This window comes from Streptomyces sp. NPDC107538 (genome assembly GCF_055657445.1).
Genome location: NZ_JBVKAY010000011.1, coordinates 27,514 through 84,471 on the forward strand (window position 1 = coordinate 27,514; position 56,958 = coordinate 84,471).

Here is a 56,958-nt window from a genome sequence, read left to right on the forward strand (position 1 = left end):
CCTATCCGGGTCCCGCACCCGAGCAGCGTCGGCCCTGTCCGGGGCCCATACCCGAGCAGTGTCGGCCCTGCCCGAATCCGGAATCCGGTGAGCCCCGCTCCTCTCCGGGGCAGGCACTCGATGAGCCCCGCATCTCTCCCGGTTCCGCACTCGATGAGCCCCACCCCTATCCGGGTCCCGCACCCGACCGGCATCGGCCCTATCCGGGTCCCGCACCCGAGCAGCGTCGGCCCTGTCCGGGGCCCATACCCGAGCAGTGTCGGCCCTGCCCGAATCCGGAATCCGGTGAGCCCCACACTTCTCCGGGGCAGGCACTCGATGAGCCCCGCATCTTTCCCGGTTCCGCACTCGATGAGCCCCGCCGCTACCCACACCCCGCACCCGAGGAGCCCCGGCCGCAGCCGGGCCGCGCTCCCGGACAGGGCGGCGTCGGGCGCGAGTTCGTCGACGAGGCGGCGGCGCTCGCTTGGGGTGATGTGGAGGCGGCGAATCTGCTCTTCCTGGCGGGTTCCGCCCCGCACGGGCCGCTGGGGACGACCCGCACCCTGGACCTGATCCACTCGCTGTTCCCCTATCTGCACGACCGCGGCCGGGTGCGGGACCTCGAACGGCTGACCCGGCACGCCGTCGCCCTCGCCCGGTCCAGCGGCAACACCGCGTCCGAAGCGCGGGCGTTGGGCCACCTCGCGTCCGCGCACTACTCGGCCGGACACGTGCGCCAGGCGCTGCTCCTCGTGGACGAGGCCGCCGAACTCAGCGAACACCTCGGGGACGACGTGGCCCGCATGCGGCACCTCGGCAACCGGGCCGCGCTGCTCAGGGAGCTCGGCCGGGACGCCGACGCACGCGCCACCCTGGCCCGCTGCCTCGCCCTGCGCCCCGGCCCCCTGACCACCGCCGAGGAAGCGATCCTCGCCGGGCACCAGGGATACGTCGCCGAACTCACCGACCCGCGCGCGGCCCTGGCGTACCACCGGCGCAGCCAGGGGCTCGCCCGGGAGGCCGGGAGCGCCGTGATCGAGCAGGTCGCCCTCTGCAACACGGGCCGCACCCAGCTGGCCCTCGGCGAACCCGCCCGCGCGCTGCGCAGCTTCGACGAGGCGCTGCGCGTCATGGCGTCCGGCGCGGCCCACTGGAACGCGGAGCGGGAGACCCGCCTCGGCCGCGCCCAGGCCCTGCGGGCGCTGGGCCGCCTCGCACCGGCCCGCGAGGCGTGCGGGACGCTGCTGCGGGAGACCACCGAACGCGGTGACTCCTACGGGCGGGGTCTCGCCGAGTACGAGTACGGACACGTCCTGCGGGCGCTCGGCGACGAACGGGAGGCCATGACCCGGTGGCAGGGCGCGCTGACCGCCCTGGACGGCACGGACGCGCCGATCCTCACCGAACTGCGTGCCCTGACGGAGGCATCGGACCGCCGGGGAACACCGGGAAGCGGGCCGCCGCCGACGGCCTGAGAGCCGCCCGCGACGGCAACGGGGAAGGCGACGGGGAAGGCGACGGGGAAGGTGACGGCCAGGGTCTCGGAACCGTCTCCCGAGAACCTCCCGAGAACCTCTCGAACCGCCTCAAGAACCCTCCCGTAACCCCCTCAAGAACCTTCCCGAGTGCCCCTCCTCCGGCCGGTTATTCCACCTCGGGCGGTATCTTTTCGGGGCGGCCGCGATCTCCGCAGCGGGCTTTGGTTGTCGGACGACAACTGCGTTAACCTTCACCGGATTTTCTCATCCGGTCGTTCCGTGAACTGCGGAAACGCGGGCGGTGAGCGGGCCGTTCGCGGCCCGGCGCGGGTTCCGAGTCCTCGGCGCGGGGGCTCTTGGGGAGCGGAACGAGGGTGCGCATGAGCAGCAGGACGATCGAGGCCGCCGACCGGGCCCCGGGTGAGCAGGAGCTACGGCAGCTGCTGGCCGGACTGACCGCCGTACGGGACGGGGATTTCGGCACCCGGCTGCCCTCCGACGGGGAGGGCCTGCTCGGCGACATCGCCACCGTCTTCAACGGCATGGTCGACCAACTGTCCGTGTTCACCTCGGAAGTGACCCGGGTGGCGCGCGAGGTGGGCACCGAGGGCACCCTCGGCGGTCAGGCCGAGGTGCCGGGCGTCTCGGGCACCTGGGCCGACCTGACCGACTCGGTCAACGCCATGGCGGGCAATCTGACCACCCAGGTGCGGGACATCGCGCAGGTGGCGACCGCCGTCGCCCGGGGCGATCTGTCGCAGAAGATCGATGTGCCCGCGCGGGGCGAGATCCTTCAGCTGAAGGAGACCGTCAACACGATGGTCGACCAGCTCTCCGCGTTCGCCGACGAGGTGACCCGCGTCGCCCGCGAGGTCGGCAGCGAGGGCCGGCTCGGCGGCCAGGCCCAGGTGCCGGGCGTCGGCGGCGTCTGGCGGGACCTGACCGATTCGGTCAACTTCATGGCGGGGAACCTCACTTCCCAGGTCCGCAATGTCGCCCAGGTGACCACGGCGGTGGCGCAGGGTGATCTGTCGCAGAAGATCACCGTGGACGCGCGGGGTGAGATTCTGGAGTTGAAGAACACCATCAACACGATGGTGGATCAGTTGTCGGGGTTCGCCGACGAGGTCACGCGCGTCGCGCGCGAGGTCGGCACCGAGGGGCGGCTCGGCGGTCAGGCGGATGTGCAGGGGGTGAAGGGCACCTGGCGCGATCTCACCGACTCCGTGAACTTCATGGCGGGCAATCTCACCGCGCAGGTCCGCAATGTCGCGCAGGTGGCCACGGCGGTGGCGCAGGGTGATCTGTCGCAGAAGATCACCGTGGATGCGCGGGGTGAGATCCTGGAGTTGAAGAACACCATCAACACGATGGTGGATCAGTTGTCGGGGTTCGCCGACGAGGTCACCCGCGTCGCGCGCGAGGTCGGCACGGAAGGGAATCTCGGCGGACAGGCCATCGTCCGGGGCGCGTCCGGCACCTGGAAGGATCTGACCGACAACGTCAACGTGATGGCGTCGAACCTGACCGGCCAGGTCCGCTCGATCGCCCAGGTCGCCACCGCCGTCGCACGCGGCGACCTCTCCCAGAAGATCACCGTCGAGGCCAAGGGCGAGGTCGCGGCCCTCGCGGACGTCATCAACACCATGGTCGACACGCTCTCCGCGTTCGCCGACGAGGTGACCCGGGTCGCCCGAGAGGTCGGCACCGAAGGACGCCTCGGGGGCCAGGCCCATGTGCCCAACGTCGCGGGCACCTGGAAGGACCTCACCGACAACGTCAACTCGATGGCCAACAACCTCACCGGCCAGGTCCGCAACATCGCCCTGGTGACCACGGCCGTCGCGGGCGGTGACCTGTCGAAGAAGATCGACGTCGACGCCCGCGGCGAGATCCTGGAGCTGAAGACCACCATCAACACGATGGTCGACCAACTGTCGTCGTTCGCCGCCGAGGTCACCCGCGTAGCCCGCGAGGTCGGCAGCGAGGGCCGGCTCGGCGGACAGGCCGAGGTGGAGGGCGTCGAGGGCACCTGGAAACGGCTCACGGAGAACGTCAACGAACTCGCCGGGAACCTCACCCGCCAGGTCCGCGCGATCGCCGAGGTCACGAGCGCCGTCGCCGAAGGCGACCTGACCCGCTCCATCACCGTCGTCGCCTCCGGCGAGGTCGCCGAACTCAAGGACAACATCAACTCCATGGTGGAGTCCCTGCGGGAGACCACCCGGGCCAACCAGGAACAGGACTGGCTGAAGACCAACCTCGCCCGGATCTCCGGCCTGATGCAGGGCCACCGCGAACTGCCCGTCGTCGCCGAACTCATCATGGACGAGCTGACACCGCTGGCCTCCGCACAGTACGGCGCCTTCTACCTCGCCGAGGACACCGAGCGCGGCCCCGAACTGCGGCTCGTGGGCTCGTACGGCTATCCCGACGACACCGACCGGCCGCACCGCATCCCCGTCGGCCGCTCCCTGGTCGGGCAGGCCGCGCGCAACCGCCGTCCCATCACCGTGGAGGAGCTGCCTTCGGGCTATGTGACCATCTCCTCCGGCCTCGGCCAGGCCGTGCCCAGCGCCCTGATCGTGCTGCCCATCGTGGTCGAGGACCAGGTCCTCGGCGTCATCGAACTGGGCTCCGTCACCCCCTTCACCCAGATCCACCAGGACTTCCTCGCCCAGCTGATGCCGTCCATCGGCGTCAACCTCAACACCATCGTGGCCAACGCCCGCACCGACGAGCTGCTCGGTGAGTCCCAGCGGCTCACCGCCGAACTCCAGGCCCGTTCCGAGGAGTTGCAGGTCCAGCAGGACGAACTCCAGCGCTCCAACGCCGAACTGGAGGAGAAGGCCTCCCTGCTGGCCTCGCAGAACAGCGACATCGAGGCCAAGAACCTGGAGATCGAACAGGCCCGGCAGGAACTGGAGACCCGCGCCCAGCAGCTGGCGCTGGCGTCCAAGTACAAGTCGGAGTTCCTGGCCAACATGAGCCACGAGCTGCGCACCCCGCTCAACAGCCTTCTGATCCTCGCCCAGTTGCTCGCCCAGAACCCCTCGCGCAACCTCACGCCCAAACAGGTCGAGTACGCGGGCATCATCCACTCGGCGGGCTCCGACCTGCTCCAGCTGATCAACGACATCCTCGACCTGTCCAAGGTCGAGGCGGGCAAGATGGAGGTAGCCCCCGAACGGGTCCCGCTGCGCAAGCTCCTCGAATACGTCGAGGCCACGTTCCGGCCGATGACGACCCAGAAGAGCCTGGACTTCACGGTGGCCACCGCGCCGGGCACCCCCGCCGACCTGCTCACCGACGACTCCCGGCTGCGGCAGATCCTGCGCAACCTGCTGTCGAACGCGGTGAAGTTCACCGAGCAGGGCGGCGTCGCCCTGCGCATCGAACCCGCCGTGGACCGGGAGATCCCCGTGGGCGTCCTCCGCGGCGGGCCCGTCGTGGCCTTCCGGGTGAAGGACACCGGTATCGGCATCCCCCAGCAGCAGCTGGAGACGATCTTCGGCGCGTTCCAGCAGGCGGACGGCACCACCAGCCGCAAGTACGGCGGCACCGGCCTCGGCCTGTCCATCACCCGGGAGATCGCCCATCTCCTCGGCGGCGCCGTCACCGTCGACAGCACCCCCGGCCAGGGCAGCACCTTCACCCTCTACCTCCCCGTGGCCCGCGCCGACTTCGAGGACCTGCTCGACGGCGACGGCCGGGCGGGGGAGCACCCCCACTCCGGCGGCCGTGAACTCCCGGCGGCCGCACGGCCGGACACCGGCCCCCCCACGGTGCCCGAGCAGCGCCGGCGGCGGCTGCTCGTCGTCGAGGACCGTCCGCGCGGACTGCTGACCCTCGTCGCCGAACGCGCCGTCGCCGACCTCGCCTCCGACGGCGACCCGCTCGGGGCCATCGACATCATCACGGCCATCGGGGCGCAGGAGGCGGCGAGCACCCTGGCCGCCGAACCCTGCCACTGCGTCGTCCTCGAACTGGGCATGCCCGACGACGAGGGCGCACGCCTGCTGGAGGCCATGGAGGGCGACTCCGCGCTGGCCAGCGTGCCCGTCCTCGTGCACACCGGCCACCGCGTGGACCTGGCGCACGAACGGACGCTGCGCTCCCGGGCCGACGGCCGCCCCCTGGACTTCCTGTCCAGCCTGGACGAACTGCGCGAACGGATCACCCTGCACCTGTCCGCCGAGGAGCCGGGCGACGTACTGTCCCTGGTCCGCGCCGAGGAGTCCCAGCGCCCGGCCGCACAGATCGTCGACGGCGCCTTCGCCGGCCGCAAGGTGCTCGTGGTCGACGACGACGCGCGCAACCTCTTCGCCCTCAGCGGGATGCTGGAACTCCACGGCTTCCACGTCCTGCACGCCGAGAACGGCCGCAAGGGCATCGAGATGCTGCTCGCCCACCCGGACATCTGCCTGGTCCTGATGGACGTGATGATGCCGGAGATGGACGGCTACACCGCCACCGCCGAGATCCGCGCGATGCCCCAGTACACCGAGCTGCCCATCATCGCCGTCACCGCGAAAGCCATGCCCGGCGACCAGGAGAAGAGCCTCGCGTCAGGCGCCAACGACTACGTCACCAAGCCCGTCGACACCAACGACCTCATCGGCCGCGTCCGCCGCTGGCTCTCCGCATGACGGGCCGTCACCCCGCGGAGAGTGAGGGCCCCACCCCCGTCGGCCGACTCGCGGCGACCGTCGAGCGGCTGCGCCGCGAGGTGCAGGCTGCCCAGGCGGAAGCGGACGGGCGCGCCCTGATCGAACTGGCCAAGGGCATCCTCGTCGAACGGCTCGGCTGCGGGCCCGCCCAGGCGGCCCGCCAACTCGCCGAACTGACCGAGCAGGCGGGCGCGACCCCCCTCGAATTCGCCGTCGAGGTCATCAACCAGGCCGCCCGCGACCGGCTCTCCGAGGTCACCACCGCCTTCCTCGCCCTCACGGCCGCCCGCGCCGACGCCGGCGACCCGCCACCGGGGAGCGACTCCCCGGCCGTACGGCTGCGGACCGCCGAGAGCGCGGCGCTGGCCGCGCACGACGCCCAGGCCGTCGCCGACTCCCTGCTGGAACACGCCCTGACGCCGCTCGGCGCGGAAGCCGTGGCCATCTGGGCGCTCGGCGCCGACGGCTCCCTCACCCTGGCGGGCAGCGCCGGATTCTCCACCGCGGAAGCCGACCGCTGGCGGTATGTGCCGCCCGGCGTGGTGACCGTGGCCCGCCACGGACTCGGCGAGCGGACGGGCCACTGGATCGGCTGCCTGTCGGAGACCGGCCTGCCCTCCATCGGGCGGCACCACCACCCCGACGGCGGCCGGGTCGCCGTCCCCGCCGGCACCGGCGGCCGGATCCACGGCGTACTGGAGATCGTCTGGCCCGTACCGCTGGAGACCCAGCCCCCGCAGATCGTCCGCCAGATCGAGGCGCTGGCCGAACTGTGCGCGCACACGCTGGAGACCTACGTCCCGCACCACCCCGACGGGGACGGGCGGCCCGGGATCCTGCCGGACGTCGCCGAGCTGATCGACCTGGCCGACGGCCTGCACGACCCCGCGCTGGTGCTCGTCCCGCACCTGGACAGCGCCGGGGAACTCGCCGACTTCCGTATCCACCACGTCAACAGCCGCTTCCTCGACCCGGCCGGCCGGCCGCGCGGCGTCGTCAACGGGGCGCTGCTCCTGGAGACGTACCCGATGGCCGCGGGCGAGAGCGAACTGTTCGAGCAGGTCGAACGCGTCTACGCCACGGGTGAGGCGTTCCGGGCCCGCCGGATGCGGCTCACCTCCCTCGTGGAGGACGTCCCGCTGGCGGCCGTCGCCGACATCAACATCAGCCGCCACGGCGGCAGCGTGCTGCTGATCTGGCGGATAGAGGACGAGACCGCCCGGCTCGCGAGCCTGCTCCAGCACGCGCAGCGCCTCGGCCGTATCGGCGGCTTCGAGGAGAACCTCGTCACCGGCGAGATCACCTGGAACGGCCAGCTCTACAGCCTGTACGGCAAGCCCGCCGTCAGCGGCCCGGTCCCGCTGGAGGACCTGCCCGCCCACGCCCACCCCGACGACGCCGTCGCCATCGGCAGGTTCCTGCGCACCCTGCTGCACCACCGCCGCCCCGCGTCCGCGGCCTTCCGGCTCCAGCGGCCCGACGGAGTGACCCGGCACATCCGCGTGGTCGCCGAGCCGGTCCTCGACTCCGACGGCAGGCTGTCCGCCGTCCGGGGCGCCTACCAGGACATCTCCGCCCACCACTGGACCGAGGTCGCCCTCGCCGCCACCCGCGACCAACTCGCCCACACCGAGCAGCAGGCGAGCGAACGCGACCGGCTCACCCTCCAGCTCCAGCACGCGATCATGCCCCCGGCGCAGGCCCCGCTGGAGGCCCCCGGGCTGCGGGTGGCCGTGCGCTACCGGCCCGCGGAGACCCAGCACCTGGTGGGCGGCGACTGGTACGACGCGGTCGTGCTGCCGTCCGGGCTGGTGCTGCTGTGCGTGGGGGACGTCGCCGGACACGGTATCGAGGCGGCCACCAGCATGGTCGTCCTGCGCAACGCGTTGCGCGGGCTCGCCGTGACCGGCGCCGGCCCGGGGCAACTGCTGTCCTGGCTCAACATGGTGGCCCACCACCTCACCGGCTCCGTCACCGCGACAGCCGTCTGCGGCCTGTACGACCCCACCCGGCACACCCTGCGCTGGGCCAGGGCCGGCCACCTCCCACCCGTCCTGGTACGCGTCGGCGAGGCCACGTCCCTGCCCTTGATCAAGGGGCTCCTGCTGGGCGCCCTGCCCGAGGCGGCGTACGAGGAACACGAACTCCAACTGGCCGTCGACGACACCCTCCTGATGTACACCGACGGCCTCATCGAACGCCGCGACCGCTCCATGGAGGAGTCCCTCGCCCAGCTCCTCACCGCCGCCCGCACCGTCCCTCCCACCCTCGACCAACAGCTCGACCGCCTCCTCACCCACAGCAGATCCGACACGGACGACGACACGTGCCTGGTGGGGGTGCGGGTGGCTTAATGACTCCGGGAGTGAGCCTTGGGTCGAGCAGAGGAGCATTGCGCATGAGCTTTCGCCTGAAGGCGATCACCCGGGAGGAGCATCTGGGCTTCGTCTCGGCCCAGGCCTCGGTGAGTCATATGCAGGTTCCCGCATGGGGCGACGTGAAGCCGGACTGGCGGGCGGAGAGCCTGGGGTGGTTCGACGAGGGCGACCGCCTCGTCGGTGCGGGGTTGGTACTGCTGCGGCCGTTGCCGAAGCTGCGGCGGTACCTCGCCTATCTGCCCGAGGGCCCTGTCATCGACTGGGCCGACCCCGACATCGAGCGGTGGCTTCGGCCGATGCTCGCGTACCTGAAGGCGCAGGGGGCCTTCTCGGTGAAGATGGGGCCTCCCGTGGTCACCCGCCGCTGGAGCGCCGAGGCGGTGAAGGCCGCGATCGCCGATCCGCATGCCAGGAAGCTGGGCGAGGTGGAGGCCACCGCGAGCGAGCCGGGGGCCCTCGACCTCGCCGACCGGCTGCGCCGGACGGGCTGGCAGCGGACCGAGCCCGGTGGTGAGGACGGCTTCGCCGCGGGGCAGCCGCGCTATGTGTTCCAGGTGTCCTTCGCCGGGCGGACGCTGGAGGAGATCCACGGCGACCTCAACCAGCAGTGGCGGCGCAACGTGAAGAAGGCGGAGAAGGCCGGCGTCAAGGTGGTGCAGGGCGGCTACGACGACCTGCCCGCCTTCCACGAGATCTACGTCGAGACCGCTGAACGGGACAGGTTCATCCCCCGCCCCCTGGCCTACTTCCAGCGCATGTGGACCGCCCTGCGGGCCGAGGACGACGACCGGATGCGCCTCTACCTCGCCCATCACGAGGGCGAGGTGCTCGCCGCCGCCACGATGCTCACCGTCGGCGAGCACGTCTGGTACTCCTACGGCGCCTCGACCGGCCGCAGGCGCGAGGTCCAGCCGAACAACGCCATCCAGTGGCGGATGATGTCCGACGCCCACGAACTCGGGGCGAGCGTCTACGACTTCCGCGGCATCACCGACACCCTGGAGGAGGACAACCACCTGCTGGGACTGCTCCGGTTCAAGGTCGGCACCGGCGGCCGGGCGGTGGAATATCTCGGCGAGTGGGACTACCCGCTCAACAAGGTGCTGCACAGGGCCCTCGCCCTCTACATGTCCCGGCGCTGAGACCGCGCGGCCTCCCGCACGTCTGCCGGTCCGCGTCGCGGGCACACGGTGGGTACGAGGAAATCGAGGGGGAACGGACGACAGGACGGGGAAGTCGGTGGCGATCAAGGCGATGGGATGGGCGCACTCGTTTCCCGTGACGGGTGGGGTGCGGGCCGGACGGCGGTGGACACGACGGCAGTTGGAGTCGCTGCCCTGGACGGCCGCCGAGCCCCAGACGGTGGACGCCGTCGTGCTGGCGGTGTCCGAACTGCTCACAAACGCGCATGTGCACGCGCACAGCGACGCGCGTCTGATCCTCACCTGGGACGGCGTCTGCCTCCATGTGAGCGTGCACGACGAGGATCCGACCCTGCCGCGCCAGCGTCACCCGCAGGCGGGCGAGGTCTCCGGGCGTGGGGTGGGGATCGTGCGGATGCTCGCCGACGAGCTGGAGATGAAGGGGCAACGGCACGGCAAGACGGTGTCGGCGTGCTTCCGTCCGGCCGCTACCGGACGTGCGGCCGATGCCAAACGTGAGGCCGATGCCAAACGTGAGGCCGGTCCCGAACGACCCGACGGTGACTGACCCGACGGTGACTGAGGGTCTCGTGCGGGCAGGCGATACGATGACGTCCGATGGCGGGTGAGGCGGGGAGGGGACCGTGGATGTCTCGCACGGCGTGGGGCGGACGGCCCCTGCGGCGTCGGCGCTCGGTGGGGCGGTGCTGGAGATCCGTCCCTTGTCCGGCCGCCCCGGCTTCCGTGCCGCCGGCGAGATCGACGTGAGCACCCGCTCCCGCTGGCAACGGGGACTGGAGGAACTGGCGAGCGCCCACAGAGACGTCTCCTTCGTGGAGTTGTCCGATCTGAGGTCCATCGACGTGGGCGGCGCGGCGGCGCTGGCGGTCACCGCGCAGCACCTCGGCACCGGCCGTATCGTCGTGGACCGTCCGCCGCCGGAACTGCCGCGCATCCTGGGCATGTTCTGGCCCGGCCTGACGACGATCGAGGTGGCGGGGCGATGAGTACGGCCACCGGGTGTGAACCCTTTGTGCATCCCGCGCTGTTCTACCGGGGCGACGAGCAGTACCGGGCGGGCACGGTTCCCTTCCTCGCGGAGGGACTGGCCGCCGGTGAGGCCGTCGCGGTCGCCGTCCCCGGCCCCCGCCTCGAACTGATCAGGGCCGCGCTGGGAGCGGACGCCGCCGGGGTCGAGTTCCTCGACATGACCCGGGTCGGCCGCAACCCGGGGCGGATCATCCCCGGTGTGCTGCGGGCCTTCGCCGACGCCCACCCGGCCGGGCGGGTGAGGATCATCGGGGAACCGATCTGGGCCGGCCGGTCCGCCGTGGAGTACCCGGCGTGCGTCCAGCACGAGGCCCTCATCAACGCGGCCTTCCAGGGCCGGGAGGTGACGATCCTCTGCCCGTACGACGCGGACGGCCTGGCGCCGGAGGTGCTCGCCGACGCCCTTGCCACCCACCCCGTCGTCATCGACACCGGCGTCGAACGGGTCAGCGACGCCTACGATCCCGACCACGTCGTCGCCCGCTACAACCAGCCCCTCGCCCACCCGCCCGGGGCCGCCTCCCTGCCGTTCGACGCGCAGGCGCTGCCGTCGGCCCGCGCGTTCGCGGTGCGGGAGGCCGGGCGGCTCGGGCTCGCCGAGGACCGGATGCAGGATCTGACGCTGGCGGTGGCGGAGCTGACCACCAACAGCGTGGTGCACGGCGGTGGTTCGGGCACGCTGCGGATCTGGGCGGAGGGCGAGCAGGTCGTCTGCGAGGTCCACGACCGCGGCCGGCTGACCGACCCGCTGGCCGGCCGCCGCCCACCGGCCCGCGACCAGCTGGGCGGCCGCGGCCTGCTGCTCGTCCACTACGTCACCGACCTCGTACGCCTCCACACCACCGACGACGACACCACCGTCCGCTTCTACCTCCCCCTCTGAACACTCGCTCGGCTCGCCGGCACGGGGCAGGCGGACGGGGCTTTCGCAAGGGGAGCCGCACGCCCGCGACCGGTGCCCGCTTCGCTACCGCGCAGGACAGTCACCAGGGGTGGCCACCCAGGGGCCGGGACCGGTGCCGTCCGTCCACGCCCGGAGGGCTTCGCCGTCCACGCACACGATCCCGCACCGGTCGGCGTACTCCGCGGCCGGCGCGGTGAACTCGCTCGTGGTGACCAGCACGGCGACATCGGCCTCGTGCACGGTGAAGCACGTGCCGCCGAAGCGCTGCAGATCCTGGGAGCCGACCCGGTGCGAGTCGTCGTACCGCTTGCACTGGATGACGACCCGGCCCCCGTCAGGGGCCAGGGCCACGACGTCGGCGCCCAGGTCCCCGGCCCCTCCCACGACATCGACGGCGGAGCAGCCGTCGCGTTCGCACAGGGCGGCGATCGCCTCCTCGAACTCCCCGGGTGTCAGGGTGCCGTAGTCGACGGTGGCTTCGGCGGCCGGGCGCGGACGGGGGAGCGTGGCGGCTTCCAGCTCGTCGGCCGCTTCCCTGGCCGCCTCGTCGAGCGCCGCCGTGGCCCGGCGGACCGCTCTCGCCACATGTAAACGCCGCCCCAGGCCCGCACAGGCCGCGACACCCACCACGACCAGGACGAACACCCAGGCGGGGCGCCGCTCGACAGCACCGGCCACGGTGTGGGCCGCGAAGCCCAGGACACCCACGACCACGGCGAGGCAGACGAAGAACAGGGCGGTCGCGCGGAGGTCGAAACCGGGCCTGCGGTGCGCTGGCGGTGTGCGACGTACGGGTGCGGTCACGCGGTGTCTCCTCAGGGGATCGACGGAAAGATCGTTTCCACCGTGTGCCCCAAGATCGTGACCTTTCACCAGACACACGTCCCCCTTGACCTGTCGGGCAAGCTCCCATACCTTACCGCTGAGGTTGATATATCAGTAGTTCATTAGCGTTTGTCAGTCGGATCCCAGAAGGGTGTGCAGATGGCAACCACCCCGCCCACCACCACGGTCGCCCCCTCCCTCTCCCTCCCGCTCGGCACGCTCGACCCGGAGATCGCCACCGCGGTCGACGCCGAGCTGCGCCGCCAGCGGTCCACGCTCGAAATGATCGCCTCGGAGAACTTCGCCCCGGCCGCGGTCATGGAGGCCCAGGGCTCGGTCCTGACCAACAAGTACGCCGAGGGCTACCCGGGCCGCCGCTACTACGGCGGCTGCGAGCACGTCGACGCCGTCGAGCGGCTGGCCATCGACCGGGTGAAGGACCTCTTCGGCGCCGAGGCCGCGAACGTACAGCCGCACTCGGGCGCCCAGGCCAACGCCGCCGCGATGTTCGCGCTGCTGGACCCCGGCGACACGATTCTCGGCCTCGACCTCGCGCACGGCGGCCATCTGACCCACGGCATGCGCGTCAACTACTCCGGCAGGCTCTACGACGTCGTGCCGTACCACGTGCGCGAGTCCGACCTGCGCGTCGACATGGACGAGGTCGAGCGACTCGCGCTCGCCCACCGGCCGAAGATGATCGTCGCGGGCTGGTCCGCCTACCCCCGGCGACTGGACTTCGCCGAGTTCCGGCGGATCGCCGACGCGGTCGGCGCGTATCTGCTGGTGGACATGGCCCACTTCGCCGGGCTGGTGGCCGCGGGCCTCCACCCGAACCCCGTGCCCTACGCCGACGTCGTCACGACCACCACCCACAAGACCCTCGGCGGCCCGCGCGGCGGGGTGATTCTCAGCCGCGCCGCACTCGCCAAGAAGATCAACTCGGCGGTCTTCCCCGGCCAGCAGGGCGGACCGCTGGAGCATGTCATCGCGGCCAAGGCGGTCGCCTTCAAGATGGCGGCGAGCCCCGACTTCAAGGAGCGCCAGCAGCGCACCCTGAACGGCGCCCGCATCCTCGCCGGACGGCTGCTGGCCGACGACGTCGCCGAGGCCGGGATCACCGTGCTGACCGGCGGCACCGAGGTCCATCTGGTCCTCGTCGACCTGCGCGGGTCCGCGCTCGACGGGAAACAGGCCGAGGACCGGCTGCACCGCGTCGGCATCACCGTCAACCGCAACGCGGTGCCCTTCGACCCGCGCCCGCCGATGGTCTCCTCCGGCCTGCGGATCGGTACGCCCGCCCTGGCCACCCGGGGCTTCGGCGACGCGGAGTTCCGCGAGGTCGCCGACATCATCGCCCAGGCCCTGAAGGAGGAGGAACTCGGCGACGAGCGCGCGGGCCTGCTGCGCGACCGGGTCGGGAAACTCGCCTCCGCCTTCCCTCTCTACTCCCACCTCTCGCACCTGTCCCGCCCGCCCCATCTGAACGGAGACGCGGCATGACCAGCACCGCGCTGCCGGAGCACCCGGACTGGCTGTGGCGCAACCCCGAGCCGCGCTCCTCGTACGACGTCGTCATCGTCGGCGCGGGCGGCCACGGCCTGGCCACCGCCTACTACCTCGCCAAGAACCACGGCATCACCAATATCGCCGTCCTGGAGAAGGGGTGGCTGGCGGGCGGCAACATGGCCCGCAACACCACGATCATCCGCTCCAACTACCTGTGGGACGAGAGCGCGGCGATCTACGAGTACGCGCTCAAGCTGTGGGAGCGGCTGCCCGAGGAGCTGGACTACGACTTCCTGTTCAGCCAGCGCGGTGTCCTCAACCTCGCGCACACCCTCCAGGACGTCCGCGAGGGTGTACGCCGGGTCAACGCCAACCGCCTCAACGGCGTCGACGCCGAATGGCTCGAACCGGACGAGGTCGCCAAGGTCTGCCCCATCCTCAACCTCTCCTCCCGCACCCGGTACCCGGTCCTCGGCGGCACCTACCAGCCGCGGGCCGGCATCGCCAAGCACGACCACGTCGCCTGGGCGCTGGCCCGCCGCGCCGACGAGATGGGCGTGGACCTGATCCAGGGCTGCGAGGTCACCGGCTTCCTCAAGGACGGCGACCGGGTCGTGGGCGTCGACACCAACCGGGGCCGTATCCACGCGGGCGCGGTCGGTCTCGCCGCCGCCGGGCACAGCAGCGTGCTGGCCGAGCGGGCGGGCGTACGGCTGCCGGTGCAGTCGCATCCGCTGCAGGCGCTGGTCTCCGAACTGCACGAGCCGGTGCACCCCACGGTCGTCATGTCGAACCACGTGCACGTCTACGTCTCCCAGGCCCACAAGGGCGAACTGGTGATGGGCGCGGGCGTCGACGCCTACAACGGCTACGGGCAGCGCGGCTCGTTCCATGTGATCGAGCAGCAGATGGCCGCCGCCGTCGAACTGTTCCCCGTGTTCGCCCGCGCGCATGTGCTGCGGACCTGGGGCGGCATCGTCGACGTCAGCCCCGACGCCTCCCCGATCATCGGCACCACCCCGGTCGAGAACCTGTACGTCAACTGCGGCTGGGGGACCGGCGGTTTCAAGGCCACCCCGGCCGCCGGCTGGGCCTTCGCGCACACCATCGCCACCGGTGAACCGCATCCGCTGAACGCCCCCTTCGTGCTGGAACGCTTCGCGACGGGCGCCCTGATCGACGAACACGGCGCCGCGGCCGTGGCCCACTGACGGACGAGGAGAACACCGTGCTGCTGATCACCTGCCCATGGTGCGGGCCGCGGGACGAGACCGAGTACCACTACGGCGGCCAGGCCCACGTCCCCTACCCCGAGAACCCCGCCGACCTCACCGACGAGCAGTGGGCCGAGTACGTCTTCTACCGCGACAACCCCAAGGGCCCCTTCGCCGAGCGGTGGATGCACGGCACCGGCTGCCGCCGCTGGTTCAACGTGCTGCGCGACACCGTCAGTTACGAGGTCCTGTCCACCTACCGGCTCGACGAGCCCCGCCCCGAACTGCCCCAGGCCGGAGGGAACCGATGACCGACCAGCACTTCCGGCTCCGGCAGGGCGGACGCGTCGACCACGACACCGTGCTGCGCTTCACCGTCGACGGACGGGAACTGACCGGCCACCCCGGCGACACCGTCGCCTCGGCGATGCTCGCGAACGGCGTCGTCGAGGTCGCCCCGTCGCTCTACCGGGGCCGCCCGCGCGGCATCGTCGCCGCGGGTGTCGAGGAGCCCAACGCCCTTCTGCAGCTGGGCGGTTCCTGCTCGGAGGGCATGCTCCCGGCCACCACCGTGGAGCTGTACGACGGCCTGTCCGCCACCACGCTCTCCGGGATGGGCCGCCTCGACCCGACCCCGGACCCCGCCGTCTACGACAAGAAGTTCGTCCACACCGACGTCCTGGTCGTCGGCGCGGGACCGGCCGGACTCGCCGCCGCTGCCGCCGCCGCGGGCTCCGGCGCCCGGGTGATCCTCGTCGACGACCAGCCCGAGCCCGGCGGCTCCCTGCTCTCCGGACGCACCGAACGGGTCGGCGGGCAGAGCGCTCTGGAGTGGGTCGCCGAAGTGCGCGCGGCCCTCGACGCGGCGCCCGAAGCCGTGGTCCTGCACCGCACCACGGCCTTCGGTTCGTACGACGACAACTACCTGCTGGCCCTCCAGCGGCGCACCGACCACCTCGGCTCCGACGCCCCCGAGCCGTCCTCGGGCGTCTCGCGCCAGCGGCTGTGGCACATCCGCGCCCGCCAGGTGGTCCTGGCGACCGGCGCGCACGAACGCCCGCTGGTCTTCGCCGGCAACGACCGCCCCGGCGTGCTGCTCGCCGCCGCCGTGCGCTCCTACCTCAACCGGTACGCCGTGGCCCCGGGCTCACGCGCCGTAGTGAGCACGACCAACGACAGCGCCTACGACACCGTCGCCGACCTCCACGCCGCCGGCGTCGACATCGCCACCGTCGTGGACGCGCGCCCCGAACTGTCCCACCGCGCCGCCGAGATCGCCGTGGCGACCGGGGTACGGGTGCTGACGGGCAGCACGGTGGTCGACACCCGGGGGGACGTCCGGCTCACGGGCGTCACCGTCCAGGGCCTCGACGCGGACGGACTGCTCACCGGTCAGGCCGAGTCGTTCGACTGCGATCTGCTCGCCGTCTCCGGCGGCTGGAGCCCGGTCGTGCATCTGCACAGCCAGCGCCAGGGCAAGCTGCGCTGGGACGCCGACCTGGTCGCCTTCGTCCCCGACGGCACCGTCCGGGACCAGCGGGTCGTGGGCGCGGCGCGCGGGACGTACGGCCTCGACGGCTGCCTGGCCGAGGGGGCGCACGCGGGCGCGCGGGCCGCCACGGACGCCGGGTTCCCGGTGCCGGTGCCCACGCTCGCGCCCGAGGAGACGCGGGGCGAGGAGACGCGGGCCGAGGAGACGCGGGCCGAGGTGGTGCGCGCCCTGTGGCTGGTGCCGGGCCCCGACGGCGAACCCGGCGGTTGGGACACCCACTTCGTCGACCTGCAGCGCGATGTCACCGTCGCCGACGTGTGGCGCTCGACCGGCGCGGGCATGCGCGGTGTCGAGCACGTCAAGCGCTACACCTCGCTCGGCACCGCCAACGACCAGGGCAAGACCTCCGGTGTCAACGCGATCGGGGTGATCGCCGAGGCCCTCGGCGGTTCACTGGGAGAGATCGGCACGACCGCCTATCGGGCGCCCTACGCACCGGTGGCCTTCGCCGCCCTCGCCGGACGGGAGCGCGGCGACCTGTTCGACCCCGAGCGGACCACGTCGATCCACGGCTGGCATGTCGCGCAGGGCGCGGAGTTCGAGGACGTCGGGCAGTGGAAGCGGCCCTGGTACTACCCCCGGGCCGGTGAGGACATGGACACCGCCGTGGCCCGCGAGTGCCGGGCGGCCCGGGAGGGGGTGGCGTTCATGGATGCCTCCACCCTCGGCAAGATCGAGATCTGGGGCGCGGACGCGGGCGAGTTCCTCAACCGGATCTACACCAACGCCTTCAAGAAGCTCAAGCCGGGCCTCGCCCGCTACGGCGTCATGTGCAAGCCCGACGGCATGATCTTCGACGACGGTGTGACCCTGCGCCTCGACGACGACCGCTACTTCATGACCACGACGACCGGCGGTGCCGCGAACGTCCTGGACTGGCTGGAGGAGTGGCTGCAGACCGAGTGGCCAGAACTCGACGTCCACTGCACCTCGGTGACCGAGCAGTGGGCGACCATCGCGGTCGTCGGCCCGCGGTCGCGCGAGGTCGTGGCCCATCTGGCCCCGGACGTCGACCTGTCGAACGACGCCTTCCCGTTCATGTCCTTCCGCGAGACCACCCTCGCCTCCGGCGTCCCCGCCCGGATCTGCCGGATCTCCTTCTCCGGCGAACTCGCCTACGAGATCAACGTCTCGGCCTGGTACGGCCTGGCGGTCTGGGAGGAGGTGTACGCGATCGGCCGGCCGTACGACATCACCCCGTACGGCACCGAGACCATGCACGTCCTGCGGGCCGAGAAGGGGTACATCATCGTCGGGCAGGACACCGACGGCACCGTCACCCCGCAGGACGCGGGGATGTCCTGGGTGGTGTCGAAGCAGAAGGAGTTCATCGGGAAGCGGTCTTTCGCCCGCGCCGACACCTCCCGCACCGACCGCAAGCAACTGGTCGGCCTGCTGCCGGCCGACCGTACGACCCGGCTGCCGGAAGGCACCCAACTGGTCGCGCCGGACGTCTCCTTGGAGACCGTGCCGGTCCCGATGCTCGGCCACGTCACCTCCAGTTACCACAGTCCGGCCCTCGGCCGCCCCTTCGCCCTTGCCCTCGTCGCCGACGGGCGGGCCAGGATCGGCGAGACCCTTCTCGCCCCGGTGGGCGAGCGACTGGTGCCGGTCGAGGTGGCCGACTTCGTCCTCTACGACCCCGAAGGGACCAAGCGAGATGGCTGAGCCGATGATCGACACGAGCGGGAGCGCGGGGACGGGCCCGGTGGCCCTGCGCAGCAGTCCGCTGGCCCATCTGGAGGAGCGGATGCGGGCCGCCGCCGTCACCGGCGCCCGAGGCGTCGAGCTGACCGAGTGGCCGTGTCTCACCATGGTGAATGTCCGGGTCGACCCCGAGTCCGAGGCGGCCGACCGGATCGCGAAGACCCTGGGCGCGCCGCTCCCGGCGCGGTGCGGGCAGACCACCACCTCGGGCACCCGTACGGTCCTGTGGCTCGGACCCGACGAGTGGCTCGTGCTCTCCCACACCGAAGCGGCCACCGTGGCCGCCGAGTTGAGGGAGGCACTCGCGGACGCCCCGGGCTCGGTCGTCGACATCTCGGCCAACCGCACCACCCTGGAGCTGACCGGCCCGGCCGCCCGCGAGGTCCTGGAGAAGGGCTGCCCGCTCGACCTCCACCCCCGGGCCTTCGCTCCCGGTCAGGCGGTGTCCACCACGGTCGGACCCGTCGCCGTCCTGCTCTGGCAGGTCGACGACACCCCGACGTACCGCCTCTTCCCCCGCTCCTCGTTCGCCGACCACCTGGCCCGCTGGCTCATCGACGCGATGAGCGAGTACGGCGGGCAGCCTTACGTATGACGCCCCTGCGACTGGCATGATCTGCCGCACAGTTCGAAGGGCCCGGGGCGTGCGAGCTGCCGCCAGGCCGGTCGGCGCTCCGGGGCACGATGCGGCAATGAGGTGGCTATGGGGTGGCTGAGAGGGCGGGGGCGGCGGGCGGCCGGGCTCGTCGCGGGCGCGGTGGTGATGGCGGTGGCGTTGAGCGGCTGCGGCCAGAGCGCCTCCGCCGAGAAGGGCTCCGCCGAGAAAGGCCCCGAGAGCCGTGAGGCGAAGTACAAGCGGGTCATCGAGGAGGCCCGCCCGAGTCCCGCCGACGTCATCGAGATGGCCGGCGCACCGACCGGCGTGACCCGCGCGGACGACGGCTCGCTCCTGCTGACGTACGACGCCGGCAACGTCGAGGACGACGAGGGGCCGGCCGCCACCGCCTGGCGGATCATCGGCCCCGACGGCCGTACGGTCGCCGAGCACGCGGAACACGCGAACGCGGAGGATGTGCGGGCCGCGTACAAGGCGGTGCCCGGCGGCTTCGTGCGCCTGCCGCCGGAGGAGGGGACCGGCCTCGACGAACGCGGCAAGCGGCACGAGGTCGTCGTCGCCGAGACCCCGTCGCGTGTCCGGGCCGGTGACCTCATGTTCTCCGAACGCGAACCGGCCCTCGTCTACCGCCCCGCCACGCGCACCCTCGCGCCCCCGGCCGATGTCTCCGACGACTCCGTCGGCCTCGCCGTCGACGAGCGGGGCACGGTCTGGAGCCTGGAGCAGCCCCTCAGCGACGAGCCCAACCGTGTCGTCTGGCGGCGCGACGGGCGCACCCTCGGCTCCAAGGCCGTCCCGAAGGAGTACTCGGGCGACGGTCTCACCGCACGGGACGGCACCGTGGCGCTGTCCCTGGCCACCGACGAAGGCGTGCGCGGCCTGCTGGTGACGACGGACGACGGCGCGTCCTGGAGCACGGTCGTCGACGGCGGCATTCCCTGGGACAGCCTGAACCTTGGTTCCGACCTGCTGATCCTGGAGGTGCTCGCGGACGGACGGCTGCTCGTCGGTGAGGAAGGCGGCCGCTACTGGCTCGCCGACGACCCCACCGACAAGACCTTCCACGAGTTCGAGACGCCGGCGCCCTTCACGTCGTTGACCGTCGAGGGCACCACGCTCTACGGCATCGCCGACGCGACGACATCGACGTACGACCTCGTGAAGGGCGAGGGGCTGTGGATCTCGGAGGACGGCGGTCAGACCTGGGAACGCCACGAGTAGCGCGGAGAGCTCCGGTCACCCCGGGTGGGGCAACGCCCGGTTCAGGCCCGCGAGTTCCAGCGCCCGGGTCATGGCGGGCCGGTCCAGCTCTCGCCAGTCGGGCTCGTTGACGAGGGAGATCACGAGGGCCGGGGACAGCCGGTAGGTCTCGGCGTGGCCGAGCAGGGTCTCGGCGTCGTGGGTCGGCATGGCGCCGTGGTCCTCGTCGGCGACGGTCCTCAGCACGTCCTTCCGGTCGACGAAGCGGCTCATTCCGCAGTCGAGGCCGTCGTCGTCCAGGGACGTCGGATACGGGGCCCGGGCCCAGGCGCCGTTCTCGTACCAGTAGACGCAGCCCAGTTGACTGCCGCTCAGCAGGTCCCGCAGCTGCTCGTGGGGAAGCCAGTCGGGGGCGCCCGCGAACATGTCGACCGGCGGCTCGTGCCACTTGACGCCGCTCGACTCGTCCTCGCCGAAGAGCACATACCGGCCCTCGCCCCGCCGGGCGAAGCCCCACCAGGTGCAGCCGGAGTCGTCCAGATGGAGCCCCTCGTCGTCCACCCAGGTTCCGTTGCGGTGATGACCCTCCCGCTCGTCCGCCGTGGTGGCCTCCAGTACGGCGACGAGCGCCCAGCGCGCCCACAGCACCTCCGCAGACGGCAAGTCCCCGGGCAGGCCAGGTCGGTTGATGGTCATGCCTTGTCCTCCGGGCTCCCCGCCGATCATGATCGACGCAAGGCTCTCACGGACACGGAGGCCCATGGGCAGAATGTGTGCCATGGTCACCGACGCGAGCCCGCCCCAGCGGGACGAGACGAACGCCCACCGCGGGACCGAGGCGGCCGACCGGTCGCCCGTCCGGATCGGCGCCCTCGCGCCGTTGACCCGGCCCGGCTGGGTCGAGGCGGGTCAACACCTGCTCGCCGGGCTGGAGTTGGCCGTGCGCGATGTCAACGGCAGCGGTGGGATCGGTGGCAGGCCGGTCGAGCTGGTGGTCCGGGACACCGCCGCGGATCCCCAGAAGGCCGCGGCGGCCGTGGACGAGCTGTCCCGGCTCGGTGTGGTCGCGTTGGCGGGGGAGTACCACAGCGTCGTCGCGCGAGCCGCCGCCACGCAGGCCGACGCCCTCGGGCTGCCGTACCTCTGCTCGTCGGCGGTGCTCGACGCGCTCACCGAGCAGCCGACGGAATGGGTCGCGCGCCTCTCCCCGCCGCAGTCCCGGGGCTGGCGGACCTACGCCGACTTCCTCCTCGGCGCGGGCCACAGCCGTATCGCGGTGGCGACCCAGCCGAGCGTCTACTGGGCCGCCGGGACCCGCATCCTGCGTGACCACCTCACCCCGCGCGGCGCCACCGTCATCGAACTCGACATGAGCGCGCTCGCGCCCGCGGCGGTGTGCGACGCACTCGTCGAGCAGCGCGCGACGGCGCTCCTCCTTCTGGTCGGTCACCCGGAATCTGCCGTGCCGATCGTCGAGTCCGTCCGCCGCGACCGACGCCTCGCGGAGGTCATGCTCGGTGCTCCGGCCGGGCAGCCGGAGTTCGACTCCTGGGCGACGTCGCTGGGTGAACTCGGTGCCGGGATCCCGTTCCTGCGCTACCTGCCCGAGCGCCTCAGCCCCCTCGGCGCACGCGTGGAGAAGACGCTGGGCGAGCGGCTGGGCACAGCGCCCTCCTTCGTCGCCTTCGAGGGCTACGACACGGTCGCCGTCCTCGCCGAGGCACTGCGTGGGTACGGCACGGACCCGGCGCGTGTCGCCGAGTCCTGGCCGCGCGCCGCGGTCGACGGCACGCGCGGGCGGATCCGGTTCTCCCGCACACCGGGCATCGGCGTCTGGCAGTGGGCCGGCCCGCCGATCCAGGTCGTCGACCGCGATCCGGCGCGACCCGACCGCTTCCGGGTCCTGCACACCGGCTGAGGGCGGCGAGGTCGTCAGCTCAGCGGCATGACCTTGCGGAAGGCGGTGACCGCCAGGGCCGCGACCGCGACGTGCATTGACTCAAACATGATCCTGGCCGGACATGCTTGAAAGTTCAAGTGATGCTCCGGGCCTGTCTGCGGGTGGCCTTGCGGGGCCCCTACTCTGCCGCCGTTTCGGTCGCCGTCTCGGTCGCCGTGAGGCCGAAGACGAGGGCCGACGCGATGCCGCCGGCGTACGCCCGGTGCCACAGGCCGCCGGTGTCCGAGCCGGCGGCGAGGAGCCCTGCGACGGGGTGTCCGTCCTCGCCCAGGACGCGGGCCCGGTCGTCGACGCGCACCCCGTGGAACGGGAAGGTGATGGCGGGCACCGCCTCGATGACGTAGTAGGGCGGCTGGTCGAGCGGTGCCCGGTCCAGCAGCCGGTCCGGTGTCAGGGCCCGGCCCGCTGCCGCCCTCGCGTTGAACTCGGCGACGGCCGCGTGGACGGCCGGTCCGTCGTAGCCCCATTCCTCGGGCAGGTGGTCGAGCTCGTCGAGGCTCTCCGCGAAGCCGGTCCGCCCGCCCCGCTTGGTGGCCAGCGCGAACTTGTCGACGGCGACCGCGCCCTCCACGTACGACCCCACCACCCAGTCGCGGAAGACGCGCGCGTCGGCGATGAGCAGCCCTCGGCTCTCGGGCTGCTCCAGCAGCGCCATCGTCGTGAGGTGGTCGCCCAGTGTCTCGTCGGTGAACCGCTCGCCGCGCAGGTTGAGCAGCAGTGCGTGCTCGCTGTAGTAGAGCGACAGGTCGACGAAGTCGGACGGGTCCGCGAACGGGACGCCGCGCGGGACGAGATGACCGTAGAAGCCGGCCCCGGTGTGCCCGGTCGCCGCTCCGGCGGAGGCTGCCAGGCGGTATCCGGCGCCGCGGCTGTGCGGGTTGGAGCGCAGGTCCATGCGGTCGGCGTGGGGATGGACGAACTTGTTGCGGAGCTCTACGTCGCCCTGGAAGCCGCCTGTGGCCAGCAGGGTGGAGGTGGCGCGTACGACGCGTCGCGTCCCGTCGGCCGTGATCAGCTCCGCCCCGGTCACGGTCCCGTCCTCCAGCAGGAGCCGTTCGGCGTCGGTGTTCGTCAGGACCTCGCGCCCCGCCGCGACGACGATACGGCGGCAGGTGTCCACGTAGTGGTTCGTGTCGAACTGGTGCCCGCGGCCGAAGCCGAGGACGGTCTGAGCGTCCTTGACGTCGACCCCCGTGCTCCTGATCCAGGCGATGCCGTCCGCGAAGCGGTCCACGAGGGCGCGTTTGAGGGAGGTCTCGCCGTGCGGGTTGTGCCGCTCCATGACCTCGTGGCTCGGCGCGGTCCAGGCGTACCCGGCGTAGCGTGCGGACCCGCCGACGTCGTCGCCGATCTCGGTGACCACGACGGACAGCCCCTCCCGCGCGGCCCTCGCACCCGCGGTCAGCCCCGCCATCCCCGCCCCGATGACGAGCAGATCGACCACCTGTTCATCCGACATCCGCACCCAGCCCCTTCCCTGCGCCTGAGATGACTTCATGTCGTGCCGAGGCGGCCGTACGCAGGTCGCTTGCTCTAGCAGGTCTACCAGGTTGCCTGATGGTGGTCGGGAGTGCCAGCCCTCGGGGTGTGATTGAAGTGAATTCACTTAGTATCGGTCATGGCTCACTCGCCGATGTGGCGCCGCAACAGCCCGGCTGCGAGGTCATGGCCGTAGTGAACGGCGATGTCCATGGGCGTTTGCCCGTCAGGGTCCGGGAGTTGTGGGTCGGCGCCGAATGCCAGGAGCACGGCGGTGGTATGCACGGTGAGCCGGTGGCCGCTCTGCAGCGCGCCGTCGCCCTCGGTGTCGATGGCGTGTGTCAGGAGCGTCAGGTTGTCGCACACCTCGTCGGGATCGACACCCTGAGCCAGTAGCCGGGCCAGGGTTTCCGCGTCCTCGTCCTCCACGGCTTGATGGGCCGGTGTCCAGGTGTTCTCCACAGCCGCATTCAACTGCGGAGCCCCGGCTCGGCCAACCGCTTTTCTGGGCCGTCACTGGCGGTTGATCGCTCGGGAGATTCCGGCGGCGGTGGTGGTGGCGAGGATCCAGCCGGTGGCGGTGAGGGTGTGGGCGAGCCATTGGGCGGGGCCGTGGGGGGCGAAGGCGAGGTCTTGGCCGAAGGCGGGGATCGGGATGAGGAGGTCGAGGGTGTAGACGAGGGCGTTGAACGGCGGTGCCTTCGTCGCTTCGAGGGGCTCCGGAGGGTGCGCCGCGAAGAAGACCGCCCCGCAGACGAGCAGCGCGGCGAGCCAGAGGCCGGCACGGAGCGGGCGGTAGCCGTAGCCGACGGTCGCGTCCTGGACGTAGCCCCAGAGGCGGGAGGGCAGGGGGAGCGAGGCACGGTGGTGGCGCTGCTTGGCGAGGAGCACCGTACGGGCTTCGCCCTCGTGCCCCAGCCGTCGATAGGTGGCCGCGAGCTGCTCGTACGGCTGCGGCAGGTAGGTGTCGGCGCCGTGCCGGAGCCAGTCCAGCCGTTCGGGGGCCGTCAGGGGCGTGGCGAGGGCGTCGTAGGTGGTGTCGGCCAGCCGGAGGTCGGCGGGCCAGGTGTCGGGGGCGTCGTACAGGGTGCCCAGGCGGGCGCCGCTCGCGTCGACGGTGCCGGCGATCGGCTGCCGGGTGCGCAGATCGGTCACCCGGGCCTGGGTCAGCCGCAAGGACAGCGCGGTCCCGTCCGGGTTCGCCAGCGTGGAGTCGTGGAAGCTGAGCCGGGTGCCGACGCTGCTGCCGTCGAGGGTGATGCCGCCGTCGACCCGGAGGCCTCGGCCGAGGTCGAAGTTGCGGGCGACGGTGACGTCCACCGCTTCCAGGGCGATGTCGCCCGGGTTGTTCAGCCGGGCCCCGCAGAAGCCGATCGCTGCCGCGACCGTGGCACCGGAGAGGATGATCCGGCCTTCGGCCCTGAAGCCCGGGTGGAAGGTGAAGTCCTCGGCGATCTGGACGTGGTAGGCGTCCAGGGCGTGGCCGCCGGGATGGTGCAGGGAGGCGCCCTCCAGGTCGAACTCGCCGGAGACGGTGGCGCCCGAGCAGCGGAACGTTCCCCGGACCGTCAGGTCGGTGCACAGCAGGTCTCCGCCCGCGACCAGATGGACGGCGGATATCGCCTCGGTCCCGGGCGCGGTGATCGTGGAGCCGCGGAGGTCCAGATCGCTGTGGATCTGGGCGCGGGTGAGGACGAGGGGGCCGGTCAGTCGGCAGCGGGACAGGACCAGCCGGCCGTCGACCTGGACCGTGTCGGCCGTGAGGCCCGGCAGGGCGCATCCGGTGAGGGCCAGTTCGCGGATCCTGGCGCCCCGGAGCAGCGGTGCCTCGTCGAAGCGGCATTCGTCCAGGACGACCGGCACGGTGATCTCGGCGAACCGCAGATCCAGCGTGCCGGTGACGCGCGCGCCGGTCAGGCGCAGCGCCGGGCGGTCACCCGGGGCGGGATCGGCGCCGACGCCCAGCAGCAGCGCCGCGACGACCTCGGCCCGCACGGTGGGTTCCTCCGGCTGCGGGGCGTCGCGGACATCGACGGCGCCTCCCTGCGCGAAGGAGTTCCACAACTGACGCTCACCGGCGTTGAGTTCGTCGACCCGCATGATCGACGATCATCCAGGCACCCGCCCACGGAGAACAAGCCCTCAGGAGGGCTTCGTGGGGCTCCGCCCCCGCCGGTGGCCCGAGAAGGCTCGGGTCACCGGCATCGTGCCGCGGTGCGGCCGCGGAAGCGTCAGTCGTTCTTGCAGACGTTGCCGAACGTCGGGTTGAGCACCCCGATCACCTTCACCGAGTTGCCGCACACGTTGACCGGGATGTGCACCGGCACCTGCACGGCGTTGCCCGCGGCGACACCCGGCGAGCCCAGCGCCTCACCCCGGGCACCGGCGTCGGCCCCCGCCACTCCGGCACCGGCGAGCACGAACCCCGCCACCCCCAGGGTCACCGTCACCGACTTCGCCACACGAGACACGCTTTCTCCTCTCATAGGCCTGCTGAGCAGCCATTGCGATGACCACACAGCAAGATCATCCAATCGCCCGCTCAACGACCCACCCCCACCCGGGACACGGCCTGCGGCAACCCCGTGCCCCGCCTCGACACCAACGAGGTGCCCGACGACCTGGGCCGTGTCCGGCCTAGCGCTCCGGGTCGGCCGGACCCGTACCCGCGTCGGTTCCCGCCCCCGAGCCCTTGGTGCCGCCCTTCCAGCGCTCCAGGGTGCGAGTGAACTGCTGGAACGCGGACGTCACCGTCGCCGCCGGTGTCCCGGACGGTTGTTGCGCGGGCACGGTGGGCCCGGCAGGCGCGGCCTCGGCGGACTCGCGGTAGGCGGCGAGGGCCTCGTGGGCGCGCTCGGTGGCCTCCCGGTACAGGTCCCGGGACTTCGTCATGGCCTCCAGCGCCTCGGCGTACGCGGCCACCCGCTTCCGCTCCCGGACGAGTTCCTCCTCGATGGTGAGCAGCTGCCAGTCGTCCCGGAGCGCGGTCAGGGCCTCGTCGGCGCCGTCCGGCAGCGGTCGGGGCAGCGCGGCGAACCGCGTCACGGCCCGGACGAGGTCGACCGGCTCCGAACCGTCCAGGAACACCGACCGTACGGCGAAGTCGTCCGCGTCGTAGCCGTCCGGGCCCGGCGTGCCGGGCAGCACCACGGCGCCGCCGCGCGGCACTTCCGCGTCGAAGTCCCGCAGCGCCCAGTTCACGACCCGCAGTTGCTGCGGAGCGGCCCGGTGTTCCACGACGCGGTGGCGCAGGCCCGGCGACAGCCAGCGCGCGAGGGGCAGCCGACCGCGTTCGTCCGTCGTCATGGCCTCGTGGACGACGACATGGACGCACCATCCGCCGCGCCCCGACTCCCTGAGCAGTCGCCGTATGTCCTTGTCCTCCTCGGGCAGGGCGTTGATCCTACTCAGCGACAGGCCGGTGGCGGCGTCGTGGTCCCAGTCGCCGTACTCCGGCCAGAACCGGGTGACCGGGGAGGGCCAGGACGGGTCCCACGGCTGTTCCGCCTCCGCGAGCAGCGTCCACTCCCGCCCGCCGCCGAGGTCGGGCGCGAGGCTCAGCCGGGCGCGTACGGTCACCTCGTCGGGAACCCGCCAGCGGGCCTCGAAGACCCGCTCCGGTGAGTCGCCCGCGGCGGGCGCCTCCCGGAAGTCGTCGATGACCTGGCTGTCCTTGAGCTGTCGCAGGGTGCGACGAAGTACGTCTTCGGCGTCGGGTCCTACGTGGCGGCCGCGAGCCGGCCACACCGTCGGGGGAGTTACGGGACGGGCTGTGCGGGAGGTCGGCATAAGTCCATCGGGAAGCAGGGGCACGTGCGCCCACCAGTATCCCCACCAGGGCCCGCCCCGGACCACCCGGGGTCCCACGGCTCCGCTCCCGCGGGTGGGCGGTGGCTCGGCCCCACCCGCGGCAGCGGCACTTCACCGCGGCCGGCCGTACGGCACCGGGAGTCATGGAGAGTCTCGCCTGCCTAGGCCGTTCCCTCGACGGCGCTGTTCAGGTGGGCGATGACGGCCGGTACGTCGTCGCTCTCGGTGCTCCGGATCAGTTGCAGGGCCGGTCGGACGAGACCGCTCGGACGGGCGATCAGCCGGGCGAGGACGGCGGCGCGGACGTCGAGGCGTTCGATGGTCGCCTCGCGCTCCTGCTCGGTCTGGCCGGCCAGCAGGACGGCGTTGTGCCAGGCCTCCGCGCGGGACTGGCGGACACTGAAGTCGAGGAGCCGCTCGTCGGTGCGGGCGCCGACCCGGTCCAGCAGCGACAGCAGCGGCGACACGGCACCGACCGAGTCCTGCACCCCCAGCGCCACCCGGGCCAGGATGTCGTTGATCAGCAGGAAGTCGCGCCGCAGCGCCTGGATGTCCTCGCCCGGACTGGTGCGCGCGGCGGCGACGGCCAGATCGAGGTTGATGTGCGCGTTCACGCCGAGCACCAGGTGCTGGACGATGACGGTGTCGGTGTCGTCCAGCAGCCCGAACGTCTCACGCCAGCACCGCGGCCCGCTCCCGTCACGGCGCCAGGCGTTGTACGCCTCGAAGTAGCGGTTGCCGAAATGCGTGTCGAACCGGTCCATCCGTGCGCCGTCGTCGAACAGCCCCTGATGGATGGCCGTACGGACCTCGACGGTCACCTGCCGGTACAGCGCCGCGAAGTAGCCGACCCGGTCGCCGTCACGGGCCGCCTTCCGCACGACCTCGGCAAGCCCGTCCACGACGTCATCGATGTTCTCTGCCGCCACACCCAACTCCCTTTTCCGGGGCCCGCGTTGGACCCGACTCCGGACTGCTGTGCGCACTGCCGAACACAGCCTCGTTGTACCACTGGTCGAGGTCGGCGCACGCGGGGTCGTGGGCGAGGCCGGTGAAGTGGCGGGTCCACTGGGCGGGGGTGAGGACGGCCGCGATGCCTCCTGAGAGGCCGGTGAGGGTGGCCCGTTCGGCGGGGCGGGAGCCGTCGGCCGTCCCGGCTGTAGGCGAGGGCGTCGACGAAGTTGTCGTGGCCAGGGCGACGAGGGCCGCGACGAGGCGGTGCAGCCGGCGGATGTGGTGGCGGGCGCGCAGGGCCTGTGCCCGTTCCGCGGTCTCGCCGGCGTCGAGGAAGGCGTGTTCCCGGACGGTCAGCGCCTCGTCGGGAAGGTCCTTCGCGGCGGCCGGACGCATTCCGAGGTAGAGGGTGTCGGGGCCCCGGCCCAGGGATTCCCAGGCGGCGGTGGCCTCGGTGAGCGCCTGGTGCAGCCGCAGCCGCAGCCGCAGCCGCAGCCGGTCCCGGTCCTCGTTCAGCCGGCGGCCCAGCCGGGGCCAGCAGCGGATGAGCGCACGCCGCGCGGTTCGCGGAGAACGCCTGGCTGGTCACCCGGCGGGAGCCCGCGTACCGCGACCGCAGTTCCCGGCAGGTCGTCGAGGAGGCGTTCCGGCTCGCCGACGGCTGTGTGATGAGTGCGAAGAAGGACGGCATCGCCCACATCGGCGGCTTCCTGGGCCTGGACGACCCCGAACTCGCCCGCCGCTGCGAACTGTTGCTCATCGCCGCCGAGGGCTTCCCCACCTACGGCGGACCGGCGGGCCGTGACCTCGACATGGTCGCCCGGGGCCTGCACGAGGTCAACCGACCCGCGCTATCTGAGCGCACGGGCCGAGGACACCGCGTACCTGGCGGGCCTGGTGCGGTCGGCGGGCGCCGGCGTCGTGGAGCCGCCCGGACTGCACGCGCTCTCTACCTCAACGCCGAGCGGCTGCCGCCGCACATCCCGCCGCACCGGTTCCCCGGCCAGGCACTGGCCTGTCGGCTGTATCTGGAAGGGCGGCATCCGTTCCGTGGAACTCGGCTCCCTCCACCTGGGCACCGAGGACGAGCACGGAGCGCCGCTCACCAGCGCTCCGTACGAGCTGCTGCGGCTGGCCGTTCCGCGCCGGACGTACACCCGGGGCCACTTCGACCACGTCGGGCGGACGGTGGCCCGGGTGGTACGGGACGCCCACCTCGTCCCCGGCCTCCGCAGCACCGAACAGCCCGCCTCCCTGCGGCAGTTCCGCGCAAAGCCGGCCCCCGTGACCGTGCGACCGAGGTGAAAGGAGGGGAGCGGGTGTCGCTCACAGCCGCGTCGCTTAGTCTCGTGCCAGGGCACACCGGATCGACGCGGGTGGGGATCCGAGCGAGGAGGCGACGGTGGCGGCATGGGGCACGCGATGGCTCGCGGGAGCCGTCACCCTCGCCTGTGTGGTGCTCGTCGGCCCCAGCGCCCCGGGCGGCGGCCTGTTCGCCCGGTCGCTTCCCGCCGACGCCGTCCGGGAGGTCGTACCGAACCGGGTCATGACGTGGAACATCTGCAACCCCTGCGATGTGAGCAACGTCGACCGGGCGGCGGAGATCGCCGCGTACGCGCCCCAGGTCATCGGCCTGCAGGAAGCGTGCGTGCGGGACGTCGAGCGGATCCGGGAGTACCTGGAGAGCCTGCACGGGCTCGTCTACCACGTCGAGTACGGCTCGGTGCTGCGGCACTGGGGCCGCTGCGGGGGAGTACCGTGGAGCCCGGGAGGCTTCGGGCAGGCGGTCCTCTCCGCGGCGCCGATGACGGATCGCGTCAGCGTGGAGTACCCCGACGGCGGCTCCGAGGACCGGGGCTATCTGGCCGTCACGACCACGGTGGGCGGCCGGTCGGTGCGGGTCTTCAACACCCACCTCGCCCAACGGCGTCAGGAAGCGGTTCGGGAGGGCCAGGTCCGGGTGCTCGCCGCGGCCGTCTCCCGGTACGAACGTGCCGTCGTCCTCGGTGACTTTAACGCCGTGCCGGACGCCCCCGAACTCACCCCGCTCTGGAACCTGGCCACGGACGCGGACCCCGCGTGCCGGCCCCCGGCCGACGGTGACTGCGAGGTGACCACCGACTGGCAGAGCAAGTTCGACTACACCTTCCTGCGGGGCGTCACCTCGCTCCGGCAGGGGGTGCGGCAGTCCGCGTACTCGGACCACGATCTGGTGCGCGCCGACCTGGACATGAGCGGACCCTGATCACCGGGACGCGAGCGACGCACCGCCACGGCCCGCCGGTTGTCCGGCGGGCCGTGGGGACGTGTTCTACATGTGGACGACGGGTGCGGCGTCGGGGTTGTGGACGGGGGCGCCGCGCCGGTAGAGGAGGGCGCTGATGACGAGGCCGGCGACGAAGAACGCGGCGGACCACCAGTAGGCGGTGGAGTAGCCCTCCAGGCCCGCCTGGGCGAGGACCATGGGGTCCTTGGGGTTCCTGCCGTCGAGGTAGCTCGTGACGGCGCTGGAGAAGAGGGTGTTGAGGAGTGCGGTGCCCAGCGAACCGCCGACCTGCTGCATGGTGTTGACGGCGGCGGAGGCGACGCCGGAGTCCTCGGCGGCGACCCCTTCGGTGGCCAGGCTCATGGCGGGCGCCATGATCAGGCCCATACCGAGTCCGGCCACGATCAGCGGGGGCAGGATGTGGGTGGCGTAGGAGCTGGTGAGGTCGAGACCCGTCAGCCAGACCATGCCGGCGGCCGCGATGCCCATGCCCAGCGGTACGACCGGCTTGGGGCCGAAGCGGGGGACGAGTGAGGTGGTGGCGAGCGTCGAGGTCACCATCAGTGCGGTGATCATCGGCAGGAAGGCGAGGCCGGTCTTGATGGGCGTGTAACCGAGCGTCTGCTGCAGGTAGTAGGTGAGGAAGAGGAAGACACCGAACATCGCGGCACCGATGATCAGCACGGAGATGAAGGAGGCCCCGCGGTTGCGGTGGAGCAGGATCCGCAGCGGCAGCAGCGGGTGCGCGGCCTTGGTCTGCCACCAGGTGAAGGCGGCCAGCAGGACGCCTCCGGCGAGCAGGAAGCCCCAGGTTCGGACGGAGCCCCAGTCGTGGCTCTCGGCGTTGGAGAAGCCGTAGACCAGGCAGAACAGTCCGCCGCCGACGAGGAGGGCACCGGGGACGTCGATCTTGGCCGTCCTGTCGCGGGTGGTGCGCTGGAGCAGGATCACTCCGCCGACGAAGGCGGCGGCCGCGAAGACTAGGTTGACGTAGAGGGTCCAGCGCCAGTCGAGGTACTCGGTCAGCACACCGCCGAGCAGCAGGCCGACGGCACCGCCGGCGCCGGCGATAGCGCCGTACACGCCGAAGGCCTTGGCGCGTTCCTTGGCGTCGGTGAACGTCACGGTCAGCAGGGACAGCGCGGCGGGTGCGAGGAGCGCGCCGAACACGCCCTGGCCGGCGCGGGCGACGATGAGCATCTCGAAGCTGGTGGCGGCGCCGCCCAGGGCGGACATGCCGGCGAAGCCGACCAGCCCGACGAGGAAGGTCATCTTGCGGCCGAAGAGGTCCGCTATCCGGCCGCCGAGCAGCAGCAGACTGCCGAAGGCGAGTGCGTAGGCGGTGACGACCCACTGGCGGTCGCCGTCGGAGAAGCCCAGGTCCTGCTGGGCCGAGGGCAGTGCGATGTTCACGATCGTCGCGTCCAGCACCACCATCAGCTGGGCCAGACCGATCACGACCAGGATCCACCAGCGGTGCGGAGGTGGTGTGTCGGTGGGCGGGGAGGCGGACACGGCGGGCGTGTCCGGGGTGTCGGTCGCGGTGTGGGACATGACGGAACTCCAGGAGTGGCGGGACGCGGGGGTGGTCGGCTGTGTGCCGGAGGGAGGGCTGCTGCGCTGGAGCCCCTCGCCTGACACATGTCAGATTAGCTGTAATCTGACATGCGTCAAGTAAGTAGGGTCCGGGGAGGGGGCCCGGGGGCACCCCTCCCGGCGGACGTGCTGTTCTTTGCCGTCATGGGCCCCGCGTCCGGCATGCTGGAGGAGCCCTGGACCGGCGGCTGGGCAGGCCAGGGCGACGACATCGCTCCCGCCTCCGGAGGGCGGGGCTGACGGAAGGCATGGGGACATGGGTGGGCAGCGCGACCGTTGGGCGGAACTGACCGGCGGGGAAGCCGGGGAGGGGTACGCCCGGCGTTTCGCTCGGCTCGCCGCGTCGGGCCACGACATCCACGGCGAGGCCACGTTCTGTGCCGCGCTGCTGGAGCCCGAGGCCCGGATTCTCGACGCCGGCTGCGGCACCGGTCGGATCGCGATCCGGCTCGCCGAACTGGGCCACCACTGCACCGGCGTGGACGTCGATCCCTCGATGCTCGCCGTCGCCCGCCGTGAAGCGCCCGCGCAGGAATGGCTCCTCGGCGACCTGGCCCACCTGGACGCCCTCGGCCTGACCCCCGGCTTCGACCTGGTGCTCGCCGCCGGGAACGTCATCCCCCTGCTGGCCCCCGGCACCGAACCGGCCGTCATCCACCACCTGGCGGCCGCACTGCGCCCCGGCGGCCTGCTGGTCACCGGCATGGGTCTGGACGCGGCCCACCTGCCGCTGCCGGAACCGCCGGTCACCCTGACCCAGTTCGACCACTGGTGCGCCGAGGCCGGACTGGCCCTACGGGAGCGCCACGCCACCTGGAGCGGCGACCCGTACCACCCCGGCGGCGGCTACGCCGTCAGCGTGCACACCCGGCCCACCCCATGAATCCCGAGGACACCCGGAATCCCGAGGACTCGCGGTCGGCCGGTCAGAGCAGGTCCGCGGTGGTGAAGTGCCGTTGGTACGTCATCCCCTCACCCGTGCCGCGCAGCACCCAGAACGCGTCCAGTTCCTGCTTCTTCGGGTTCAGGAAGCCGGGGGCGCCGACCACGACGTCCAGGTGATCGTCGCCGTCGGTGTCGAGGAGCGGGCCGACGACGGTGATGCGGTTACGGGTGGGCCCGCGGCCGGCGGCGGGTGTGTCGCTGCCGGGGAGGCCGGGGCTGTCGAGGTTCACCGCCTGGACCGTCTCGGCCGTGGCCGCCCGCAGGTCGGGGACCAGCCACACCACGCCGTTGCTGTTGTTGGCCCCCGTCGCCGAGGTCACCAGATCGGCCCGGCCGTCACCGGTGACGTCGCCCAGGGCGGTGCCGCCCATACCGCCGTACTGCGTCTCGTTGTTGAGCCCCGGCGGCGTATCGGTGCTGATCCCGGCATGTTCGCCGCTCTCGGGCCCGGAGCGGGTGCTGAGCCAGTAACCGGCGCTCAGCTGCTTGCGGAACGCGACGAAGCTCGCGGTGTACAGGTCGTCGGCGCCGTCGCCGTCCACATCCCCGACCTGCCCCTCCAGACCGGTGGCGGGCCGATCGCCGTGCTCGTCCGGCCGCAGCCCCTCGGGGCCGCCACGCAGATAGAGCAGGTCGGCGAGGGCCACCTCGCCGTCGCCCTCCATGTCCGGATCGCTCCAGTGGAACCTCACGGCCAGATCGGTGGCCTCGTCGCCGTCGAAGTCACCGGCCAGGAAGCCGTACGGAACCGAGTTCGGGCGGCGGTCGCCGGTCAGCTCCTGCACACGGGCGGGCGCGCCGCCGCGCCGGACGGGGCCGTACCACACGGTGCCGGTCGGGCCTTCGGCGCTACCCGGGCCTTCGGCGTCACCCGGGCCTTCGGCGTCACCCGGGCCTTCGGCGTCACCCGGGCCTTCGGCGCTCCCCGGGCCGTCGGCGCCCTCCGGGCCTGCCGTGCCCTCCGGGCCTGCCGTGCCCTCCGGGCCTGCCGTGCCCTCCGGGCCTGCCGTGCCCTCCGGGCCTGCCGTGCCCTCCGGGCCTGCCGTGCCACCCGGGCCTTTCGTGCCACCCGGGATGAACAGGTCGGCGTTGCCGTCCCCGTCGAAGTCCCCGGTCGCCGCCGGGCTCGCCGACGCACCGGTGAGCGGTTGTGCGTCGCCCACGCCGCGCGGCCCGCCCCACAGCACGGCGGGCTCACCCCGCTGCGGCGCCGACACGAGATCGGTGAAGCCGTCATGGTCCAGGTCGACGCGGAACAGCTGTGTCTGCTCGGGTCCCGCCGCCGAGGCCGACCACGGGACCACGGTGTGCCGGCGCGGATCCAGCCCCTTCGCCGACCCGTAGACCACCACCAGGTTTCCGTCCGCGACCACGGCGGCGAAGTCGTCGTAGCCGTCACCGTTGAAGTCCCCGGGTCGCGGATGCGCGGAAGGCTTTCCCGCGTCCGGCCGCTCGCCCTGGCGACTGGCCGGATACGGCTTCTCGTCACCGCTCGCGCCGCTCTCGTCGGCGGCCGGGCGCTGCACGGCACCACTGCATCCCGCCGCCAGCAGCACGGCCGCGAGGGCCGCGGCGGCGAACCCCAGCGGCCGGCCGGCACTCCGCACCGCCCGCACCGCTCGCATCGCTCGGAGCGCGGGTGACCCGTTCCGGCCCCCCGCGCCGCGCCCCCGGGCGACCTCGCGACCCATCGCCGACAGGCACATCCGGGACACCCGCGTAAGCCGTCCCATGAGACCTCCCGCCTCCGCCACCGCCTCCACCACGGACCGTACCGACACACACGACTCCCGACCGCCCCGAAAGGTTGCCACCGGGAACGCCCCACCGCGCTCGGCCGTCACCTCCGTGGCCGCAGTGCCGAGCGATGACAAGCGTCGGCTCTTCTGTCGCCGTGCGCCCGTCCCGCCGCACCTGTCCCGTCTCGTTGTCGTCGTGCGTCGCGGCCGGTCTCGCGGTCACGCTCGGGCTATGGGGGCGTTTGAGGGCGTGCCGCGTCTCGGCGGCGAGCAGCGGTTCACCTGCGCGTACTGCGGGCTGCCACAGGAGCGGGTGCCGACGCTGGAGCACGACTGGGTGCTGTTGGAGCCGGACATGGACGTCCTGGCCCATCTGGTGCCGGCCGAGTACCGCTGGATCGAACTGTCGGACGGTCAGGTGGCGGCGTACGCCGTCTGCCCGCCGGACACGACGCAGCGTTGCCGCATCGAGCATCGTCTGGCGTGCTCCGGCCAGGCCCTGCCGGATCTCTGGCCGTGGCTCACGTCCCTGCGGCTGGAGAACGGACGGAGGTCCGAGCGGTTGGCGGCCACGGAGCCGGCGCCTGTGGAACTGGAGCCGGTGGAGCTGGAGTTGCCCGACGTCGGGTAGGCGCCGGGCGCGCAGATCCGCCAAAGTGCCCGGCGCGGACGTTCCCACGCGCCTCCGCGCCCGGCCGGTTCACGGCAGTCCGGCGTGCGACGGGGACGCGGTCCAGCAGGGTGGGCCGGGGTGCCGCGCTCCCGGTCGCCCCGGGACGCAACCTGCTCGTCCGCGTGCCGTTCATCCGCGAGCGGACGCGGCCGACGCCACGACGGTGCCCACCGCACCGCGGCCCCTGCGGGCAAGCGGCAATCCAGACGGGCCGAATACATAGGCGACTCACAGGAAAGCGCGGAGCGGCCGATCTCTGTCTGTTTGGCATGTCCCCGTCCCCCCTAGGTTCGCTGTGCTCTGTCCAGAACACGCACTCCAACGACACGACCATCGAAGGAGCAGTTCGTGCGCAGACTCAGACAAGCGATACTCCCGCTGGCCGCGGCCACCGTGCTGGCCCTGATCGGTACGGGAACGGCCGCCGAGGCCGCACCCGTCCGGGCCGAGGCCGCCACCCGGACCGCCGCGGGCGCGCTCACCTCCACCGCCGGGAACGACGGGACGACCGTCGGCCGGTCCGCGCGGCTGTCGAGCGGCGCCCCCGTCGACTCGGCGCAGGACATCCGCGCGCTGGAGCGCTTCTGGACGCCGGAGCGGATGGCGAAGGCCGTCTCGCTCGACAAGGCGCCCTCCGCACCGAGGCCGGACTCCGCGAAGCGGACCGGCCCCACCGGGAAGCCGGGAACGGTCCCGTCCGCCCCCGCGCGTTCCGACGCCCCGTCGGCGCGCATCAACGAATCCGCCGCCGTGGGCAAGGTGTTCTTCACCAACCCCGCCAACGGCGGCACCTACGCGTGTTCGGCGAGCGCCCTCAACAGTGACTCCAAGCAGATGGTCGTCACGGCCGGCCACTGCGTGCACGGCGGCAGCGGCGGCACCTGGATGACGAACTGGGTGTACGTGCCGCGCTACCGCTCCGGGGCCCGCCCCTTCGGCACCTTCGCCGCAAAGCAGATGCGGACCTTCAACGCCTGGATCGACAGCAGCGACCTCCGGCGCGACGTGGCCATGGTGACCACCTGGCCGCTCAACGGCAACAAGATCGTCAACGTCACCGGCGGCCACGGCATGAGCTGGAACTTCTCGCGCACCCAGCCCGTCACGATCTTCGGCTACCCCGGGAACCTCGACGGTGGCGAACTCCAGTGGACCTGCACCGGCACGACACGGGCGGCCGGTGACGGCGGCATCGAACTGCAGTGCAACTTCGGCGGCGGCTCCAGCGGCGGACCCTGGCTGCGTGAGTTCAACGACTCAGGCGGTCTCGGCTCCGTCAACGGCGTGATGAGCACCGTCACCTCGACCGGCTGGAACGAGGCCGCCTACTTCGACGACGGGGTCAAGGGCATGTACGACGCCCAGGGCGCCGTCACCTGACGGACCGGACACCGAACCATCTGGGGGATCAGCCCTCGGCCGGCATCACCCGGGTCACCTTGCCGTTGGTGTCGGCCTCCAGATAGCCGGACTGGTTGTACTCGTCGCTCAGGTAGACGGCCATGCCGGCCGGGGTGTCGAAGATGTCGTTGGGCTGTCTCACCAGCAGGTAACGGTTCTCGGGATCCTCGACGTTGAGCTTCTTGTCCGCCTCCTTCAGAAGCGCGGGAACCTTGTCCCAGTCGAAGTCGTCGAGGCTGACGGGCTGTTCGCCGCCGGCGAGCGTGCCCTTGATGATGCCCTTCTCCACGCCCTGCCCCGGCCGGTAGGTGTAGGTGTCGTACTTCGTGTCACTGCCCTCCACCATGAGCTGAGCCGACACGAAGTCCGGGTAGACGGAGAAGTCACCGAACATGTTCCGGCCGGTCTCCTTCTCGAACGCCTTGATAGCGGTGCGGATGCCGTCCGGCGTCAGCATGTCGCCGGTCTCGGTGCCCTTCCCGGCGTCCGTCCCGGCGTCCTGCGATTCCTCCGTCGCCCGGTCGCCGTCGGTCTGTGAGGCCGTCGACTTCGGGGTCGAGCCGGTCGACTGCGGCGCCGAGGCGGAGGGCGAGGCCGTTGACGAGCCGCTCGCCTCCGAGTCGCGGGCGTCCGCCCCCGCGGGCAGCAGCCACCACAGCAGGACCAGAACGCCGGCGAGCGCGGCCCCTGACACGCTCAGCAGGGCGCCCCGGCGCGGCGTACGTCGCCGTACCGGGGCCACGGGCGCGGTCGCCGGCTGATACGGAACCTGCCCCGGCGGTGCCGTCACGGGCGGCGGACCGAACCCGGTGGACGGGTAGGCGCCCGTCGGGCCGGAAGCACTCGCGCCGCCCCCGACCGTGAAGGCGGAGGGCGGCGCGGCGGGGACGCCGGACGATCCGAACGTGGTCGGCGCGGTGAAGCCGCCCGAGTGCGGCGGGACCGGGTGGCCGCCGGACGACGGCGGAACCAGCGGGTACGAGGTGGGCTCGTCCCACACCGGCGCAGCCGCAGGGGCCGCCGGACCCGACTCGATCTCGGCGAGTCGCCGGTCCAGGTCGGCCGCCGACGGCCGCGCCGCCGGATCCCGTACGAGCACGCTCATCAGGACGTCGCCCAGCGCACCGGCACGCACCGGCGGCGCGACGTCGTCGCTGAGGACCGCCGCGAGGGTCGCCAGGGTGTTGCCCCGGCGCAGCGGATGGTGGCCCTCCACCGCCGTGTACAGCATCATCGCCAGCGACCACAGGTCGGAGGCGGAGCCGCCCTCGTGGCCCGAGATGCGCTCGGGCGCCATGAAGTCGGGGGTGCCGATGACGGAACCCGTGGCGGTCAGGCCGGTCGTCTCGCGGATCGCGGCGATACCGAAGTCCGTGAGGACGGGACGCCCGTCCGGGCGCAGCAGGACGTTGGCGGGCTTGACGTCCCGGTGCTGGATCCCGGCCTCGTGCGCGGCGCCGAGCCCGGACAGCACCTGCCGGCCGATGCGCGCCGCCTCGGCCGGCGGCATCGGCCCCTGGGCCAGCCGGTCGGCGAGCGAACCACCGCTGACCAGCTCCATCACGATCCACGGGTAGGTGCCGTCGCCGCCGTCGACGATGTGGTGGATGGTGACCACGTTCGGATGGTCGATGCGGGCCAGGGCCCTGGCCTCCCGCAGCACCCGCTCGCGCAGCGTCCGGGCGCCCTCGGGGTCGTACTCGGCGAGGTCCCGGTCGGGCGGCCGGACCTCCTTCACGGCCACGAGCCTGTGCAGCACCAGATCCCTGGCCCGCCACACCGTCCCCATCCCGCCACCGCCGAGACGGGTCTCCAACTCGAAGCGTCCGTCGACGACTCGTCTGCCGGACCCTCTGTCGTCCTCGTTCATGGCGGGAGCATAGTTCGCGCCACCGACAGCCTCCGCAGGAGGTGTTGATGGCCGATTCCGGTCGCTGCGACAGCGTGGCCGGTCGACCCGGCCGGACGGTGTGGGGGCGTGCGCCGGGTGTGAGCCACGTCTCGTCCGCAGGCTGTCACAGGCCCCCCGTGGCCGGTGTCTCCATGTCGAGTCCAGAACCGAGGGAGACATGATGAACGGCAGTGGCAGCGGCGGCGGCAACGTGAAGGTGGTCGTCGTCGGCGGCGGCTACGGCGGCGTGACGGCGGCCAACGCCCTGGCGCGGCGCGCCGGTGTGACGGTGACCGTGATCAACCCGCGTCCCGAGTTCGTCGAACGGATCCGCCTGCACCAGCGCGTGACCGGCTCCGACGACGCCACCGAGGGCTACGGCAGGGTCATGGGCGGGAACGTCCGGCTGGTGGTCGACACCGCGACCCGGATCGACGCCGCCGAACGCCAGGTGTCCCTGGAGAGCGGAGGCACGGTCTCCTACGACTACCTCGTCTACGCCGTGGGCAGCGGCGCCGCCGATCCCGGGGTGCCCGGAGCGGCGGAGTTCGCCCACTGGGTGTCGGACTTCGAGGGCGCGGAACGCCTGCGGTCCGCGCTGGACGCGGCGCCCGCGTCGGCCCCGGTGACCGTGGTCGGCGCCGGACCCACCGGCCTGGAGACCGCGGCCGAGCTGGCCGAAGCGGGCCGCAGGGTCACCCTGGTCTGCGGCGACGTGCTCGGCCCCTCCCTGCACCCCCGGGTCCGCCGCCCGGTCGCCCGCCGGCTCGCCAAGGTGGGGGTGACCGTCCTCGAAGGCCCCGGCGCGCAGGTGAAGGAGGTGACCCATGACGCCGTACGGCTCGGCGACGGCCGTGAGGTCCCCAGCACGGTGACGATCTGGACCGCCGGGTTCCGCGTCCCGGACCTGGCCGCGCACAGCGGGCTGCGCACCGACGCCGACGGCCGTCTGGTCACCGACACGACGCTGACCAGCGTGGACGACGAGCGCATCGTCGCCGCCGGGGACGCGGGCGTGATGCCGGACCACCCGTTCCGGATGAGCTGCCAGGCGGCCGTACAGCTGGGCCCGGCGGCCGCCGACACGATTCTGCGCCGTATCGCGGGGAAGAAGCCCACGCCCGTGCGGATGTTCTTCGGCGGGCAGTGCCTCAGCCTCGGCCGGAAGGCGGGCGTCACCCAGTTCTCCTACCCGAACGACAAGGTGAACGCGCTCAGCATCAGCGGACGCACGGGTGCCGTCGTCAAGGAGATCGCCTGCGTGTTCACCCTCAACAAGCTGGTGTCCGGCGCCCGCAAGGCCAAGTCCGGCGCCCCCCACGGCGACGGCGTGGACCGCGAGGAGGCGACCCGGCCGCGCAGCGCCTGACCGGCGACAGGCCACCGACCGTGCGACCGGAGCGGGTACATGTCCCATGGCCCGCCTCCGGTCCATGGGACCGACCACCAGAGAGCGAAGCGCACGACATGGACGATCACGTCACCGACGCCGCGACCGAGGCCTTCGTCGCCCACCGCGACCTGCTGTTCACCGTCGCCTACGAGATGCTCGGATCGGCCGCGGACGCCGAGGACGTCCTCCAGGAGGCCTGGCTGCGCTGGGTCCGGGTCGACCTGGAGCAGGTGCGGGACGAGCGCGCCTACCTGGTCCGGATCACGACCCGGCAGGCACTCAACCGCCTGCGCACCCTCAAACGGCGCAAGGAGGCCTACGTGGGCCCCTGGCTCCCCGAGCCCCTGCTCACCGCGCCGGACGTGGCCGAGGACGTCGAACTGTCCGAGAACCTGTCGCTGGCCCTCATGTACATCCTCGAAACCCTCTCGCCGACCGAACGCGCCGTCTTCGTCCTGCGCGAGGTCTTCGACTTCGGCTACGACGACATCGCGGCCGCGATCGACAAGACCCCCGCCGCCGTACGCCAGATCGCCCACCGGGCCCGCCGGCACGTGGACGCCCGCCGACCGCGTACGGCGGCCTCCCCGGCGGAGACCCGGGAGGCGCTGCACTCGTTCCAACAGGCGCTGGTGACCGGCGACTTGCAGGCGCTGCTCGACGTGCTCGCCCCGGACGTCGTCTTCGTCAGCGACGGCGGCGGCCTCAGACTGGCCGCGCCGCGCCCGGTCGTCGGCGCCGACAAGGTGCTCCGCTACATGGTCGGCAGCCTCGCCAAGGCCGGCGGCGTCCTCGCCGGCGAGCCCACGACGGTGAACGGCAACCCCGGCCTCGTCCTGCGCCTGGACGGCGTGATCGACGGCGTCCTGGCCCTCCGCGTCGAGAACGCCCGCGTCACCGGCCTCTACTACGTCCGCAACCCCGAAAAACTGACCCGCGTCGAACACGAGACCCCACTCACCGCCCGCTGAACCGCCGGTACGTCGGGCGCGGCGATGTGCTGGGACACCGCCGAGGGCACATAGCCGTGTTCCGTGGCGGCCTCGGCCATCGAGCCCCGGCACACCACGCGCTTTACGTGTCGCGCGGTCGACGACAGAGTAAAGGCGCCGCGACGCCGGGCGCCGTGCCCGGGCGAGCCCGGCACCCTGCCCGAAGCACCCGACCGAGCCGGACCCCGTGCCCGAAGAAAGCGAGCCCATGGCCATCGATCTCACCGCCCTGCGCGCCCACTTCCCCTCCCTCGACACGGGTCTCGCCTTCTTCGACGGTCCGGGCGGCACCCAGACACCCCGCCCCGTCGCCGACGCCATCACCGCGACGCTGACCGGCCCCCTCTCCAACCGGGGGACCGTCAGCCCCTCCGAGGCCAACGCCGAACGCGCCGTCGCCGACTTCCGCGCCGCCTACGCCGACCTCCTCCACGTGCCCCCGAACGGCGTCGTCCACGGCCGCAGCGCCACCCAGCTGACGTACGACTTCTCCCGCCACCTCGCCAAGACCTGGAACCCGGGCGACGAGATCGTCCTCAGCCGCCTCGACCACGACGCCAACGTCCGCCCCTGGATCCAGGCCGCCGAACGCGCCGGAGCGACGGTCCGCTGGATCGAGATCGACCCGGAGACGACGGAGCTGGACCTGGACTCGTACGAACGGGCCCTGACCGCCCGCACCCGGGTCGTCGCCGTCACCGCCGCCTCGAACGTGCTCGGTACGAAGCCGCCCCTCCGCCGGATCGCCGACCGCGCGCACGAGGCCGGCGCCCTGGTGTACGTGGACGGCGTCCACTACGCCGCCCACCATCTCGTGGACGTGCCCGCCCTCGGCGCCGACGCGTTCGTCTGCTCGCCCTACAAGTTCCTCGGGCCGCACTGCGGAGTCCTCGCGGCGGAGCCCGAGTTCCTCGAAACCGTGCGCCCGGACAAGCTCGTGCCGTCTCCCGACACGGTCCCGGAGCGCTTCGAGTTCGGCACCCTGCCGTACGAGATCCTGGCGGGCGCCACCGCCGCCGTCGACTTCCTCGCCGACCTGGACCCCGGTACGGGAACGTCGCGCAGGGAGCGCCTCACCCACTCCTTCGACGCCCTGCACCAGCACGAACTGACGCTGCGCGCACGGCTGCAGGCGGGCCTGGAGTCCCTGGAGTCCCTGGGCGAGGCCGTCACTGTGCACTCGAAGGCCCCCGACCGCACCCCGACCCTCCTGATGACCCTCGAAGGCCGCGACGCCCGCGAGGCCCAGATCCACCTGGCGGCGCGCGGCGTGGTGGCACCGGCGGGCTCCTTCTACGCGCACGAGCCCTTCACCGCGCTCAAACTCGACGCCCCCGCCCTGCGCGCGGGCCTGGCCCCCTACAACACCACCGACGACGTGGACCGGTTCCTCGACGGACTTGCGGACTTCCTCTGACCCCCGGTCAGTTACCCGACCGCTCCCGCTCCCGCTCCCGCTGCCGCTCCGGCGCAGGTCGGTATCGTCTCCGGGATGACGAGCGAGCCCTTCTACCACCGGACCGGACCCGGCACGTTCGAGCCGACGCGGGCCACCGAGAGTCCCTGGGACCAGTCGCTGCAGCACGGCGGTCCGCCGTCCGCGCTGCTGCTCGGTGAGATCGAGCGAGCCGTGGCGGGACCCGGGCGGATCACGGCGGCCCAGATCGACTTCCTCGGCGTGATCCCGCGCGAGCCCGGACAGGTCGAGGTCCGCACGCTGCGCCCCGGCCGCCGGGTCCGGCTGGACGCGGCCACGCTGACGATCCGCGACCGGGTGGTGGCGGAGGCCAGGTGCTGGACGATGGCCACGAGCACGGGCGCGGACCGCCAGGTCGAACACCGCGGGTCGCCGCTGCCCGCCCTCCCGGACGCCGCTCCCGACAAGGATCCGTTCCCCGAGTACCCGGGCTCCTGGCACTACCCCGACGCGATCGAATGGCGGTTCGTCCACGGTGGCGCCGGGCAGCCGGGGCCCGCCGCGGTCTGGACCCGGGTCCGGGTTCCGGTGGTCGAGGGCGAGGCCGTCACTCCGCTGCAGCGGCTGGCCGTGGTCGCCGACTCCGCGAACGGCATCTCCAACGAACTCCCGCTGGAGCGCTTCCTGTTCGTGCCCACGGCACTCCAGCTGAACCTGCACCGCCATCCCGCGGGGGAGTGGATCCTGCTGGACGCCCGCACCTCCCTGTCCGGGGACGGCATCGGAGCGACGGTGACCGACCTCTACGACCTCTCCGGGACACTCGGCACCGGCACCCAGCCGCTCCTCGTGGAACCGCGCTGATCCGCCTGTCAGACCATGTCGAAGCAGGCCCGGGCCCGGGTGAAGTGGCCGGCGGCCAGGTCGTCCCGGCGGATCACCCAGTAGACGATGCCCAGTTCGCCTTCGGTGAGGTCGTCGCCCCCGATCTCCGCGAGCAGCACCCAGTCGCCCGGACCGTGGTCGTGCTCGGTGAGCGGGTCCGCGTTCCAGACCCAGGGGTAGCCCCCGATCTGCACCGGCCCGTCCGACTGCATCTCGTCGCACGTCTCCCACCACACCGAGCCCAGCTCCATGCCGTTCGGGAACTCGTCGCTGTCCGAACCGCGGTTGGGCAGCGAGGGGTCGATCGTCAGCCGGAGCTCCTGGACCGGGTGGACGTCCGGCGGCCACTCGCCGTCCGGCGCCCGTTCGGAGACGGGCGTGCCCGCCGGAACGTAGACGAGCTGGGCCCAGTCGTCGTCGCCCCACGGGTCCTCCGTGTCCGCGAAGAAGAGCAGCGTGCCGTCCTTCGGCAGCGGGAGGTCCGTCGCCTCCGGCGGGACGGCCGCGAGGTCGACCGAGGCGAGGAACGGCAGTTCGGGAACGGGCTCGCCCTCGGGCATCGGCGGCAGCCCGCCGATCCGACCGGCCACCGGTCCGCCGGGAGACGCCTGGCGGACGGGCCCCAGCGTCGCGCAGACACGGACGGTACCGAGCCACCGCTCGACCTCGTCCTCCGGTAAGTCGCGGTTGCGGGCCTCGTCGCGGAAGGGATCCATCGCAGTCATTCGCCGAGTATTCCAGCGCCGCCGATCATGCGGTTCGGCGTGTCGCTCTCGCTCTAGCCGAGCCGTGTCCTCAGTCGGGCCGGGGTGGTGAAGAGGTGTCCCCGGATGCCGAGGGCCTCGGCCGCGCGGATGTTGTCCTGGCGGTCGTCGACGAAGAGGATGCGGTCCGGGGGCACGCGCAGGGCGTGTTGGCACCAGCGGTAGGCCTCGGGGTCGGGCTTGGCCCGGCCGGTGCGGCAGGACAGGGCGCGTATCTCGAAGTGTTCGAGCCATGCGTGCCGCGCTTCGTAGTGGTCGGCCAGCTCCGCGGGGATGTTGGACAGCAGGGCGATCCGCCGGTCCCGCGCGGCGAGTTCCTCGACGAGGGCGACCATGGTGTCGTCGACGCCGCTCCAGCTGGCGATGTCCGCCGCGACGAGGCGCTCGATGAGCCGGTCGTCGAAGCGGGTGCCCAGCGCACCGGCCACCCCGTCCCAGTAGCCGGGGCCGTCGACCTCGCCGCGGTCGTAGGGCGGACGCAGCGTCCAGTAGGTGTCCCAGAGTTCGGCCGCGGGGACGCCCGCGACGCCCGCCGTCCGGACGATGCGGTCCCTGCCCTCGGCGGACTGGTGGCGCGCGATGACGCCGAACAGATCGAAGAGGAGCACGGTGTCAGGGAGCACGGTGTCGGGAAGAACGGTGCCGGGAAGTACGGTGTCGGCCACCAGGTCACACCTTCCGTACGGTCACGCCCGCCGCGCTCAGCCGGTCGGTCTGCTCGGCCGGGGCGGACTCGTCCGTGACGACGGCGTGCAGGGCGGAGGCCGGGGCGACGAAGCCGAGGGCGGTACGCGAGAACTTGGCGGCTTCCGCGACGGCGATGACCCGGCGGGAGGAGGCGATCGCCGCGCGTTTGACGGTGGCGTCGTCGAGGTCGTAGGCGGTCAGGCCGTTGTCCGCGTCCAGCCCGCAGCAGCCGACGATCGCGGTGTCGAACCGCAGGGCGGCCAGTGACGCCAGGGTGAGCGGGCCGGTCAGCGCCAGCTCGCCCGGTCGCGGCCGGCCGCCGGGGACCAGGAGGGTCAGCTGCGGGGCGCCCGTCAGCGCGTTCACGGCGTGCAGGGACAGGGGCATCACGGTCAGCCGTCGGTGTTCCAGGGCGCGGGCCACCTCCAGGCATGTGGTGCCGCTGTCGAGGACGACCGACTCCCCGTCGGCGAGGAGCCCGGCGACCTCGGCCGCGATACGCCGCTTGACGTCCGTCCCCTCCTGGGCCCGCAACGCGAAGGGTGGCTCCTCGCCGCGCAGCAGCAGGCTCTTGGCGCCGCCTCGGTAGCGTTCGAGCACTCCCTGCGCGGCCAGGACTTCGAGGTCGCGGCGGACGGTCATCTCCGAGGCTCCGGTGAGCCCGGCCAGTTCCGCGACGCCGACGCTGCCGGCCTCCCGTACGGCGTCGGTGATCTGCCTGAGTCGATCTGTGCCAGCCATACTCAAAGTGAACACCCTCGATGTTAGAAAGGCAACCTTTCGAACATGGATGGTGTTCTGTATGTTCGATATATGCGACAAGCTCTACGGGCCGGTCGGCTCGCCACCTTCGCCTACTTCACGCTCAACGGCTTCCTCATGGGCATGTGGGTCGTCCACATCCCGAACATCGAGCACCGAGCGGGCATCAGCCACGCCGTGCTCGGCTGGCTTCTGCTGCTCCTCGGCGCGGGGGCCTTCGTCGGCATGCAGGCCGTCGGCCCGCTCACCGACCGCTTCGGGGCACGCGCCGTCGTCCCGCTCAGCGCGGCACTGTGCAGCGCGGCCGTCGTCCTGCCCGGCCTGGCGACGAACGTCTGGACGCTGGGTGCCGCGCTCCTGGTGCTCGGCATCGGCAACGGCTGCCTGGACGTCGGCATGAACGCCCACGCCGTCCAGGTCGAGCGCGGCTACGGGCGGCCGGTCATGTCCGCCTTCCACGCCACCTTCTCCATCGGCGGGGTCCTCGCCGCGCTGGCGGGCTCCCTCACGCTCAGCCTGGGCTGGAGCCCCGCGGTGACCCTGGGCATCGCCGCCGCCGGAGGCCTGGCCGCGGCGGCGCTCGCGGCGCCCGCGCTGCTGAGCCAGGAGCCCGTCCGCCCCACGGACGACGTCACCCACGCCGTGCACCCCACGGGCGACGCCATCCACTCCGTGCACCCCACGGGCGACGACGCCACCCCAACCACGAAGGCCCGTCCGCGAACCTCCCGACGCATCTGGATGCTGGCCACACTGGCATTGATGATCATGCTGTGCGAAGGCGTGGCGAACGACTGGAGCACCCTCCATCTGCGCCAGGTCCTCGACGCGCCCGCCGCCACCGCCGCCCTCGCGTACGGAGCCTTCGCCACGGCCATGACCGTGGGCCGACTGCTGGCCGACCGGGTCAGCGCGCGTGTCGGCCCCGTGGCCATCCTCCGCTACGGCGCGTCCGTCGCGGCGATCGGCCTGACCGTGGCGGCCCTCTCACCCTGGGTTCTGCCGGCCCTCGTCGGCTGGGCCGTGTTCGGGGCGGGCCTCTCCGGGTGCGTGCCCCAACTCCTCAGCGCCGCCGGCCATTCCGACCAGGACGCCGCCGGAGTCAATGTCTCCCGCGTCGCCGGACTCGGCTACCTCGGCATGCTCGCCGGGCCCGCCGTCATCGGCCCGCTGACCCAGGTCCTGCCGCTCAACCTCACGTTCTTTCTCCCGGTGGCATGCTGCGTCATCGCCGCCTGCTCCGCCGGCATCCTGCGGCAACCCCGCCCGGCCCCCGCGCGTCTGGAGGCCGAGGCGGCATGACCGGCCCGCCGCAACCGCCTTGGGAAACGAGGGCGAGAGATGACGAGACACTAGGACGTGAGATCAGGACGTGAGCGTGTGAATCAAGACCGCGTACTCGAAGCGTTCCGCCGGGAAGCCGAGGCGCTCGCAGAGGCCATGTCCGGGCTGTCCGAGGCGGAGTGGGACCTTCCGACACGCTGCGCTCCCTGGACCGTGCGCGACCTGCTCGGCCATGTGTGCGTCGTGATCGCGTGGCTCCCGGGCATGCTGGACGCGCCGGCACCGGGTGCGGCCACGGTGTCCGCGGCGCGCTACTACCGCCCGGACGACCGCTTCTCACCCCGGACCAACAGCGCCCGGATCGCACTGGCCCAGGACCGGGCGGCGGAGGCGGCGGACAGCGCCGCCCTCGCCGGCGATCTCGCCCAACTATGGCGCCGAGTGGACGGGCTGTGCCGGGTCCAGCCGGTCGGCCGTACCGTACGCACGCGCCATGGTGACGCCATGCTGCTGTCGGACTTCCTGCTCACCCGGGTCGTCGAAGTCGCCGTCCACGGCATCGACTTGGCGGATGCGCTCGGGCGCGAACCGTGGCTCACCTCGGCGGCCGGTGACGCGGTGCTCGAACTGCTCCTCGGCACCGAGCAGTTGCCGGCCGCCGACCAACTGGGCTGGAGCCGACCACGTTTCCTGCGCAAGGCCACCGGACGCGAGCCGTTGGACGCCTCGGAGACCGCGCGGATCCGACAACTCGACATCCACTGGCTCGCCCTGGGCTGACACCCGCGCGGTGAATCCCGCCGTAAGCCGTCGTACGTGCAGGTGCCCGTCGCTGGGGAAGGCGGGCGGCGCCGCGGGCAGGACGCTGTCCAGGGCGTACCGGCTCTTCTGCGTGACCCTGCACGATGCCGGGTTGTCCACTTGGTGCAGAAGTTCAAGGCGCTCCAGCCCGTCGGCCGCGAAGGTGTCGGATGCCCAGCCGGTGAGCGCCTCCAGAGCGCGGGGAGCCACACCCCGTCCGCGCGCGGGGGGCGCCGTCCAGTAGCTAACCGGTCACCCGCCGCCCACTGCCGCTGCCGCGCCCGCACCCACCTCGTTCCGTCGCCCTCGTGGTCCACGACGTGACCCGTCCAGCGGCGCAGCCCGGGATCCCGGAACACCTCCACCAACGCGGCGACGTCCTCCAGGCTCCGGGGACGGAGAACGAGACCGGGGGAGACGGCGGTCGGGGCCACACGAAGCCGAACTTGCCCCTACACGCCCGTGTCGGACTGGGTCCCCGTCCGCTCCGCGGCCCAGGAGGCCAGGAGGCGCAGCCCGTCGTGGGACGGGCTACCGGGTTCGGCGTTCCAGACGAGCATCTGCTGGTCGGGGTCCGCGGCACACGTGAGGGTGCTCCAGTCGAGCGTCAGTTCCCCGACCGCCGGGTGACGGAGTTTCTTGACGCCCTTGCCGCGCCTCGCGACGTCGTGCTCGGTCCACCATTGCCGGAACTGCGCGTTGTGGTCGGACAGTTTCTCGACCAGGGCGGTGAGGCGCAGGTCGTCGGGGCGGGACGCGCTCTCCATGCGCACCTGTGCGATGGTCAGCCGGGCGACCTCCTCCCAGTCCACATAGCGCTCGCGCATCCAGGGTTCGGTGAACAGCAGCCAGACGAAGACGCGTTCCTCTTCCGGGTAGCGTCCGAAATCGTTCCACAGGGCGGCGGCGAGCCCGTTCCAGCCCAGGATGCTGGTCCTTCGGCCGATCACGACGGCCGGCGCGGTGGTGAGGTCGTCCAGCATGCGCCGCAGCTGTGGGTCCACCCGCTGGCGATCGTCCGACGCGGTGGGCTGCGCCCTCTCCCTCGCGGCGAGCGCGAGGAGGTAGGTGCGCTGGTCGTCGTTGAGGCGGAGCACCTGGGCGATCTCGTGCAGGAGGTGGACCGATGCTTGAAGTCTGCCTTGTTCGATCCGTGTGTAGTACTCGGTGCTGACCGCGGCGAGAAGGGCCACCTCCTCCCGGCGCAGACCGCTCACGCGTCGTCGTTGGCCGCCATGGAGTCCGACGGCGGAGGGACTGAGCTCGGCACGGCGAGCCTTGAGGAACTCACCCAGCTCGGTCAGATGAGGGTTGCGCTGCATGATCTGCACCCTGGCACAACCGGCCGACGTTGTGAGGGGGACAGATTCTGTCCACGTTCGACGAAGGGGCGCGATGCTCCAGCCGGCGCCGCGGAAAACGTCAACGCCGCCGCGAGACGGTGGTTGGGCCGGCGGCCCGGCGGCCCGGGGTGGGTGCCGGGCCGGGCCGCCGGGGGGCGTACGGCTCAGTCGTCGGCTCGGCCGTCAGCTCAGAGCCTTGAGCAGTTCCTTCGCCAGGGGGACGGCCGAGTAGGGGTTCTGGCCGGTGTAGAGGGTGCGGTCCACCACGACGTGCGGGGCGAACGGCTCGGCCTCGCGGTAGTCCGCCTTGAGGTCGCCCACGAGGCGGTCCTGGAGCAGCCACTTGGCGCGGTCGGCGAGACCGTTCTGCTTCTCCTCGGAGTTGGACAGGCCGGTCAGGCGGTAGCCGGTGAACGGGGAGATCCCGTCCGGGCCGATCGTGGCCAGCAGTGCCGCGGGGCCGTGGCACACCAGGGAGACCGGCTTGCCCGAGGCGAGCCACTCGGTGAGCAGCTTGCCGGAGGCGGCATCGTCGGGCAGGTCCTCCATTGGGCCCCAGCCGCCGGGGTAGAACACGGCCACGTAGTCGTCGATGTCGACGTCCTCGATGCGTATCGGGCTCGCCAGCTCGGTGGCCTCGCGCAGGGCGGCTCGCATGCGTTCGGCGCCTTGCTGGCCGCCGTTGAAGTCGGGGCTGAGGCTGAGGGCGTCCGCGGTCGGCGGGACGCCGCCGGGTGTGGCCGCCGCGATCTCGTATCCGGCCTCCTTGAAGACCTGGTACGGACCGATCGCCTCTTCGGCCCAGAATCCGGCCGGCTGCCGGGTTCCGTCGGCCAGCGTCCAGTGGTCGGACGCGGTGATCACGAAAAGGATCTTCGCCATGGGTGGGGCTCCTTCGGGGGTGGTGTCAGCCCTTGATGGCTTCCTGGAGGATGTGGCTGTCGGCGGCCTGGCGCATGCTGACGGCCTTGCCGTCGCGGACGGCCCACACGTGGACGAAGCGGATGTCGGCCTTGTGCCCGGTGGTGGTCTCGGCGTGGTAGTGCCCGTAGACGAAGACATGGCCGGTGTCGTCGGCGTAGAACTCCTGGGGCACGGCGCCGAAGGACTCGATGTTCGGCATCGGCGTGCCGAAGAAGTCCTTCGCCACGCTCTCCCAGCCGTGGTAGACGCCGCTGTTGGGGAAGCCGGGGGTGATGTCCCAGACGAAGTCCGGGGCCATGACCTCGCTGGTGACCTCGGGCGCCATACGGGACTCGTAGATCCGGCGGACCAGTGCGAGATGAGGGGAATCGGACATGGCTCTGCTCCTTGCGGGGGGTGGCTGAAGTGGGAAAGGCCCTGTGATCAGGCGGTGAGGGCGGTCCGGCCGGCGCGGAAGATCGCGGCCTGGTGCGCGACGCGCGCGCCGAGGTGTTCCGCGGTGGCGATGTCCGACCTGTGGACCGCTTCGGGGCCGGCGTCGGTCGGGCTCTGGGCTCCGGCACCCAGGAAGAAGCCCAGCCGGTTGATGTCGTCCTCGCTGCCCGTGGTGGAGTCCCAGCCCGGCAGCAGGCCCAGGCTGATCCAGTGCATGCCGTGCTGGGCGGCCAGCGTGGCGAAGTAACCCAGGGTGGACGACTTGTCGCCGCTCTTGGCGCCGGAGTTGGTGAAGCCGGCGGCGAGCTTGTCCCTCCAGGTGTGCGCGAACCAGCGCCTGCTGCTCGCCTCGGCGAACGTGTGGAACGCGGCGGAGGCGGTGCCCATGTACGTGGCGGCGCCGAAGACGATCGCGTCGGCGGCGTCCAGCCGCGCCCACTGCTCGTCGGTGATCGTGTCCACGGAGATCAGCACCACCTCGGCGCCCGTTCCCGCCGCGCCGCGTGCCACGGCTTCGGCGACGACGGCCGTGTGGCCGTAGCCCGAGTGAAAGGCCACGGCGATCGTGGGACCGACGGAAAAGGACATGGCGATCGTGCTCCTCGACATTTCATTGCTCGGTGTGTGACCGAGCTTGGCATCGAAAGAGCGCGCTGTGAGGGGGAAGAACGTGTCCCCTCCCTGGCCTTCCCCGGGGTCAGGCAGATAGATCCCTTGGGCGTGCGTCAGCAACGCCACGCCGTCGGTGGCCAGTTCGTCGAAGGCGACGGCGATCTCCTGCAAGGCGCCGTCGACGTCCGGTAGGGGAAGCGACGCGAAGTTCCCGAAGCGGCCCGGGTGGTCCCGCGTCAGTTCGGCGGTGTACTTGTTGACGCGCCGCGCGAGGAGACGGGCCGCCTTGTCGTCGCCGAAGTGCACGCCGGGGGACGACAGGGACAGCATTGCGGTGTCGATGCCGTTGCGGCCCATCAGGTCCAGGTGGGCCTCTACGGACCATGCGGGCCAGCCGCCCATGCCGTCGGGGTGGGCGTGACCGGCCGCCGTCGCCTGCTGGACGTAGAAGTCGGGGAGGAGGTGGGCGTGTACGTCGATGAGGCCGGGGCCATAGCAGCGGGTCCGTTCTCGTGGGCTCGTGGGCTCGGGTGATCGGGTGATCGAGGTGGGCCGTGGGTTCCGCCTACTCCGTCTGCTGGCCTCCGGCCAGGCGCACCTCTTCGTTGTCCAGGGCGGCCTGGAGCCGGCGGAGCACGGTGTCGTCGATCCGCTGTTCGTCCCGCAGGCGGACGACGGTCGCCCGCTTGTGGGCGATGAGGGCGAGGCGGAGATCGGTGTGGTGGCGGTTGTGGAGCAGGGCGGGATCGTCGTCCGAGCCGGCGTCCCTGGCCCGTACGGTCGCCAGGTTGGCCTCGTACTCCTGGCGCAGCCACTCCACGACCCTCGGGGCAGCCCCCTGTTCGGCGGCGAGTCGCGGCAACGCCTCGACGGCCTCCTCGATGGCCGTGGTCTCGGCGAGGATCTCCTCCTCGTCGACGGAGGTGTCGCGGGGCAGCCGGGCCCAGCGCACCACGCGCGGCAGCAGCAGCCCCTGGCCCACGAGCGTGACGACGATGACGCCGGAGGTGACGAAGACGATGAAGTCACGGCCGGGGAACGGGGCTCCGGAGTCGAGGGTCTCCGGTACGGAGAGCGCCACGGCCAGCGATACCGCTCCCCGGAAACCCGCCAACCCGCTGACGACACGCGCCCGGTGACTGATTCTCCGCAGCCGCTGCTCGGGGCGCCGGTCGACGGCGCGGATCAGGTAGGCGGACACGAACAGGAACGCGAACCGGACCGTGACCAGCACCACGCTGACCACCGCGATCGCGATCAGCGCGTCCCGTAGGTCGGACCGGCTCAAGTGGCGTAGCGCGTACTGGAGTTCCACCCCGACCAGGACGAACAGCGCGCCGTTGATGATGAAGGTGGCCAGCGGCCAGAGGGCCAGGGCCTGGCGGCGGTGTTCGGCGCGGATGATGCTGGGAGCCACCTGGGCCATGATGAGGCCGCTCACGACGACCGCGAGGACCCCCGAGGCGTGGATGAACTCGGCGAGCAGGTACGCCGTGAACGGGGCGAGGATCATGACGAGGTTGCCGAGCAACGGGTCGTCCAGCCGGCGCCGCAGGTTCATGTTGACCCAGGCGACCGCCACGCCGACCGCCGCACCGCCGCCGTACGCCAGCAGGAACAGGGCCCCGACATGCGGAACGGTCAGATGCTCCTCGCCGACCGTAAGGCCGACTGCCAGGCCGAAGATGACCAGGGCGGTGCCGTCGTTGACGAGGCTTTCCGCGCGCAGCACGGTGATCTGCCGGCGCGGCAGGGAGCGGGCCAGGACACCGACCGCCGTGGCGTCGGTGGGAGCGACCGCCGCGCCCAGCGCCCACGCCGGTCCCCACGGCAGTCCGAGCGCGTGCCCGGCGACGGCCACGGCGCCCGCTGTGCAGATCACCAGGACGGTGCTGAGCAGGACGATGCCGCGCAGGTTGGAGCGGATCTCCCGCATGGACGTGGTCAGGCTCTCCCAGTACAGCAGTACCGGGAGGAACAGCAACAGGACTACTTCGGGCGGGAGTTGGGTCTGACGGACGGCGGGGACGAGGCCGAGCAGCGCGCCCAGGACGAGGAGCACGACGGGTGGCGCGACGCGGAAGCGCTGCCCCAGGACATTGCCCAGCAGCACGGCCGCACCCAGGGCGACGACGAGTTCGAGACCGAGCATGGGGCTTACTCCTGTGGGGGCCGGCGGTCGGTGGCGGCTCAGCGCCTGCCACCGGGATCGTTCTGGTCATCTGGGCACCAGCCGCAGCGTCGTCGAGCGTGCCGCCGACACGGGATCGACGTACGCGCCGCTGTGCGCAGGGAGGTCAGGTGAGAGGGGTGGTGAGCGGCTCACCGAGGTGGGTCCGCGTGATGCCGAGTGAGTCCTCGAAGACGCGGTAGTCGGTGATCAGGCCGTCGATGACGGTGAAACGGAGGATCATCTCGCTTTCCAGCACCTGTCCCGATGGGTGGAACCGGGAGGTGTACCGGCCGGGCGCGAGGACCCGCCCGTCGGCCTCCACGAGGGTGCCCAGCTCGAATGCGAGCGGTTCGACGGCGGCGAAGAACACGGTGAGCGACTGTCGGATCTCCTCCGGCCCGGTGCGGCTCCCGGCCCACGGGGTCAGTGCCGGGTCGCCCGGGATCGTCCAGGTCGCGGCGGGCGCGATGTGCGCGAGCACGCGCTCCGTGTCGCGGGTGCCGAAGGCCTCGAAGTACGCCTCGACGGTGCCGATCGCGGTGGTCATGGCTGCGGTCCGTTCTGTTCGGTGGCCGCGACGGTCGAACGGCCGCTGTTGTTCGGCGGGGTCGGTGGTGTCGGGTGGGGCGGCGGTGGTGGCGAGCGGTGCCGGGTGGGGCGGGCGGTGCCGGTGGTGGTGGGCGCGGCCGCTCCGTCGCCCACCACCGCCGGGGCTCGGGGTCAGGGGCGCAGTAGCGTCTTGATGGCGCGGCGTTCGGCCATGGCCTTGTAGCCCTCGGCTGCCTGGTCCAGGGGCAGGGTGAGGTCGAAGACCTTGCCCGGGTTGATACGGCCGCTGAGGACGCGGTCGATCAGGTCGGGCAGGTAGGCGCGCACGGGGGCGGGGCCGCCGCGCAGGCCGACGTGGGAGAAGAAGAGTTCCTGGCCGTCGATCTGCGTGCCGTGCGGGAAGCCGACGAAGCCGACGTTGCCGCCGGGGCGCGTGGACTGCAGGCCCTGGTGCATCGACTCCTGTGTGCCGACGCATTCGAGCACCGAGTCGGCGCCGATGCCGTCGGTCAGTTCCTTGACGCGGGCGACGCCTTCCGCATCGCGCTCGGTGACGATGTCGGTGGCGCCGAACTCCAGGGCGAGCTTCTGCCGGGACTCGTGCCGGCTCATGGCGATGATGCGCTCGGCGCCCAGTTCCCTGGCGGCGATGACCCCGGCCAGGCCCACCGCGCCGTCCCCGACGACGACGGCGGTCGAACCGGGCCTGACCGCGGCGGCCCTGGCGGCGTACCAGCCGGTGCCCATGACGTCGGACAGGGTCAGCAGACTCGGGATCAGCTCCTCGGCCGGCTGCTCGGGGGTGGCGACCAGGGTGCCGTCGGCGAGGGGGACGCGTACGTACTCGGCCTGGGCGCCGTTGACCCACTGCGCGTGCTGGCATGAGGTCTGGTAGCCGGCCCGGCAGATCGCGCAGGTGTTGTCGGACGCGACGAACGAGCCGATGACGAACTGGCCCGGCCTGACGCCGGAGACGTCGCCGCCGACCTCCTCGACGATGCCGACGTACTCGTGGCCGATGGGCTGCGGTTCGGTGACCGGCAGGACGCCCCGGTAACTCCACAGGTCGGAGCCGCAGACACAGGCGGCGACGGTGCGGACGATCGCGTCCGTCGAAGCCGTGATCCTCGGCTCGGGGACGTCCTCAACCCGGACGTCCCCCGCCGCGTGAATGGTGGTTGCTCGCATGGTGCCTTCCTGGCTCTGGTCGTGACCGTCGTGGTGTCAGGGGTGCGTACGGGCCGTACGCGGAGGTGTGTCAGCCGGACATGCGATGGTGCTCCTGGCAAGTTTTGTTTTCTTCCTTTGGTAATTCCGCGCGCTGAACGCACCATCGACCCTGCCCCCTTCACAGGAAGCCACAAAGGGGAGAATTCCATTAGGGGAACCGCTTATCCAGGGGAAGAATCCTTACCCCCCTTCCGGAGACCAGGCAGTGCGACACTGGGCGGTATGGTCGGCGACGCGTCCGAACGACGTGGGCACCCGGACGATCCGCCACCCCGTCGTACGAACGGCTTCGGGCGCTTGCCTCGCGGGCCACCACAAGGTGGTTTCCGGACCCTGGGACAAAAATCTCCCCCTCATATTCCAGCGGAATGCTGCGACACTGACTGCTATGTACACCCATGAACATTCGCCTGAACTGGGGGAATTCCTCAAGGTGTGCCGGGCCCGACTCAGCCCGAGGACCGTGGGGCTGCCCGATTCCGGGGCGCCCCGCCGGGTGCCCGGGTTGCGTCGCGAGGAGGTCGCTCGACTCGTCGGGATCAGCACCCATTCCTATGCGCGGCTGGAGCAGGGGCGCGCCCCCGTGCCCGCCTCGGTGCTCGGCGCGCTCGCCCGTGTGCTGCACCTCGACGACGAGCAGCGCGACCACCTTTTCGAGCTGGCCGTGAGAGGTGGGCGTGAACCGCGCCGCCGACCGGCGCAGAAGGCCCATCCACAGCTCAGGCGCATTCTGGACGAGCTGACAGTGACCCCGGCCATCGTTCTGGGGCGGCACCTGGACATTCTCGCCTGGAACGCGCTGGCAGCCGCGCTGTACACCGACTTCGGCCGGATCCCCGAGAAGAAGCGCAACTACGCCCGGCTGCTCTTCACCGACCCCGCGTTCCGGGAGCTCTGCGTCGACTGGAGGACGAGCGCCCGGACCTGTGTGGCCCACCTGCGCCTGGACGCGGCAAGGCGCCCCGGCGACCCGGAACTGGTCGTACTGGTCGGCGAGTTGTCGGTGACCGACGCCGACTTCCGGCAGTGGTGGGCCGGCCGGCAGTTGACCGGTCTGTGGATGGGCACGCAGAGGCTGCGCCACCCGGTCGTCGGCGATCTCACCCTCGACTGGGACAGCCTGACCTGCACAGCCGACCCCGCACAGAAGCTGGTGGTCTCCACCGCCGCGCCCGGGAGCCCGTCCCATGACGGGCTGCTCCTCCTGGCGTCGTGGACCGCGACGCCACACACGCCGGCCCCCGACGCGACAGCTTGACCGCGGCGGCGGGGCGGCGGGACGTGGGGACGCCGGGGTGTCGGGGCACCGGGATGGGCGCGGTCGGCTCGCGCCGCCGTGCCTGTCTGGAGTGTGAACCTGCCCAGCGTTCAGAGCGTGAACCTGCCTACCGCCCGGCGCGAGTCCGAAAGCGCGCGAGTGAGGGTCGCGGACAGCCACCGTCACCCTTCGTCTTCGTCTCCTGGGCGGCGCCCTTCACCGCCAGGCGGTCAACCTTGCCGCCGTGACCCGTCGGATCCCCACCGTCGAGCAGCTCCGCGAAGGTGTCCTCGCGACCTCAACCAGACACGGCTGTTCACGGTCGCCCCGCAGGCCCCCTCGCCTGCGTCGCGCTCCTTGTGTGGGCCCTCGGCCGCCGCGGACCGCTCCTCGACAAGCGAAGCCACTGAACTCGACGTTCATCAAGGTCCCGCGACCGGGCGCGGCCACGCAGGTCTGATACCGCGCGAATGTGACCGGACGTCGGAGGACGTCCGGCCAGAGGGGC

General features: G+C 71.9%; 48 protein-coding genes and 3 pseudogenes. 27 read left to right on the forward strand and 24 right to left on the reverse strand.

All coding sequences use genetic code 11. The features are described 5' to 3' along the window. Positions 1-476: 476 nt before the first annotated feature. From ACZ7MG_RS31620 to ACZ7MG_RS31650, 7 genes are all read left to right on the forward strand, one after another. Positions 477-1,457 (forward strand): hypothetical protein, encoded by a 981-nt coding sequence (locus ACZ7MG_RS31620; protein WP_471946281.1) that lies wholly within the window; start codon positions 477-479, stop codon positions 1,455-1,457. Positions 1,458-1,840: 383 nt separating this feature from the next. Further along, positions 1,841-6,109, forward strand: a complete 4,269-nt coding sequence (locus ACZ7MG_RS31625; protein WP_471381321.1) for a HAMP domain-containing protein — start codon at positions 1,841-1,843, stop codon at positions 6,107-6,109. Beyond that, positions 6,106-8,484, forward strand: coding sequence for a SpoIIE family protein phosphatase (locus ACZ7MG_RS31630; protein ID WP_471381323.1), 2,379 nt, complete (start codon positions 6,106-6,108; stop codon positions 8,482-8,484). Before ACZ7MG_RS31625 ends, ACZ7MG_RS31630 begins: the two co-directional genes overlap by 4 nt. 44 nt (positions 8,485-8,528) lie before the next feature. Beyond that, positions 8,529-9,650: a lipid II:glycine glycyltransferase FemX gene (locus ACZ7MG_RS31635; protein ID WP_471381325.1), complete on the forward strand. Its 1,122-nt coding sequence runs from the start codon at positions 8,529-8,531 to the stop codon at positions 9,648-9,650. A 181-nt stretch (positions 9,651-9,831) separates the two neighbouring features. Further along, positions 9,832-10,218 carry an ATP-binding protein gene (locus ACZ7MG_RS31640; RefSeq protein WP_471381326.1) on the forward strand — a complete coding sequence of 129 codons (387 nt, stop codon included), beginning with the start codon at positions 9,832-9,834 and terminating at the stop codon, positions 10,216-10,218. A 76-nt stretch (positions 10,219-10,294) separates the two neighbouring features. After that, entirely contained in the window at positions 10,295-10,657 is a 363-nt protein-coding gene (locus tag ACZ7MG_RS31645) for an STAS domain-containing protein (protein WP_471381328.1), read from the forward strand. Further along, positions 10,654-11,583 carry an anti-sigma factor RsbA family regulatory protein gene (locus tag ACZ7MG_RS31650; RefSeq protein WP_471381330.1) on the forward strand — a complete coding sequence of 310 codons (930 nt, stop codon included), beginning with the start codon at positions 10,654-10,656 and terminating at the stop codon, positions 11,581-11,583. The genes ACZ7MG_RS31645 and ACZ7MG_RS31650 overlap by 4 nt, the downstream gene beginning before the upstream one ends. Before the next feature lie 84 nt (positions 11,584-11,667). Here the strand turns inward: ACZ7MG_RS31650 and ACZ7MG_RS31655 are convergent, their stop codons facing one another. Further along, complete coding sequence (locus tag ACZ7MG_RS31655; protein ID WP_471381332.1) at positions 11,668-12,408, reverse strand: restriction endonuclease; 741 nt, start codon at positions 12,406-12,408, stop codon at positions 11,668-11,670. A gap of 180 nt (positions 12,409-12,588) precedes the next feature. On the opposite strand from ACZ7MG_RS31655, the gene glyA reads away from it, so the two are divergent. From glyA to ACZ7MG_RS31685, 6 genes are all read left to right on the forward strand, one after another. Continuing rightward, the gene (glyA, locus tag ACZ7MG_RS31660) at positions 12,589-13,932 is read left to right on the forward strand and encodes a serine hydroxymethyltransferase (protein ID WP_471381333.1); all 1,344 of its coding nucleotides are present in this window, start codon (positions 12,589-12,591) and stop codon (positions 13,930-13,932) included. Continuing rightward, positions 13,929-15,149 carry a sarcosine oxidase subunit beta family protein gene (locus ACZ7MG_RS31665; protein WP_471381335.1) on the forward strand — a complete coding sequence of 407 codons (1,221 nt, stop codon included), beginning with the start codon at positions 13,929-13,931 and terminating at the stop codon, positions 15,147-15,149. Before glyA ends, ACZ7MG_RS31665 begins: the two co-directional genes overlap by 4 nt. A 17-nt stretch (positions 15,150-15,166) precedes the next feature. Continuing rightward, positions 15,167-15,463 (forward strand): sarcosine oxidase subunit delta, encoded by a 297-nt coding sequence (locus ACZ7MG_RS31670; protein ID WP_471381336.1) that lies wholly within the window; start codon positions 15,167-15,169, stop codon positions 15,461-15,463. After that, positions 15,460-18,372, forward strand: a complete 2,913-nt coding sequence (locus tag ACZ7MG_RS31675) for a sarcosine oxidase subunit alpha family protein (RefSeq protein WP_471381339.1) — start codon at positions 15,460-15,462, stop codon at positions 18,370-18,372. The genes ACZ7MG_RS31670 and ACZ7MG_RS31675 overlap by 4 nt, the downstream gene beginning before the upstream one ends. Beyond that, positions 18,365-19,006: a sarcosine oxidase subunit gamma gene (locus ACZ7MG_RS31680; protein ID WP_471381341.1), complete on the forward strand. Its 642-nt coding sequence runs from the start codon at positions 18,365-18,367 to the stop codon at positions 19,004-19,006. The genes ACZ7MG_RS31675 and ACZ7MG_RS31680 overlap by 8 nt, the downstream gene beginning before the upstream one ends. Before the next feature lie 108 nt (positions 19,007-19,114). After that, positions 19,115-20,248 (forward strand): beta propeller repeat protein, encoded by a 1,134-nt coding sequence (locus ACZ7MG_RS31685; RefSeq protein WP_471381343.1) that lies wholly within the window; start codon positions 19,115-19,117, stop codon positions 20,246-20,248. A gap of 15 nt (positions 20,249-20,263) precedes the next feature. Here ACZ7MG_RS31685 and ACZ7MG_RS31690 read toward each other — a convergent pair whose 3' ends face one another. After that, positions 20,264-20,923, reverse strand: coding sequence for a hypothetical protein (locus ACZ7MG_RS31690; RefSeq protein ID WP_471381345.1), 660 nt, complete (start codon positions 20,921-20,923; stop codon positions 20,264-20,266). Positions 20,924-20,996: 73 nt separating this feature from the next. Here ACZ7MG_RS31690 and ACZ7MG_RS31695 point away from each other — a divergent pair, with 73 nt between their 5' ends. Continuing rightward, positions 20,997-22,145 carry an ABC transporter substrate-binding protein gene (locus ACZ7MG_RS31695; protein WP_471381747.1) on the forward strand — a complete coding sequence of 383 codons (1,149 nt, stop codon included), beginning with the start codon at positions 20,997-20,999 and terminating at the stop codon, positions 22,143-22,145. Positions 22,146-22,305: 160 nt separating this feature from the next. Here the strand turns inward: ACZ7MG_RS31695 and ACZ7MG_RS31700 are convergent, their stop codons facing one another. The 7 genes from ACZ7MG_RS31700 to ACZ7MG_RS31730 all read right to left on the reverse strand — a co-directional run bounded on the left by ACZ7MG_RS31700 (position 22,306) and on the right by ACZ7MG_RS31730 (position 28,826). Continuing rightward, positions 22,306-23,646, reverse strand: a complete 1,341-nt coding sequence (locus ACZ7MG_RS31700; RefSeq protein ID WP_471381347.1) for an FAD-dependent oxidoreductase — start codon at positions 23,644-23,646, stop codon at positions 22,306-22,308. A 164-nt stretch (positions 23,647-23,810) separates the two neighbouring features. Next, positions 23,811-24,128: an ankyrin repeat domain-containing protein gene (locus ACZ7MG_RS31705; RefSeq protein WP_471381348.1), complete on the reverse strand. Its 318-nt coding sequence runs from the start codon at positions 24,126-24,128 to the stop codon at positions 23,811-23,813. A 51-nt stretch (positions 24,129-24,179) separates the two neighbouring features. Continuing rightward, positions 24,180-25,766 (reverse strand): oxidoreductase, encoded by a 1,587-nt coding sequence (locus tag ACZ7MG_RS31710; protein WP_471381351.1) that lies wholly within the window; start codon positions 25,764-25,766, stop codon positions 24,180-24,182. Positions 25,767-25,897: 131 nt separating this feature from the next. Continuing rightward, positions 25,898-26,137, reverse strand: coding sequence for a chaplin (locus tag ACZ7MG_RS31715; protein ID WP_471381353.1), 240 nt, complete (start codon positions 26,135-26,137; stop codon positions 25,898-25,900). A 166-nt stretch (positions 26,138-26,303) separates the two neighbouring features. Next, positions 26,304-27,455, reverse strand: coding sequence for a hypothetical protein (locus ACZ7MG_RS31720; RefSeq protein ID WP_471381355.1), 1,152 nt, complete (start codon positions 27,453-27,455; stop codon positions 26,304-26,306). Positions 27,456-27,637: 182 nt separating this feature from the next. Then, on the reverse strand, positions 27,638-28,405 hold the full coding sequence (locus ACZ7MG_RS31725) for a DUF5995 family protein (RefSeq protein ID WP_471381356.1): 768 nt from the start codon (positions 28,403-28,405) through the stop codon (positions 27,638-27,640). Next, entirely contained in the window at positions 28,383-28,826 is a 444-nt protein-coding gene (locus ACZ7MG_RS31730; protein ID WP_471381357.1) for a hypothetical protein, read from the reverse strand. The genes ACZ7MG_RS31725 and ACZ7MG_RS31730 overlap by 23 nt, the downstream gene beginning before the upstream one ends. Positions 28,827-29,011: 185 nt before the next feature. On the opposite strand from ACZ7MG_RS31730, the pseudogene ACZ7MG_RS31735 reads away from it, so the two are divergent. The 3 genes and pseudogenes from ACZ7MG_RS31735 to ACZ7MG_RS31745 form a co-directional block, all read left to right on the forward strand. Next, positions 29,012-29,170: pseudogene (locus tag ACZ7MG_RS31735) on the forward strand (tyrosine phenol-lyase); the annotation flags it as partial. Positions 29,171-29,231: 61 nt separating this feature from the next. Next, positions 29,232-29,735 carry a hypothetical protein gene (locus ACZ7MG_RS31740; RefSeq protein ID WP_471381359.1) on the forward strand — a complete coding sequence of 168 codons (504 nt, stop codon included), beginning with the start codon at positions 29,232-29,234 and terminating at the stop codon, positions 29,733-29,735. Positions 29,736-29,832: 97 nt separating this feature from the next. Then, positions 29,833-30,675 (forward strand): endonuclease/exonuclease/phosphatase family protein, encoded by an 843-nt coding sequence (locus ACZ7MG_RS31745; RefSeq protein ID WP_471381361.1) that lies wholly within the window; start codon positions 29,833-29,835, stop codon positions 30,673-30,675. Positions 30,676-30,741: 66 nt separating this feature from the next. Here the strand turns inward: ACZ7MG_RS31745 and ACZ7MG_RS31750 are convergent, their stop codons facing one another. Further along, on the reverse strand, positions 30,742-32,250 hold the full coding sequence (locus ACZ7MG_RS31750) for an MFS transporter (RefSeq protein ID WP_471381364.1): 1,509 nt from the start codon (positions 32,248-32,250) through the stop codon (positions 30,742-30,744). A gap of 298 nt (positions 32,251-32,548) precedes the next feature. Here ACZ7MG_RS31750 and ACZ7MG_RS31755 point away from each other — a divergent pair, with 298 nt between their 5' ends. Continuing rightward, entirely contained in the window at positions 32,549-33,175 is a 627-nt protein-coding gene (locus ACZ7MG_RS31755; protein ID WP_471381366.1) for a class I SAM-dependent methyltransferase, read from the forward strand. Between the two features lie 43 nt (positions 33,176-33,218). Here ACZ7MG_RS31755 and ACZ7MG_RS31760 read toward each other — a convergent pair whose 3' ends face one another. Further along, the gene (locus ACZ7MG_RS31760) at positions 33,219-34,970 is read right to left on the reverse strand and encodes an FG-GAP-like repeat-containing protein (RefSeq protein ID WP_471381368.1); all 1,752 of its coding nucleotides are present in this window, start codon (positions 34,968-34,970) and stop codon (positions 33,219-33,221) included. Between the two features lie 238 nt (positions 34,971-35,208). Here ACZ7MG_RS31760 and ACZ7MG_RS31765 point away from each other — a divergent pair, with 238 nt between their 5' ends. Then, positions 35,209-35,607 carry a DUF6083 domain-containing protein gene (locus tag ACZ7MG_RS31765; RefSeq protein WP_471381371.1) on the forward strand — a complete coding sequence of 133 codons (399 nt, stop codon included), beginning with the start codon at positions 35,209-35,211 and terminating at the stop codon, positions 35,605-35,607. 390 nt (positions 35,608-35,997) lie between these two features. Continuing rightward, positions 35,998-37,029 carry a trypsin-like serine peptidase gene (locus tag ACZ7MG_RS31770; RefSeq protein WP_471381373.1) on the forward strand — a complete coding sequence of 344 codons (1,032 nt, stop codon included), beginning with the start codon at positions 35,998-36,000 and terminating at the stop codon, positions 37,027-37,029. Positions 37,030-37,057: 28 nt separating this feature from the next. Here the strand turns inward: ACZ7MG_RS31770 and ACZ7MG_RS31775 are convergent, their stop codons facing one another. Beyond that, entirely contained in the window at positions 37,058-38,920 is a 1,863-nt protein-coding gene (locus tag ACZ7MG_RS31775; protein ID WP_471381376.1) for a serine/threonine-protein kinase, read from the reverse strand. A 199-nt stretch (positions 38,921-39,119) separates the two neighbouring features. Here ACZ7MG_RS31775 and ACZ7MG_RS31780 point away from each other — a divergent pair, with 199 nt between their 5' ends. The 4 genes from ACZ7MG_RS31780 to ACZ7MG_RS31795 all read left to right on the forward strand — a co-directional run bounded on the left by ACZ7MG_RS31780 (position 39,120) and on the right by ACZ7MG_RS31795 (position 43,607). Further along, positions 39,120-40,310 (forward strand): NAD(P)/FAD-dependent oxidoreductase, encoded by a 1,191-nt coding sequence (locus ACZ7MG_RS31780; RefSeq protein ID WP_471381377.1) that lies wholly within the window; start codon positions 39,120-39,122, stop codon positions 40,308-40,310. 98 nt (positions 40,311-40,408) lie between these two features. After that, positions 40,409-41,305: an RNA polymerase sigma-70 factor gene (locus tag ACZ7MG_RS31785; RefSeq protein WP_471381379.1), complete on the forward strand. Its 897-nt coding sequence runs from the start codon at positions 40,409-40,411 to the stop codon at positions 41,303-41,305. A gap of 229 nt (positions 41,306-41,534) precedes the next feature. Next, positions 41,535-42,743: a cysteine desulfurase-like protein gene (locus ACZ7MG_RS31790; protein WP_471381381.1), complete on the forward strand. Its 1,209-nt coding sequence runs from the start codon at positions 41,535-41,537 to the stop codon at positions 42,741-42,743. 75 nt (positions 42,744-42,818) lie between these two features. Continuing rightward, positions 42,819-43,607 (forward strand): thioesterase family protein, encoded by a 789-nt coding sequence (locus tag ACZ7MG_RS31795; protein WP_471381382.1) that lies wholly within the window; start codon positions 42,819-42,821, stop codon positions 43,605-43,607. 8 nt (positions 43,608-43,615) lie between these two features. Here the strand turns inward: ACZ7MG_RS31795 and ACZ7MG_RS31800 are convergent, their stop codons facing one another. The 3 genes from ACZ7MG_RS31800 to ACZ7MG_RS31810 are packed head-to-tail and all read right to left on the reverse strand — an operon-like array spanning position 43,616 to position 45,820. Next, the gene (locus ACZ7MG_RS31800; RefSeq protein ID WP_471381384.1) at positions 43,616-44,353 is read right to left on the reverse strand and encodes a DUF1963 domain-containing protein; all 738 of its coding nucleotides are present in this window, start codon (positions 44,351-44,353) and stop codon (positions 43,616-43,618) included. Positions 44,354-44,406: 53 nt separating this feature from the next. After that, positions 44,407-45,057 (reverse strand): HAD family hydrolase, encoded by a 651-nt coding sequence (locus ACZ7MG_RS31805; RefSeq protein ID WP_471381386.1) that lies wholly within the window; start codon positions 45,055-45,057, stop codon positions 44,407-44,409. A 4-nt stretch (positions 45,058-45,061) separates the two neighbouring features. Beyond that, positions 45,062-45,820, reverse strand: coding sequence for a DeoR/GlpR family DNA-binding transcription regulator (locus ACZ7MG_RS31810; RefSeq protein ID WP_471381389.1), 759 nt, complete (start codon positions 45,818-45,820; stop codon positions 45,062-45,064). Positions 45,821-45,892: 72 nt separating this feature from the next. Between ACZ7MG_RS31810 and ACZ7MG_RS31815 the strand changes: the two genes are divergently transcribed. Both ACZ7MG_RS31815 and ACZ7MG_RS31820 read left to right on the forward strand, forming a co-directional pair. Further along, on the forward strand, positions 45,893-47,143 hold the full coding sequence (locus tag ACZ7MG_RS31815) for an MFS transporter (protein WP_471381390.1): 1,251 nt from the start codon (positions 45,893-45,895) through the stop codon (positions 47,141-47,143). A gap of 78 nt (positions 47,144-47,221) precedes the next feature. Next, the gene (locus ACZ7MG_RS31820; RefSeq protein ID WP_471381392.1) at positions 47,222-47,905 is read left to right on the forward strand and encodes a maleylpyruvate isomerase family mycothiol-dependent enzyme; all 684 of its coding nucleotides are present in this window, start codon (positions 47,222-47,224) and stop codon (positions 47,903-47,905) included. Between the two features lie 27 nt (positions 47,906-47,932). On the opposite strand, the pseudogene ACZ7MG_RS31825 reads toward ACZ7MG_RS31820, so the two are convergent. From ACZ7MG_RS31825 to ACZ7MG_RS31865, 9 genes and pseudogenes are all read right to left on the reverse strand, one after another. Next, positions 47,933-48,360: pseudogene (locus ACZ7MG_RS31825) on the reverse strand (GNAT family N-acetyltransferase); the annotation flags it as partial. An 18-nt stretch (positions 48,361-48,378) separates the two neighbouring features. Continuing rightward, positions 48,379-49,248 carry a helix-turn-helix domain-containing protein gene (locus ACZ7MG_RS31830; RefSeq protein ID WP_471381395.1) on the reverse strand — a complete coding sequence of 290 codons (870 nt, stop codon included), beginning with the start codon at positions 49,246-49,248 and terminating at the stop codon, positions 48,379-48,381. Between the two features lie 204 nt (positions 49,249-49,452). Continuing rightward, entirely contained in the window at positions 49,453-50,151 is a 699-nt protein-coding gene (locus ACZ7MG_RS31835) for a type 1 glutamine amidotransferase domain-containing protein (RefSeq protein ID WP_471381397.1), read from the reverse strand. A gap of 25 nt (positions 50,152-50,176) precedes the next feature. After that, complete coding sequence (locus tag ACZ7MG_RS31840) at positions 50,177-50,569, reverse strand: nuclear transport factor 2 family protein (protein WP_471381399.1); 393 nt, start codon at positions 50,567-50,569, stop codon at positions 50,177-50,179. A gap of 47 nt (positions 50,570-50,616) precedes the next feature. After that, the gene (locus tag ACZ7MG_RS31845) at positions 50,617-51,216 is read right to left on the reverse strand and encodes a flavodoxin family protein (protein ID WP_471381750.1); all 600 of its coding nucleotides are present in this window, start codon (positions 51,214-51,216) and stop codon (positions 50,617-50,619) included. Between the two features lie 108 nt (positions 51,217-51,324). After that, positions 51,325-51,708, reverse strand: a pseudogene (locus ACZ7MG_RS31850) (amidohydrolase family protein); the annotation flags it as partial. 97 nt (positions 51,709-51,805) lie between these two features. Then, positions 51,806-53,392, reverse strand: a complete 1,587-nt coding sequence (locus ACZ7MG_RS31855) for a Na+/H+ antiporter (RefSeq protein ID WP_471381402.1) — start codon at positions 53,390-53,392, stop codon at positions 51,806-51,808. Positions 53,393-53,537: 145 nt separating this feature from the next. Then, positions 53,538-53,960: a nuclear transport factor 2 family protein gene (locus ACZ7MG_RS31860; RefSeq protein ID WP_471381404.1), complete on the reverse strand. Its 423-nt coding sequence runs from the start codon at positions 53,958-53,960 to the stop codon at positions 53,538-53,540. Between the two features lie 173 nt (positions 53,961-54,133). After that, a complete protein-coding gene (locus ACZ7MG_RS31865) occupies positions 54,134-55,150 on the reverse strand; it encodes a zinc-dependent alcohol dehydrogenase family protein (protein WP_471381406.1) in 1,017 nt (338 codons plus the stop codon). Between the two features lie 430 nt (positions 55,151-55,580). Between ACZ7MG_RS31865 and ACZ7MG_RS31870 the strand changes: the two genes are divergently transcribed. Beyond that, the gene (locus ACZ7MG_RS31870; RefSeq protein WP_471381409.1) at positions 55,581-56,450 is read left to right on the forward strand and encodes a helix-turn-helix transcriptional regulator; all 870 of its coding nucleotides are present in this window, start codon (positions 55,581-55,583) and stop codon (positions 56,448-56,450) included. The last annotated feature ends 508 nt before the right edge of the window (positions 56,451-56,958 follow it).

Bases quoted from the DNA above. Each gene is read 5' to 3' on its own strand.
- ACZ7MG_RS31625 (WP_471381321.1), top strand. From the start codon at position 1,841: ATGAGCAGCAGGACGATCGAGGCCGCCGACCGGGCCCCGGGTGAGCAG.
- ACZ7MG_RS31630 (WP_471381323.1), top strand. From the start codon at position 6,106: ATGACGGGCCGTCACCCCGCGGAGAGTGAGGGCCCCACCCCCGTCGGC.
- ACZ7MG_RS31635 (WP_471381325.1), top strand. From the start codon at position 8,529: ATGAGCTTTCGCCTGAAGGCGATCACCCGGGAGGAGCATCTGGGCTTC.
- ACZ7MG_RS31650 (WP_471381330.1), top strand. From the start codon at position 10,654: ATGAGTACGGCCACCGGGTGTGAACCCTTTGTGCATCCCGCGCTGTTC.
- glyA (WP_471381333.1), top strand. From the start codon at position 12,589: ATGGCAACCACCCCGCCCACCACCACGGTCGCCCCCTCCCTCTCCCTC.
- ACZ7MG_RS31665 (WP_471381335.1), top strand. From the start codon at position 13,929: ATGACCAGCACCGCGCTGCCGGAGCACCCGGACTGGCTGTGGCGCAAC.
- ACZ7MG_RS31675 (WP_471381339.1), top strand. From the start codon at position 15,460: ATGACCGACCAGCACTTCCGGCTCCGGCAGGGCGGACGCGTCGACCAC.
- ACZ7MG_RS31680 (WP_471381341.1), top strand. From the start codon at position 18,365: ATGGCTGAGCCGATGATCGACACGAGCGGGAGCGCGGGGACGGGCCCG.
- ACZ7MG_RS31685 (WP_471381343.1), top strand. From the start codon at position 19,115: ATGGGGTGGCTGAGAGGGCGGGGGCGGCGGGCGGCCGGGCTCGTCGCG.
- ACZ7MG_RS31690 (WP_471381345.1), bottom strand. From the start codon at position 20,923: ATGACCATCAACCGACCTGGCCTGCCCGGGGACTTGCCGTCTGCGGAG.
- ACZ7MG_RS31695 (WP_471381747.1), top strand. From the start codon at position 20,997: ATGTGTGCCATGGTCACCGACGCGAGCCCGCCCCAGCGGGACGAGACG.
- ACZ7MG_RS31700 (WP_471381347.1), bottom strand. From the start codon at position 23,646: ATGTCGGATGAACAGGTGGTCGATCTGCTCGTCATCGGGGCGGGGATG.
- ACZ7MG_RS31710 (WP_471381351.1), bottom strand. From the start codon at position 25,766: ATGCGGGTCGACGAACTCAACGCCGGTGAGCGTCAGTTGTGGAACTCC.
- ACZ7MG_RS31720 (WP_471381355.1), bottom strand. From the start codon at position 27,455: ATGCCGACCTCCCGCACAGCCCGTCCCGTAACTCCCCCGACGGTGTGG.
- ACZ7MG_RS31730 (WP_471381357.1), bottom strand. From the start codon at position 28,826: ATGCGTCCGGCCGCCGCGAAGGACCTTCCCGACGAGGCGCTGACCGTC.
- ACZ7MG_RS31750 (WP_471381364.1), bottom strand. From the start codon at position 32,250: ATGTCCCACACCGCGACCGACACCCCGGACACGCCCGCCGTGTCCGCC.
- ACZ7MG_RS31755 (WP_471381366.1), top strand. From the start codon at position 32,549: ATGGGTGGGCAGCGCGACCGTTGGGCGGAACTGACCGGCGGGGAAGCC.
- ACZ7MG_RS31760 (WP_471381368.1), bottom strand. From the start codon at position 34,970: ATGGGACGGCTTACGCGGGTGTCCCGGATGTGCCTGTCGGCGATGGGT.
- ACZ7MG_RS31765 (WP_471381371.1), top strand. From the start codon at position 35,209: ATGGGGGCGTTTGAGGGCGTGCCGCGTCTCGGCGGCGAGCAGCGGTTC.
- ACZ7MG_RS31775 (WP_471381376.1), bottom strand. From the start codon at position 38,920: ATGAACGAGGACGACAGAGGGTCCGGCAGACGAGTCGTCGACGGACGC.
- ACZ7MG_RS31780 (WP_471381377.1), top strand. From the start codon at position 39,120: ATGATGAACGGCAGTGGCAGCGGCGGCGGCAACGTGAAGGTGGTCGTC.
- ACZ7MG_RS31785 (WP_471381379.1), top strand. From the start codon at position 40,409: ATGGACGATCACGTCACCGACGCCGCGACCGAGGCCTTCGTCGCCCAC.
- ACZ7MG_RS31790 (WP_471381381.1), top strand. From the start codon at position 41,535: ATGGCCATCGATCTCACCGCCCTGCGCGCCCACTTCCCCTCCCTCGAC.
- ACZ7MG_RS31795 (WP_471381382.1), top strand. From the start codon at position 42,819: ATGACGAGCGAGCCCTTCTACCACCGGACCGGACCCGGCACGTTCGAG.
- ACZ7MG_RS31800 (WP_471381384.1), bottom strand. From the start codon at position 44,353: ATGACTGCGATGGATCCCTTCCGCGACGAGGCCCGCAACCGCGACTTA.
- ACZ7MG_RS31810 (WP_471381389.1), bottom strand. From the start codon at position 45,820: ATGGCTGGCACAGATCGACTCAGGCAGATCACCGACGCCGTACGGGAG.
- ACZ7MG_RS31815 (WP_471381390.1), top strand. From the start codon at position 45,893: ATGCGACAAGCTCTACGGGCCGGTCGGCTCGCCACCTTCGCCTACTTC.
- ACZ7MG_RS31830 (WP_471381395.1), bottom strand. From the start codon at position 49,248: ATGCAGCGCAACCCTCATCTGACCGAGCTGGGTGAGTTCCTCAAGGCT.
- ACZ7MG_RS31835 (WP_471381397.1), bottom strand. From the start codon at position 50,151: ATGGCGAAGATCCTTTTCGTGATCACCGCGTCCGACCACTGGACGCTG.
- ACZ7MG_RS31840 (WP_471381399.1), bottom strand. From the start codon at position 50,569: ATGTCCGATTCCCCTCATCTCGCACTGGTCCGCCGGATCTACGAGTCC.
- ACZ7MG_RS31845 (WP_471381750.1), bottom strand. From the start codon at position 51,216: ATGTCCTTTTCCGTCGGTCCCACGATCGCCGTGGCCTTTCACTCGGGC.
- ACZ7MG_RS31855 (WP_471381402.1), bottom strand. From the start codon at position 53,392: ATGCTCGGTCTCGAACTCGTCGTCGCCCTGGGTGCGGCCGTGCTGCTG.
- ACZ7MG_RS31860 (WP_471381404.1), bottom strand. From the start codon at position 53,960: ATGACCACCGCGATCGGCACCGTCGAGGCGTACTTCGAGGCCTTCGGC.
- ACZ7MG_RS31865 (WP_471381406.1), bottom strand. From the start codon at position 55,150: ATGCGAGCAACCACCATTCACGCGGCGGGGGACGTCCGGGTTGAGGAC.
- ACZ7MG_RS31870 (WP_471381409.1), top strand. From the start codon at position 55,581: ATGTACACCCATGAACATTCGCCTGAACTGGGGGAATTCCTCAAGGTG.